At 34.8% G+C, this 57,671-nt stretch carries 62 protein-coding genes (2 of these 62 only partly in view); 3 read left to right on the forward strand and 59 right to left on the reverse strand.

Annotation, left to right across the window (positions count from 1 at the left end; all coding sequences use genetic code 11):
• The 45 genes from BN2390_RS08610 to pta all read right to left on the reverse strand — a co-directional run.
• A protein-coding gene (locus tag BN2390_RS08610; protein WP_053983947.1) for a pyridoxal phosphate-dependent aminotransferase crosses the window boundary here: on the reverse strand, positions 1–410 show its 5' end (the start). It extends 781 nt beyond the left edge of the window; 410 of the gene's 1,191 nt are visible here — the first part of the coding sequence; the start codon lies at positions 408–410; the stop codon falls past the left edge of the window.
• Between the two features lie 305 nt (positions 411–715).
• Positions 716–2,245: a ribonuclease Y gene (gene rny, locus BN2390_RS08615; RefSeq protein ID WP_053986291.1), complete on the reverse strand. Its 1,530-nt coding sequence runs from the start codon at positions 2,243–2,245 to the stop codon at positions 716–718.
• 119 nt (positions 2,246–2,364) lie between these two features.
• Entirely contained in the window at positions 2,365–3,000 is a 636-nt protein-coding gene (locus tag BN2390_RS08620; RefSeq protein WP_053983948.1) for a regulatory protein RecX, read from the reverse strand.
• A 336-nt stretch (positions 3,001–3,336) separates the two neighbouring features.
• Positions 3,337–4,398 carry a recombinase RecA gene (gene recA, locus BN2390_RS08625; protein WP_053983949.1) on the reverse strand — a complete coding sequence of 354 codons (1,062 nt, stop codon included), beginning with the start codon at positions 4,396–4,398 and terminating at the stop codon, positions 3,337–3,339.
• A gap of 70 nt (positions 4,399–4,468) precedes the next feature.
• Positions 4,469–5,701, reverse strand: coding sequence for a competence/damage-inducible protein A (locus tag BN2390_RS08630; RefSeq protein ID WP_053983950.1), 1,233 nt, complete (start codon positions 5,699–5,701; stop codon positions 4,469–4,471).
• A gap of 188 nt (positions 5,702–5,889) precedes the next feature.
• Positions 5,890–7,212, reverse strand: coding sequence for a uracil-xanthine permease family protein (locus BN2390_RS08635; protein ID WP_198524889.1), 1,323 nt, complete (start codon positions 7,210–7,212; stop codon positions 5,890–5,892).
• 25 nt (positions 7,213–7,237) lie between these two features.
• Positions 7,238–7,768 carry a bifunctional pyr operon transcriptional regulator/uracil phosphoribosyltransferase PyrR gene (gene pyrR / locus BN2390_RS08640; protein ID WP_053983951.1) on the reverse strand — a complete coding sequence of 177 codons (531 nt, stop codon included), beginning with the start codon at positions 7,766–7,768 and terminating at the stop codon, positions 7,238–7,240.
• Between the two features lie 192 nt (positions 7,769–7,960).
• Positions 7,961–8,872, reverse strand: a complete 912-nt coding sequence (locus BN2390_RS08645) for an RluA family pseudouridine synthase (RefSeq protein WP_053983952.1) — start codon at positions 8,870–8,872, stop codon at positions 7,961–7,963.
• A 5-nt stretch (positions 8,873–8,877) separates the two neighbouring features.
• Entirely contained in the window at positions 8,878–9,372 is a 495-nt protein-coding gene (gene lspA / locus BN2390_RS08650) for a signal peptidase II (RefSeq protein ID WP_053983953.1), read from the reverse strand.
• Between the two features lie 39 nt (positions 9,373–9,411).
• Positions 9,412–10,494, reverse strand: coding sequence for a 3-dehydroquinate synthase (gene aroB, locus BN2390_RS08655; RefSeq protein WP_053983954.1), 1,083 nt, complete (start codon positions 10,492–10,494; stop codon positions 9,412–9,414).
• Between the two features lie 2 nt (positions 10,495–10,496).
• Entirely contained in the window at positions 10,497–11,072 is a 576-nt protein-coding gene (locus BN2390_RS08660; protein ID WP_053983955.1) for a DivIVA domain-containing protein, read from the reverse strand.
• Between the two features lie 15 nt (positions 11,073–11,087).
• Positions 11,088–11,858 carry a YlmH family RNA-binding protein gene (locus BN2390_RS08665; protein ID WP_053983956.1) on the reverse strand — a complete coding sequence of 257 codons (771 nt, stop codon included), beginning with the start codon at positions 11,856–11,858 and terminating at the stop codon, positions 11,088–11,090.
• Between the two features lie 25 nt (positions 11,859–11,883).
• A complete protein-coding gene (locus tag BN2390_RS08670) occupies positions 11,884–12,360 on the reverse strand; it encodes a cell division protein SepF (RefSeq protein ID WP_053983957.1) in 477 nt (158 codons plus the stop codon).
• A gap of 31 nt (positions 12,361–12,391) precedes the next feature.
• A complete protein-coding gene (locus tag BN2390_RS08675) occupies positions 12,392–13,081 on the reverse strand; it encodes a YggS family pyridoxal phosphate-dependent enzyme (RefSeq protein WP_053983958.1) in 690 nt (229 codons plus the stop codon).
• Between the two features lie 12 nt (positions 13,082–13,093).
• Positions 13,094–15,127, reverse strand: coding sequence for a biotin/lipoyl attachment domain-containing protein (locus BN2390_RS08680; protein ID WP_198524890.1), 2,034 nt, complete (start codon positions 15,125–15,127; stop codon positions 13,094–13,096).
• 48 nt (positions 15,128–15,175) lie between these two features.
• Positions 15,176–16,654 carry a stage IV sporulation protein A gene (gene spoIVA / locus BN2390_RS08685; RefSeq protein WP_053983960.1) on the reverse strand — a complete coding sequence of 493 codons (1,479 nt, stop codon included), beginning with the start codon at positions 16,652–16,654 and terminating at the stop codon, positions 15,176–15,178.
• A gap of 75 nt (positions 16,655–16,729) precedes the next feature.
• The gene (locus BN2390_RS08690) at positions 16,730–17,725 is read right to left on the reverse strand and encodes an NAD(P)H-dependent glycerol-3-phosphate dehydrogenase (RefSeq protein WP_053983961.1); all 996 of its coding nucleotides are present in this window, start codon (positions 17,723–17,725) and stop codon (positions 16,730–16,732) included.
• Positions 17,726–17,737: 12 nt separating this feature from the next.
• Complete coding sequence (gene plsY / locus BN2390_RS08695; RefSeq protein ID WP_053983962.1) at positions 17,738–18,343, reverse strand: glycerol-3-phosphate 1-O-acyltransferase PlsY; 606 nt, start codon at positions 18,341–18,343, stop codon at positions 17,738–17,740.
• 2 nt (positions 18,344–18,345) lie between these two features.
• Entirely contained in the window at positions 18,346–19,674 is a 1,329-nt protein-coding gene (der, locus tag BN2390_RS08700) for a ribosome biogenesis GTPase Der (protein WP_053983963.1), read from the reverse strand.
• Positions 19,671–21,008, reverse strand: a complete 1,338-nt coding sequence (locus tag BN2390_RS08705) for a DUF512 domain-containing protein (RefSeq protein ID WP_198524891.1) — start codon at positions 21,006–21,008, stop codon at positions 19,671–19,673. Before BN2390_RS08705 ends, der begins: the two co-directional genes overlap by 4 nt.
• A 12-nt stretch (positions 21,009–21,020) precedes the next feature.
• On the reverse strand, positions 21,021–21,845 hold the full coding sequence (gene pgeF / locus BN2390_RS08710) for a peptidoglycan editing factor PgeF (protein WP_198524892.1): 825 nt from the start codon (positions 21,843–21,845) through the stop codon (positions 21,021–21,023).
• 13 nt (positions 21,846–21,858) lie between these two features.
• On the reverse strand, positions 21,859–22,221 hold the full coding sequence (locus BN2390_RS08715) for a YraN family protein (RefSeq protein ID WP_053983965.1): 363 nt from the start codon (positions 22,219–22,221) through the stop codon (positions 21,859–21,861).
• On the reverse strand, positions 22,190–22,471 hold the full coding sequence (locus BN2390_RS08720; protein WP_053983966.1) for an EscU/YscU/HrcU family type III secretion system export apparatus switch protein: 282 nt from the start codon (positions 22,469–22,471) through the stop codon (positions 22,190–22,192). Before BN2390_RS08720 ends, BN2390_RS08715 begins: the two co-directional genes overlap by 32 nt.
• 9 nt (positions 22,472–22,480) lie before the next feature.
• Complete coding sequence (gene fliK / locus BN2390_RS08725) at positions 22,481–23,932, reverse strand: flagellar hook-length control protein FliK (RefSeq protein ID WP_053983967.1); 1,452 nt, start codon at positions 23,930–23,932, stop codon at positions 22,481–22,483.
• Positions 23,932–24,708: a ribonuclease HII gene (locus tag BN2390_RS08730; protein ID WP_053983968.1), complete on the reverse strand. Its 777-nt coding sequence runs from the start codon at positions 24,706–24,708 to the stop codon at positions 23,932–23,934. Before BN2390_RS08730 ends, fliK begins: the two co-directional genes overlap by 1 nt.
• The gene (lepB, locus tag BN2390_RS08735) at positions 24,708–25,235 is read right to left on the reverse strand and encodes a signal peptidase I (RefSeq protein ID WP_053983969.1); all 528 of its coding nucleotides are present in this window, start codon (positions 25,233–25,235) and stop codon (positions 24,708–24,710) included. Before lepB (BN2390_RS08735) ends, BN2390_RS08730 begins: the two co-directional genes overlap by 1 nt.
• A 32-nt stretch (positions 25,236–25,267) precedes the next feature.
• Positions 25,268–25,765, reverse strand: a complete 498-nt coding sequence (gene lepB, locus BN2390_RS08740; protein WP_242847714.1) for a signal peptidase I — start codon at positions 25,763–25,765, stop codon at positions 25,268–25,270.
• A gap of 35 nt (positions 25,766–25,800) precedes the next feature.
• On the reverse strand, positions 25,801–26,667 hold the full coding sequence (gene ylqF / locus BN2390_RS08745) for a ribosome biogenesis GTPase YlqF (RefSeq protein ID WP_053983971.1): 867 nt from the start codon (positions 26,665–26,667) through the stop codon (positions 25,801–25,803).
• Positions 26,668–26,698: 31 nt separating this feature from the next.
• Positions 26,699–27,235: a signal peptidase I gene (gene lepB / locus BN2390_RS08750; RefSeq protein WP_053983972.1), complete on the reverse strand. Its 537-nt coding sequence runs from the start codon at positions 27,233–27,235 to the stop codon at positions 26,699–26,701.
• A 70-nt stretch (positions 27,236–27,305) separates the two neighbouring features.
• Positions 27,306–27,650, reverse strand: coding sequence for a 50S ribosomal protein L19 (gene rplS, locus BN2390_RS08755; RefSeq protein ID WP_053983973.1), 345 nt, complete (start codon positions 27,648–27,650; stop codon positions 27,306–27,308).
• Positions 27,651–27,741: 91 nt separating this feature from the next.
• Entirely contained in the window at positions 27,742–28,488 is a 747-nt protein-coding gene (gene trmD, locus BN2390_RS08760) for a tRNA (guanosine(37)-N1)-methyltransferase TrmD (RefSeq protein ID WP_053983974.1), read from the reverse strand.
• 2 nt (positions 28,489–28,490) lie between these two features.
• The gene (rimM, locus tag BN2390_RS08765; protein ID WP_053983975.1) at positions 28,491–28,994 is read right to left on the reverse strand and encodes a ribosome maturation factor RimM; all 504 of its coding nucleotides are present in this window, start codon (positions 28,992–28,994) and stop codon (positions 28,491–28,493) included.
• A gap of 262 nt (positions 28,995–29,256) precedes the next feature.
• Entirely contained in the window at positions 29,257–29,487 is a 231-nt protein-coding gene (locus BN2390_RS08770) for a KH domain-containing protein (RefSeq protein ID WP_053983976.1), read from the reverse strand.
• Between the two features lie 25 nt (positions 29,488–29,512).
• Positions 29,513–29,758: a 30S ribosomal protein S16 gene (gene rpsP / locus BN2390_RS08775; RefSeq protein ID WP_053983977.1), complete on the reverse strand. Its 246-nt coding sequence runs from the start codon at positions 29,756–29,758 to the stop codon at positions 29,513–29,515.
• 38 nt (positions 29,759–29,796) lie between these two features.
• Positions 29,797–31,131, reverse strand: coding sequence for a signal recognition particle protein (ffh, locus tag BN2390_RS08780; protein WP_053983978.1), 1,335 nt, complete (start codon positions 31,129–31,131; stop codon positions 29,797–29,799).
• 14 nt (positions 31,132–31,145) lie between these two features.
• Entirely contained in the window at positions 31,146–31,499 is a 354-nt protein-coding gene (gene ylxM, locus BN2390_RS08785; protein WP_053983979.1) for a YlxM family DNA-binding protein, read from the reverse strand.
• Between the two features lie 79 nt (positions 31,500–31,578).
• Entirely contained in the window at positions 31,579–32,478 is a 900-nt protein-coding gene (ftsY, locus tag BN2390_RS22410; RefSeq protein ID WP_408633739.1) for a signal recognition particle-docking protein FtsY, read from the reverse strand.
• A gap of 600 nt (positions 32,479–33,078) precedes the next feature.
• Positions 33,079–36,651, reverse strand: coding sequence for a chromosome segregation protein SMC (smc, locus tag BN2390_RS08795; protein ID WP_053983980.1), 3,573 nt, complete (start codon positions 36,649–36,651; stop codon positions 33,079–33,081).
• Between the two features lie 14 nt (positions 36,652–36,665).
• Entirely contained in the window at positions 36,666–37,385 is a 720-nt protein-coding gene (gene rnc / locus BN2390_RS08800; protein ID WP_053983981.1) for a ribonuclease III, read from the reverse strand.
• 122 nt (positions 37,386–37,507) lie between these two features.
• A complete protein-coding gene (acpP, locus tag BN2390_RS08805) occupies positions 37,508–37,744 on the reverse strand; it encodes an acyl carrier protein (protein ID WP_053983982.1) in 237 nt (78 codons plus the stop codon).
• 68 nt (positions 37,745–37,812) lie between these two features.
• Positions 37,813–38,802 carry a phosphate acyltransferase PlsX gene (gene plsX / locus BN2390_RS08810; protein ID WP_053983983.1) on the reverse strand — a complete coding sequence of 330 codons (990 nt, stop codon included), beginning with the start codon at positions 38,800–38,802 and terminating at the stop codon, positions 37,813–37,815.
• A gap of 78 nt (positions 38,803–38,880) precedes the next feature.
• Positions 38,881–39,057 (reverse strand): 50S ribosomal protein L32, encoded by a 177-nt coding sequence (rpmF, locus tag BN2390_RS08815; protein WP_053983984.1) that lies wholly within the window; start codon positions 39,055–39,057, stop codon positions 38,881–38,883.
• A 19-nt stretch (positions 39,058–39,076) separates the two neighbouring features.
• Entirely contained in the window at positions 39,077–39,586 is a 510-nt protein-coding gene (locus BN2390_RS08820; RefSeq protein WP_053983985.1) for a YceD family protein, read from the reverse strand.
• 65 nt (positions 39,587–39,651) lie between these two features.
• Positions 39,652–40,848, reverse strand: a complete 1,197-nt coding sequence (locus tag BN2390_RS08825; RefSeq protein WP_053983986.1) for an acetate/propionate family kinase — start codon at positions 40,846–40,848, stop codon at positions 39,652–39,654.
• 39 nt (positions 40,849–40,887) lie between these two features.
• Positions 40,888–41,883: a phosphate acetyltransferase gene (gene pta / locus BN2390_RS08830; protein WP_053983987.1), complete on the reverse strand. Its 996-nt coding sequence runs from the start codon at positions 41,881–41,883 to the stop codon at positions 40,888–40,890.
• A 180-nt stretch (positions 41,884–42,063) separates the two neighbouring features.
• On the opposite strand from pta, the gene BN2390_RS08835 reads away from it, so the two are divergent.
• Complete coding sequence (locus tag BN2390_RS08835; RefSeq protein ID WP_053983988.1) at positions 42,064–43,299, forward strand: nucleotidyltransferase; 1,236 nt, start codon at positions 42,064–42,066, stop codon at positions 43,297–43,299.
• 147 nt (positions 43,300–43,446) lie between these two features.
• Entirely contained in the window at positions 43,447–44,544 is a 1,098-nt protein-coding gene (locus BN2390_RS08840; RefSeq protein ID WP_053983989.1) for a hypothetical protein, read from the forward strand.
• Between the two features lie 124 nt (positions 44,545–44,668).
• Here the strand turns inward: BN2390_RS08840 and BN2390_RS08845 are convergent, their stop codons facing one another.
• From BN2390_RS08845 to BN2390_RS08870, 6 genes are all read right to left on the reverse strand, one after another.
• A complete protein-coding gene (locus tag BN2390_RS08845; protein WP_053983990.1) occupies positions 44,669–45,229 on the reverse strand; it encodes a hypothetical protein in 561 nt (186 codons plus the stop codon).
• Positions 45,230–45,721, reverse strand: coding sequence for a pantetheine-phosphate adenylyltransferase (gene coaD / locus BN2390_RS08850; protein WP_053983991.1), 492 nt, complete (start codon positions 45,719–45,721; stop codon positions 45,230–45,232).
• Position 45,722: 1 nt separating this feature from the next.
• Positions 45,723–46,274 carry a 16S rRNA (guanine(966)-N(2))-methyltransferase RsmD gene (rsmD, locus tag BN2390_RS08855; protein ID WP_053983992.1) on the reverse strand — a complete coding sequence of 184 codons (552 nt, stop codon included), beginning with the start codon at positions 46,272–46,274 and terminating at the stop codon, positions 45,723–45,725.
• A gap of 74 nt (positions 46,275–46,348) precedes the next feature.
• On the reverse strand, positions 46,349–48,409 hold the full coding sequence (gene recG / locus BN2390_RS08860; RefSeq protein WP_053983993.1) for an ATP-dependent DNA helicase RecG: 2,061 nt from the start codon (positions 48,407–48,409) through the stop codon (positions 46,349–46,351).
• Positions 48,410–48,513: 104 nt separating this feature from the next.
• Positions 48,514–50,148 carry a DAK2 domain-containing protein gene (locus BN2390_RS08865; protein WP_053983994.1) on the reverse strand — a complete coding sequence of 545 codons (1,635 nt, stop codon included), beginning with the start codon at positions 50,146–50,148 and terminating at the stop codon, positions 48,514–48,516.
• 32 nt (positions 50,149–50,180) lie between these two features.
• Complete coding sequence (locus tag BN2390_RS08870; RefSeq protein ID WP_053983995.1) at positions 50,181–50,540, reverse strand: Asp23/Gls24 family envelope stress response protein; 360 nt, start codon at positions 50,538–50,540, stop codon at positions 50,181–50,183.
• A gap of 232 nt (positions 50,541–50,772) precedes the next feature.
• Between BN2390_RS08870 and rpmB the strand changes: the two genes are divergently transcribed.
• Positions 50,773–50,958, forward strand: coding sequence for a 50S ribosomal protein L28 (rpmB, locus tag BN2390_RS08875; RefSeq protein ID WP_053983996.1), 186 nt, complete (start codon positions 50,773–50,775; stop codon positions 50,956–50,958).
• 190 nt (positions 50,959–51,148) lie between these two features.
• Here rpmB and BN2390_RS21690 read toward each other — a convergent pair whose 3' ends face one another.
• The 8 genes from BN2390_RS21690 to rsmB all read right to left on the reverse strand — a co-directional run.
• Positions 51,149–51,292: a hypothetical protein gene (locus BN2390_RS21690; protein WP_154668811.1), complete on the reverse strand. Its 144-nt coding sequence runs from the start codon at positions 51,290–51,292 to the stop codon at positions 51,149–51,151.
• Positions 51,293–51,439: 147 nt separating this feature from the next.
• A complete protein-coding gene (locus tag BN2390_RS08880) occupies positions 51,440–52,072 on the reverse strand; it encodes a thiamine diphosphokinase (RefSeq protein ID WP_053983997.1) in 633 nt (210 codons plus the stop codon).
• An 8-nt stretch (positions 52,073–52,080) separates the two neighbouring features.
• Entirely contained in the window at positions 52,081–52,737 is a 657-nt protein-coding gene (gene rpe / locus BN2390_RS08885; protein WP_053983998.1) for a ribulose-phosphate 3-epimerase, read from the reverse strand.
• Positions 52,737–53,630, reverse strand: coding sequence for a ribosome small subunit-dependent GTPase A (gene rsgA / locus BN2390_RS08890; RefSeq protein ID WP_053986294.1), 894 nt, complete (start codon positions 53,628–53,630; stop codon positions 52,737–52,739). The genes rpe and rsgA overlap by 1 nt, the downstream gene beginning before the upstream one ends.
• A 5-nt stretch (positions 53,631–53,635) precedes the next feature.
• Positions 53,636–55,747: a Stk1 family PASTA domain-containing Ser/Thr kinase gene (gene pknB / locus BN2390_RS08895; RefSeq protein WP_053983999.1), complete on the reverse strand. Its 2,112-nt coding sequence runs from the start codon at positions 55,745–55,747 to the stop codon at positions 53,636–53,638.
• The gene (locus tag BN2390_RS08900) at positions 55,741–56,505 is read right to left on the reverse strand and encodes a Stp1/IreP family PP2C-type Ser/Thr phosphatase (protein ID WP_053984000.1); all 765 of its coding nucleotides are present in this window, start codon (positions 56,503–56,505) and stop codon (positions 55,741–55,743) included. The genes pknB and BN2390_RS08900 overlap by 7 nt, the downstream gene beginning before the upstream one ends.
• 1 nt (position 56,506) lies before the next feature.
• Entirely contained in the window at positions 56,507–57,544 is a 1,038-nt protein-coding gene (gene rlmN, locus BN2390_RS08905) for a dual-specificity RNA methyltransferase RlmN (protein WP_053984001.1), read from the reverse strand.
• A 12-nt stretch (positions 57,545–57,556) separates the two neighbouring features.
• Positions 57,557–57,671 carry the end of a 16S rRNA (cytosine(967)-C(5))-methyltransferase RsmB gene (gene rsmB, locus BN2390_RS08910; protein ID WP_053984002.1) on the reverse strand. Its footprint extends 1,196 nt past the window's final position, so only the last 115 of its 1,311 coding nucleotides appear in the window; the start codon falls outside the window, past its right edge; its stop codon occupies positions 57,557–57,559.

A 57,671-nucleotide genomic window follows, 5' to 3' on the forward strand; every position in this document is an offset into this window, starting at 1 on the left:
GGTTCTCCGTAAGCCATCTTAATCATTTCTGGATAGCTCAACCAAAATGGTGCAGGTATAAGCACTTCATCTCCAGGATTTAATATGGCCATAAAAGTATTCACCAAAGAATGTTTTGCTCCATTATTAACCACAATTTGTTCTGGTGTATAACTTACATTATTTTCAACCTGCAATTTATGAGCAATGGCCTTTCTTAAACTTATGATTCCTGATGCAGGTGTATATTTCGTAAATCCTTCTTCAATGGCACGAATTGCTGCCTCTTTAATATAATCTGGTGTATCAAAATCCGGTTCACCTGCACCAAATCCTACAACATCTATTCCTTCAGCCTTCATAGCATTAGCTTTAGCTGTAATGGCTAATGTCGAAGAAGGTGCTATACTACTTGCTAATCTAGAAATCATACTATCATCCTCCACTTAGTTTTTGAAATATTAGTATCATTATAATTTATTTGTCTGACTTTTGCAAGATTCATTTTTAATCTTTCATTTAGTAGCTTAATATTATTTTATTCATTAATCTTTTTTTTGTTCTATATGCTTAATCTTTTATTTCAACTTTAATGATTCTTAACTTAAGTAAACAAGCTTATCGTATGTTTCTTTTTATTTTTGTTTATTCTGTGCAATAAAAATGTATAATGGATTCATTTTTATGTAGATACTTAAATAAATAAAAGAAGAGGTGTCACTAGACACCTCTTCTTTTATTTTGCGTACTCTGTTGCACGCGTCTCTCTTATGATGCTTACTTTTATTTGACCTGGATATTCAAGATCCTTTTCGATCTGTTTTGTAACTTCTCTTGCTAGAAGTACAAGTCCTTCGTCATCTACCTCTTCAGGAACAACCATAATACGCACTTCACGACCTGCTTGAATTGCAAAGGATTTATCAACACCTTTAAATGACGTTGCAATTTCTTCAAGTTTTTGTAAACGTTTAATGTATGTTTCTAAAGTTTCACGACGTGCGCCTGGACGTGCAGCAGAAATAGTATCTGCAGCTTGTACAATAACTGCAATAGCTGTTTCTTGATCTACATCACCATGATGTGCTTCAACAGCATTAATAACCACTGCATTTTCACCATATTTACGGCAAAGGTTTGCACCAATGCTTACATGTGAACCTTCTACTTCATAGTCAACAGATTTACCTATATCATGAAGTAAACCAGCACGTTTTGCAAGGCGAATATCTAAACCTAATTCTCCTGCAATAAGACCTGCTAAGTTTGAAACTTCAATAGAATGTCTAAGTACATTTTGTCCATAACTTGTCCTGAACTTCATCTTACCAAGTAAACGAATAAGTTCTGGATGAAGCCCATGTACCCCTGTTTCAAATGTAGCTGCTTCCCCTTCTTCGCGAATAAGGACCTCAACTTCTTTACGTGCTTTTTCTACCATTTCTTCAATACGTGCTGGATGGATACGTCCATCTACAATGAGTTTTTCAAGGGCAATCCTTGCAATCTCACGACGGATTGGATCAAATCCTGATAAAATAACCGCTTCTGGTGTATCATCAATAATAAGATCAATACCTGTTAATGTTTCTAAAGTACGAATATTACGACCTTCACGACCAATAATACGTCCTTTCATCTCATCATTAGGTAATGGAACAACGGATACTGTTGTATCCACAACATGGTCTGCTGCACACTTTTGAATAGCATTCGTAAGGATTTCTTTTGCCTTTTTGTCAGCTTCCATTTTTGTTTTTGCTTCAACTTCTTTAATAAGAAGTGCTGACTCATGTTTTACTTCATCTTCGATGGTCTTAAGAAGATATTGTTTTGCAGCCTCTGATGTAAGTCCTGAAATACGTTCTAGTTCATCTAACTGCTTTCTCTCAATTTCTTCAATTTGTAGCTTAGTTTTTTCAATTTTATCTAATCTCACTTGAAGCTGTTCTTCTTTCTGTTCAAATTGATTAGATTTTTTATCAAGTACTTCTTCTTTTTGTACTAAACGTCTCTCTAGCTGATGCAATTCACTTCTACGTTCTTTTACTTCTTTGTCTAATTCATTTTTAACTTTAATATTCTCTTCTTTTGCTTCTAAAAGCATTTCTCTCTTTTTAGCTTCCCCAGTCTTTATAGCATCATCTATGACTTTTCGCGCTTTTTCTTCTGCTGAACCAATTTGCGCTTCTGCGATACGTTTTCTATAAAGAATGCCTGCTGCAAAGCATAATATTCCAACTACAATACTAATCAGTACGACCATAATCACTGTGATTACGGAAACATTATTTATGATATGACCACCTCCCTATTTTTGTGCTAAAAACGTGCAAATAACAACATAATTGTATAACTTTTTAAAATCACTGTCAAGCATTGGCATTAGTCAAACAGCCCCTCATTTTGACGTCGAATGCAACGTTCTACTGCACTGTAAGAAAAACCACGTGTCAAAATACGATTAATAATTTTTTGTTTGTCTTTATATTCAAGTTCAGAACTATACTTAAACTTATTTAAAAAGTATAAAATGTTCTCTTCTTCTTCTTCTGCATACTTCTCTTTGTATGTTTCAAGATCACTAACAACAATACCTTTACTATAAAGTTCTGACTGTACTTTTCTCAAACTTTTATGATTATATTTTACTTTTGAATTCATATAACGCTTGACAAAATTTTCATCATTAATATAGCTATATTTTTTGAGGAAGCTTATAACTTCTTCGATAATCCATTCGCTATATTCGGCTTTTAATAGTAACATACGCATTTGTTGCTCTGTCTTATCGCCTCTTGCTATGCTGTTAAGTGCACGCATTTTAGCCTTATCTAATTGAAGTTTAGACATTAAAGCCTCATAACCCGCATTATCCAATACCATTCCTGCTACAAGTCCATACCGTTCAACTGCTTTATTACTTGCACCAAAAGAAAATTCTCCATTTATATAAACCGAAGAACGGTCTGGATCTTTTTTCTGTGGTTCTATTGCTGTAATTTCATATTTTATATCCACTTTTTAATCATGCCCACTTTCTTTTATTTTTAAACGTCATTTAAGTATATCCTATAGCCTTCCTATTCAAAAGCCTCACACCCTATTTTATCAACCAGCCATCTATCTAGATATTACTTAGATACCATTCCACAGCATTAGTGTACACTGCCAAATACACAAGTTATTTCACTATTATTTGTGAGACCTTCATCATTCCTTTACGCTATTTAAAAGTATATTTTTTATGCTCTTACACCCCTTTAAAATACTTCACCTGTTATGTAACATAAGCATAGCACATCTTACAATAGAAAAAGGTTCTAACATCCTATATGAGATGTTAGAACCTTTTTCTTACTCTTCAAAATCAAGCATCATATCTTCTGTGTCTTCTAAATCCTCTACTGGCACTTCTGACTGTGCTTTATTCACACCATAGTGATTACGTACAGCCAATTCAATTTCTTCTAATAAAGCTGGATTTTCTTTTAAGAATACTTTGGCATTTTCACGCCCTTGTCCTAAACGAACGTCTCCATATGAATACCATGCACCGCTTTTATTAACGATATCGATATTTGCTGCAAGGTCTAGTACATCACCTTCTTTAGAAATACCTTCACCATACATAATATCAAATTCTGCTTGTTGGAAAGGTGGTGCTACTTTATTTTTAACAACTTTTACACGTGTACGACTTCCTATAAATTCATTGCTTTGTTTAAGTGTTTCAATCTTTCTTACATCTAAACGAACAGAAGCATAGAATTTAAGTGCACGTCCACCTGTTGTTGTTTCGTTACTACCAAATGTAATACCTACTTTTTCACGTAACTGGTTGATAAATACAACTGTACATTTTGATTTATTAACAACTCCTGTAAGCTTTCTAAGCGCTTGTGACATCAATCTTGCTTGAAGACCCATATGTGAGTCCCCCATATCCCCTTCAATTTCAGCACGTGGTACAAGTGCTGCTACAGAGTCTACGATTACAAGGTCAATTGCACCAGAGCGTACCATTGTCTCGGCAATTTCAAGAGCTTGTTCACCATTGTCTGGTTGTGAAATATATAATTCATTAATATCTACACCAAGTTTTTTAGCATAGGCAGGGTCAAGTGCATGCTCAGCATCGATAAATGCTGCAATACCACCCATTTTTTGTACTTCTGCAATCATGTGTAGGGTTACTGTTGTTTTACCTGATGATTCAGGTCCATAAACCTCGATAATTCTTCCACGTGGTACTCCCCCAACACCTAATGCGATATCTAAACTTAATGATCCAGTCGGGAATGTAGAAACACTCGTTTCTGTAGCTTCCCCAAGCTTCATAATTGAGCCTTTTCCAAATTGTTTTTGTATTTGAGAAATCGCAGCATCTAATGCTTTTTTTGATTCGTTATTCATCATCTCACCTCTTCATCATATCGAACATTTGTTCTTTACATCATTATACCTAAGTTCCATTCAAATAGCAAGTCTAATTATGAAGTTTTTCTAGCAACCTTTGTAAAATATGTTTGACTGCTTTATTTCTTATTTCCTGTCTATCCCCTTCCAATCTAAGCTCATAGGTTAGGGTTTCATCTGGTAATGCAATCCCTATATATACAAGCCCTACAGGCTTCTCCATAGTACCACCATCTGGCCCTGCAATCCCCGTTGTAGATAGTCCAATATCTACTTGAGCTGCCTTTCTAACACCTTCTGCCATTTCCCTAGCTGTCTCATGGCTTACTGCACCATACTGACTAAGTGTCTCCTTTTTTACACCTAAATATTTCATCTTAGCTTCATTACTATAAGTCACTACGCCTTCTTTGAAGTAGCTAGAGATTCCACTACAGTTGACTAATGTGCCAGCTAAAAGCCCTCCTGTACAAGATTCCGCCGTAGATAAAGTTAAATGCTTGTCTTTAATTATCTTCAAAATAATTTCTTCAATTTCTTCATCATTATAACCAACTATATGAGATTTTAAACGGGACTCTATTTTATTTTTCATTTCTTCTACTGCTTCATAAGCTTCTTGATAGGTCTTTTTATAGGCTCTTATACGTAATATGATTTCTAACTTACCTACATAAGGTGCCACAACTAAGTCTTCAAATTCGCCTAATAGATCACTTATTTGTTCGGCTAGATGACTTTCACCAATTCCAAAGCATTTAATATCCAAAGTATAGTATACCCCATCCATCTTTTGTTCTAAATACGGGTACACTTCATTATTAAACATAGGCATAAGCTCTTTAGGAGGACCTGGTAAGAGCACAACTATTTTCCCTTCTGACTCCATTAGACACCCTGGGGCCGTTCCACAATCATTGTTTAATATATAAGCATCTTTAGGGAAGTAAGCTTGTTTACGGTTATTCTCTGGTGTTGTACGCTCTGTTCTTGCAAAATACTCAGTGATATCTTTATAAATCTCTTCATAAAATACGAGTGGCTTCCTTAAGTATTCACATACGACCTCTTTTGTTAAGTCATCTTTTGTAGGCCCTAAACCACCTATTATAAAAATAGCATCTGTGCGCTTCAATGCAGTTTCTAAAGCACGTTCAATATCTTCCTTTGAATCTCCTACCGCTGTATGATAACTTGTCAAAATGCCATAGTCTTGAAGTTTACTTGCAATAAAGCTGGCATTTGTATTTACAGTGTGTCCTGTAATCACTTCATTCCCTACTGCCAAAATCTCAGCTTTCATATTGATCATCCCTTTCTTTATGTGCTGAAAATTTTATTCATCCCTATTACTTTCATCATAAAACGCTATACTTCTATATTTCTCTTCCCTTTTGTCTTAATATTTAAATATATTTATCATATAAAAAAGGTAGGAAGTCCATCTTCCTACCTAGTATAACACTATTTTTACTTTAGTATAACATTCTCCTATAAATCTTGTGGTAAAAGCTTATTAAGAACAACACCTAATAAAGCTGCTACTGCAAGACCAGAAATTGTAATAGTACCCCAAACTGGAACATCTGATACACCAATTCCTACTACAAAGATTACAGCTGCAATAAGCAAGTTACGGCTATGTTTAAAATCTAATTGCTCTTCAACTACAGTGCGTACACCTACTGCTGCAATCATTCCGAAGAGTACAATACTAATACCACCCATAACAGCACCTGGAATAGTTTGTACAATTGCTGTAAACTTACCACATAAACTAAGTACTATTGCAAAACATGCTGCAATACGAATAATTTTTGGATCGTATACTTTTGTTACTGCAAGTACACCTGTATTTTCTCCATATGTTGTATTAGCAGGACCACCAAGTAGTGCTGCTACGATTGTCGCTAAACCATCACCTAAAAGTGTACGATGTACACCTGGATTTTCAAAGAAGTCTTTACCTACTACAGCACCATTTGTTGTGATATCACCAATATGCTCAATAAATACAACTAATGCAATCGGTGCAATAGCTAAAATCCCTGCAAGCGCATCTGCATTAAAAGCAGGTAAAGTTGTTAAATCACTCATGGCTGCTTCTGATAAGCCAATCCAACTTGCATCCATAATAGGTTGAGTATCTACCATTCCCATCGCTAAACATACTACATAACCTAATACAACAGCTATGAGGATTGGAATCATTTTAAAGAAACCACGTGCCCAAATTGAAATAGCAATAACGACTGCCACTACAAGAAGTGCTACCAATACTTTATTGAAGTCTAAAGGTAATGTAATAGGCATACTACGAATAACCTCTATTGGTAAGTCTGCAGGTATTCCTGCTGGTAAATTTGCTAAGAGATTTGCATCTGTTCCATCTACACGAAGCATATTAATCGCTGTAGGGCTTAATCTTAAACCAATAACCATAATCATCGGACCTACTACAATTGGAGGGAAGAAAGATTTAACCTTTTCTACGCCTACTAATTTAATCACACCTGCCATCATGATATAAACTAATCCTGTTGCAATAATTCCTGTTTTTACAACGCCAATACCGTATTGAGAAAGTATTAAACTAATTGCACTGATAAATGCAAAGCTTGATCCTAAAAATACAGGTACAATACCTTTTGTTACTGAGTGAAACACAAGTGTTCCAATACCAGCTGCTAATATTGCAAGCCCTGGATTTAATCCTGTCAACATAGGTACAAGAACTGTCGCACCAAACATTGCAAGGACATGTTGTAAACCTAATACTAACTTCTTCCCTGTCGTAATATTTTCCATCTCCATTTTTACCCCTCCATTAAATAAAATATTATTTTGTTTCTAGTAAAACGTAATTCTCCCCATCTATTTCTTGTAAACGTACATGTACAATTTCTTTTTTAGATGTAGGAATATTTTTACCTATAAAATCTGGTCTTATTGGAAGTTCACGATGACCACGGTCAATAAGCGTAGCAAGTTTAATATAACTTGGTCTTCCAAGATCCATAACTGCGTCCATAGCTGCACGTACTGTACGCCCTGTGTAAATAACATCATCCACTAAGATGACTGTTTTATCGTTAATATCATGTACATTACTTTCACCTGTTACAGGTTGTGCATATTTTTTTTCTAAATCATCTCTGTAAAAGGCAATATTAATTTTTTCTACTGGTACATCTACCTCTTCAATTTGTTTAATCTTTTCTGCCAATCTGTATGCAAGTGGTACACCTCTTGTTTCAATTCCAACAAGAATAATATCTTTTGCACCTTTATTGGCTTCAATAATTTCATGTGCAATACGTGTTAACGCACGATTCATTGCTGTTTCATCTAACAAAATTTTATGAACCATCTTCTTCCTCCTCATTTTTCATATTGGGCATAAAAAAAGGTTTCTTATGGAATCGTCCATAAGAAACCTTGTAGATATACATGACCAAAATAACGTAACACTACGCTATTTTAATAAACTTATAAAAACCGATCAGTACATCCTTGTTAGCCTCCCGGACTACTCTTAAAGGACTTCATCTTTAACAGGCTATCACATCTTTCTAAGTTTGTCAAGGGTTGTACTAAATAGTTCTGGTAACTCACTTGTAAATTCTACATATTCTCCTGTAGTCGGATGTTCAAATCCTAATACCTTAGCATGTAGCATTTGTCCCTCAATTCCCCACATCATTTTACTAGGCCCATAAACAGGGTCTCCTAAAAGGGGATGCCCTATACTGGTCATATGGACACGTATTTGATGCGTTCTCCCTGTATAGAGGGTTAACTCTACATAAGCAAACTGTTTAAACTGTTCAATTACACGATAGTGAGTTTTAGCATAACGCCCATCTTGTACAATAGCCATCTTCTTTCGATCTTTAGGAGACCTTCCTATTGGCTTTTCTATGGTGCCTTCTGTCTCCTTGAAGTTACCATAGACAATCGCATGATAACGTCTTGTAATATGATGGTCTTTTAATAAATTAGAAAGCATTAGATGCGCTTTATCATTTTTAGCAATCATTAATATACCCGATGTATCTTTATCTATACGGTGAACAATTCCTGGTCGAATCTCACCATTTATACCTGAAAGCCCATCCTTACAATGATATAGCAAAGCATTTACCAATGTTCCTGTATAGTTTCCTGGTGCAGGATGTACAACCATATCTTGAGGTTTATTAACAATAATAATGTCATCATCCTCATAAACAATATCTATTGGGATATTCTCTGCTACAATATCCACTTCTACTGGCTCTGGAATTATAACAAGTAGCTCATCACCTTGCTTCACCTTATATCTTGCGGGTTGTACTTTCCCATTGACAGTAACACGACCTTCTTCTATTTGTTTTTGTAAAAAAGATCTTGTATAGTCCGCTAACTGCTCATCTAAATATTTATCAAGTCTAAGCCCTGCTTCTTCTACGTTTAAAATGATTTCTTCATTCATGATGTCTAATCCTCGTTGTTTACTTTTTTCGTATCCTCAAGTTCAAGTTCTCCAAATAAAAGAATTGGGAAGAGTAAGATTACGCCACCTACAACACACATATCTGCCACATTAAAGACAGGGAAATCAATTAATGAGAAATAAATCATATCACGTACATAATGAATAAATACACGATCAATTAAATTCCCAATGGCTCCACTTACAACTAAAACAAGTGCGATTTTCATCCATACTCCTGACTTATTTTCCGGTATAGAACGCCAATACCATAAAATAACGCCTAATACAGCTGCTGTAATCAGCACAAAGAGCCATACTTTCCCTTGCATCATACCAAAGGCCGCACCTCTATTTTCAACATAAGTCAGTTCTAATACACCTGGCCATAAAACAATATTTTCAGCACCGGTATTTTGGAAGTGGTTTACCGTCCAGATTTTTGTTATTTGGTCTAATAAAACTAACAATGCAATACTAATAGGTGTAATAAATTTCATTCGAGTTCTTCCTTTCTCTTCCTCATAAGAAAAACGTGCTTACTGGCACGTTTCTTGGATATATATAAGTGATTGTTGCATTTCATCTTCTGTAACATCTTTAACAATTTCAACTGCACCTATGTCATTTATTAAAATAAATGCTACTTTCCCATAAGCTTTCTTCTTATCAAAGAGCACATGATGAAGGACTTCTTTTATGTCAAATGGCATGACAGGTTGAAGAAGATGATAGCTTTTACATAGGTTTGTAACGTTTTCTAATGTCTCTTGAGTACATAAACCACGTTTATAACTTATAAAACTTGCTGCTACTATACCGTAAGCAACACATTCTCCATGTAAAATGGTAAAGTCAGACACAGTCTCTAAAGCATGTCCTAACGTATGTCCAAAGTTGAGAATTTTCCTTAGTCCAAGTTCTTTTGTATCTTCTTCCACTACACTACATTTTACAAGACAAGAATAATAGGTCATTTCTTCTAAAGCCACTAAGTCTTGTTCCAATATTTTATCCTTTTTATCGTTAAGATAATCATATAAAGCTTTATTTTTGATAAGAGCATGCTTTAAAACTTCAGCTAAACCTGAAATCATCTCTCTTTCAGGCAAAGTTCTTAAAGTAGATAAATTAGTATAAACAAGTACTGGCTGATAAAATGCACCAACCATGTTTTTATGTTTTAAATAATCAACGCCTACTTTGCCTCCTATGCTACTATCATTTTGCGCAACGATTGTTGTAGGAATCTGTACAAACGGAATACCTCTCATATAGCTTGAAGCTACAAATCCACTCATGTCCCCTACAACACCACCACCTAATGCTACAATAAGACTACTTCTATCCATTTCACATTCAATAAGCTTATCATAAATCTTGGTTATTGTTCCAAGGTGCTTAGATTGTTCGCCTGCTTCAAATTGATGTGAAAAGACAGGTGCAATTGTTTCGAGTTGCTTACATACTTCCTCTAAATATAATGGTCCAACATGTGTGTCTGTAATCACCATAATGCTACTTGGTTTTACAACTTCACAAATGGATTCTTTAAGTTTGTTAAAATCAGTTGTTACAATGATGTGATACGGCCTTGTCGCCGTCTTTTGTAATTGCTTCATACTTAAGCCTCATCACTTAAAAGGGTAAATTCTTTTGTGAAGAAAGTATCATCATCTTCACTTGTCGCTGCAGCTTCTTCATCTGCTGTTCTTTCATATTTTATAGGTGAACTGATCTCATCTGTCATCATTGTAATATTTTGTTGCTCTAAAATTTCAAGTTGTGCTTGAAGCATTTGTTTGATTTGAACTTTCATAGCTAAAAATTGTTTTTTAAGTTCTTCTCGCTTATTACTTAAAGCATAAATATCTTGTTTTGCTTGTTCAAGGGTACTCTCAGCTTTTTGTTCTGCTTCTTTTTTAATTTGATCAGCTTTTTCGTAAGCTAAAGTTTTTGTATCTTGTGCAGTTTTTTCTGCTAGAACTAAAGCATTTTGGATTGTAGCTTCCATTGTACGATAATATTGTATATTTTCATTAAGCATATTTAACTTATCTTTAAGTTCATAGTTTTCCTTTGTAAGCTGTTGATAGCCTTCTAATACCTCATCTAAAAACTCGTTAACTTCTGCTATATTATAGCCACCCATTTTAGCTTTTTTAAATTCTTTATTTTGAATATCAACTGGTGATAACATATTTACGGATTCCCCCTATATAAATTTTTCTATGGTAAGATGCATACGTTCTTTTTTGGTATAACCATTTATAGCAGATAATCGCATTTTCCCATATCCTCTTAACGTTCCTGTATCGCCTACTTTCATAAGCTGGCTCCCTCGAACACTCATACCGTTTACTTTTCCACGTTCTTGTTCAAGCAATTTTACTACTTCACTACGTGATACACCAAAAGCTAATGCAAAAATTGCATCGACTCTTAATGATGGTACTGTTCCTGTAACAGCTTTTGTCTTAGGGGATTCAATTTGCATTTCTTCGAAAGTTATTTCTTCTACTGTAATTTTTTGATATCTTCCTATTCCTGTTAGGTATGTACCAATAAAATCACTCATTTCTTCTTGCACAATGACATAAGCCCCAAAATCTGTTGGGATAATATCACCTATTGTTTCTCTTTTAATCCCTAACCCCAATAAAGCCCCTAAAAAGTCACGATGACTTAATGGTTTACCAATACCTGTTTTGACAGTAATTTTTAATGCGCGTATTGGGCATTCCATATAAGTTTCCTCATAACCAAAGGCAAGTACTTGTCGTTCTGCGTATTCATAGCCCCCTAAAAAAGTATACGATTCTAGCTGCGTCAGAAGATGGTAGCGATTTAACACTTCTTCCATCCAGTCACGATTATAAAAAGGGGTAGACAGCATACGATACTGCCTACTTGCCTTTTCATTGTATTCGATTACCATCTTTAAGAAATGTTTTTCATCTTGATCCGCTATATTCATCCAATTCATTTTAGTAATCCTTTAGTCTAATGGCTTATGCTGTTGGCCACATGTTTTTTTGCTTAATTACTTCTGGCGTAATATTAACGCTTTCAGGTGCAAAAATATAAATTTGATCTGTAATGCATTCTACTGTACCATTTAGTGCAAAGCATGCACCCGTTAAATAGTCTACTGCTCTTTGTACTTCCCCTGGTGTAAGATTTTTCATATTTACAATGATTGGTTTTCTATTTTTAATATAAGTTGCTACTTCACCTGTCATTTCATAAGCAGACATTGTAAAATTTAATATTTCCATTTTCTCTTTAGTTGATGCCTGTGTTGGTGCAGGCGTCACAGGTGCTAGTCTTGGTTGCATCTGTGGCATGTTTAAAGTTGATGCTGGTCTTGGTCTTGGTTGAATAGGTTCTTGTTGCATAGGTTGTGTTTCTTCGAATTCATCTTCTTCATCTTCAAAGTCTTCATTAGAGAAGAGAATGTCCTTCATTCTAGTCATTATTGCTTTCATCGCATACGCCTCCTAATTTGATGAATATTTTTTATCTATTGTAATCGCGTGTACCGAAGAGAGCGGTACCAATACGGACATGGGTAGCCCCTTCTTCGATAGCGATTTCATAATCATTACTCATACCCATCGATAATATACTTGTACTTATATTATCAATGTTTTGTTTTTGGATGTCAACTGATAAGTTATAAAGCAGTCTAAAGATTGACCTATTTTCCTCTGGGTTCTGGGTATAAGGTGCTACCGTCATAAATCCTTTAAGTCTTACATGTGACATTTTAGAAATTTCGTGAACAAGTTCTAATACTTCATCCATATAAATACCGTGCTTAGATTCTTCTTTCGCTACATTTACTTCTAATAAGATAGACGTCAATACATCCTTTTTCAATGATTCTTTTTGAATCTCCTTGGCTAATCTTAAACTATCTACAGAGTGAATAAGAGATACATGCCCAACCACGTATTTTACTTTATTACGTTGCAAATGCCCTATAAGGTGCCATTCAATGGGATTTTGTATGTTTTTTATCTTACTCATTAACTCTTGAACTTTATTTTCTCCAAAGTCTTTACAGCCTAATGCATAAGCTTGCTCAATGGCTTCTACTGGATATGTCTTTGAAACTGCAATCAGTGTTACATCTTCTGGTTTTCTACCACTTTTAATAGCACTTTGCGCCATACGGCTTTCTATATTTTCTAATGCTTGTTTCATCTCATCACCTATCTATTCATTTTGAACATTCATATACTTAAGAAGCTGATCTTCTTTTATGTTTTTTGGATTAGAAATAATTTGATCAAATTCTTTAAGTTTATTTTCTTTTCCACTACTTAAAATAGCATACTCTTCATTTACCATTTGAATAGCAATACGTTTAAACTGAGCAAACTGTCCATTAACGGTGTATACCCCTTGTACTGTTTCAAGCTCAGAAACGGTATATTGGCTTCCTCCTTCAGGATGAGCTATAACTGTTCCTAATCCTACACCTTGTAATTGTTCAATTTGTTGCATAATATAAACATTTTTCTCATCATCATATTGAATACGCATAGGTGTAAATACGCTTGTTTGCCCTTGTACTTTTAAAATACCCTTTTCAGAGCCTTGTTCTACAACATACTCTTTTGGAATAGATAAAATATTTTTTTCAACAATTGCTTTAATCGGTATTTTTACCCCTTCTGCTCTATTTTGTCCAATACTAAACGAAACTTGTCTATTATTTAAGAAGTCGACTAAGTATTCATTTGCACTAAATACCAGTTTTGTCTTTTCACCTTCTTCTTTACTTTCTAATTTAAAACGTACATGATCACGTTTAGTATTGTCAAAATAAAGTTCATAATATTTACCTTGTTCTAGACTTAATGCATCTTCGCTATCAATATAAGTGACTACTTTCCATTTATCACTACGAATAATCTTATAAAGTGGTGTATTTGCTTCTGTTTGTAACGGTGCTATGGTAACTTCAGATTGTTTGACACTGTTTTGGAGTGTTTTATAGTTTTCAAGAGTCATATTTTCTAATACTTCTTCAGTTAAATTTGCTTCATAGCCGTCTAGACCATAAGATACAATACCTGCTTCAGGTGCTTTAAGGGCTGATTGATTATTTTTTAGGCTTTCTAATACCTCTGTACGAGCGCCCTTAATCCCTTCCGTTGTTTTTGATTCATCTTGAACGTAAAGTGCTGTACGCTCTTCAATAGTTTTATCTAAAGACTGACGTAGTGTATAGACACTTTTAGGATTTTCCCAATACTTGCTATCCACAAAATTAGCCATTTCAGCTTTTAGTGTGTCATTGACTTGCTTCACATCAGGTTGATAATACGAAAGTTCACTTCTTTTATCTTGTTTGCTATAAAGTGTATCGTCAATTGCATAAAGCTGTTTTTTTAATGCATCAATTTCGGAGCTTTTTGCAACTAAACAAATACTACCGTCTTTTGCAACCTTTTCACTTTCTCCTACTATGTAATGAATATCACCTGTCTTAGTACTTTCATAAACTGCTTCATCTCTAAAAATAATCCCACTATAAAGATTTGAATTATCTATTACCCCACGTTGTACTGTTTGATACGAAACGGATGGATAAACAAAAAAGTCAATTGCACGTACAACGCCATAACTCATAAACATGACAAGTACCATAATCATTGCCATTTTCTTAACCATACGTTTTTTACGTCTCTTAGTATTTTGTTGGGCTTCTTTACGTGTTATCTTATTTTTACTACGTAACTCTGCCTTACGTTGTTCAGGTGTCTTCGTCTCTACCCCTTGATATGTATATTGCTCCCCATACTCTCTTTCATAAGGATTATTAACCCCTCTCTCACTATAGGATGAAGGATACCCATATGAAGTATTACTACTTTTTGTATTTTGTCTTGGTGTATAGCGATCCTCATAAGGGTTTGTATAACCTCTTTGAGGTGCCCTTGATTCCGTTGTCCTTTTACTCTTATTAGTACTAGACTGATTGGCTTTGGTATTATATTGCTTACGATAAGGATTAGAAGGGGTAGAATAATCTTGTGTATCACTTCCATAAGGATTATAGTAATTACGCTTCTTACTGCGATAATCATCTAAATTATAAGCTCCCGTACTATTGGAATAGCCATTAGCGGAAGACTTTTTTGTTTTTTTGTTTTCATTTTTTCCTTTTGTTTTTTTCATCTGCTCACTTCCAATATTTTCTTTAATAGTATCATATAATGGATTGTTTAATCTTGCAAGCATCGGAAGATACAAATAAAAAAAAGGCACAATGTGCCTTTAAAAGTCGTCTTATAAAAGAATGCAAATAAGACCGCCATTCCCCTCATTAATAATTTTTTGAAGGGTATCTTGAAGTTTAGTTTGTGCATCCTCTGGCATACGATAAAGTTTGTTTTGTAAACCTTCATTAACAAGTTCATGAAGTGTCTTACCAAAAATGTTAGAATCCCAAATTTTTGTTGGATCTGTTTCAAATTCACTCATCATGTAATTGATAAGATCCTCACTTTGTTTCTCCGTACCCACTGTTGGAGAAACTTCTGTTTGGATATTGGCTTTAATAATGTGGTAACTTGGTGCACTTGCTTTAAGTTTCACACCAAAACTATTACCTTGTTTCACAATTTCAGGTTGTTCTAATGTAAGTTCATCAAATACAGGTGCTACAACACCATAACCTTTTTGTTTAACTTCATTAAGTGCATAAGCAACTTTATCATATTCACGTTTTGTATCTGCTAAATCTTTAATAAGCGTCATAAGTTCATGATCACCATTAATTTCCATACCTGTTGTTTCAGAAAGTACACGATAAAATAAATCATCTGTTGTGTTGACATCAATTTTAACAACGCCTTCACCTAAACGAATCTTTTCCAAATAAACATTTTTAATAAAATCTAGATCTTTAAATTGCTCTAGGCTCTGCTTAATTTGACGAATATTTTCTAATGGATAAATTACTTCTTTAATATAATCTACCCATTGCTTTTTGAGCCAATGTTCATTTTCTAAAGTTTCAATCCATTTAGGAAGCATGAATTGAACCTCATTCAGTGGGAACTCATAAAGTACTTTTTCAAGTAAATTATTAATATCCTCTACTTTCATTTGAGCAACATCGATAGGAAGAACTGGCACATCATATTCTCTAGATAGGTTAGCCGTTTCTTCTAATACTTCTGGTGCATAAGGTCTCTTTGTATTATAGATCACAATAAAAGGCTTTCCTATCTTTTTAAGTTCATTAATCGCACGTTCTTCAGCCTCTATGTAATTATTTCTTGGAATTTGTGTAAAGCTACCATCTGTAGTTACAACAACACCTATTGTTGAATGGTTATTAATAACTTTCTTGGTTCCAATTTCTGCTGCTTGCATAAATGGGATTTCTTCTTCGAACCAAGGTGTTTTAACCATACGTGGCACGTTATTATACATATGTCCTTCTGCTTCTGGAATCATATAGCCTACACAATCGATAAGGCGTACATTTACATCAAAGTCGCCACCAATTTTAATATTCACAGCTTCATTAGGAATAAATTTAGGCTCTGTCGTTGTAATGACCTTACCGTCTCCACTTTGTGGCAATTCATCTTGTGCACGCCCTTTGCTATGTTCATTTTCAATGTTAGGAATAACAAGTGCTTCCATAAAACGCTTAATGAATGTAGATTTACCTGTACGTACTGGACCTACTACGCCCAAATAAATGTCTCCATTGGTTCTTTCTGAAATATCTCTGTAGATATCATAATACTCCATTAAAAAACGCCTCCTCTATTTAAAATGTATGGGTACATTTAAATATATGTGAGAAGGCGTAAGATATACCACTCTTTAATCAAAACTCTCCATTTTTTTATCACGGCACATAAGTTTTGTTACAACTTCATCTACAGGAGCATTTTCAAAAAGTCCTTCATAGATTGCTGTAATGATTGGCATTTCAATATTATGTTTTTTCATAAGTGCATAAGCACCTTTAGTTGTAGGAACTCCTTCTACAACCATATTTACTTTCTTGATTGCTTCATCTAGAGTATAACCTTGTCCAATAAGTTCACCACATCTACGATTACGGCTATGGCCACTCATACAAGTTACAATAAGATCACCTATTCCTGTTAGACCACCGAAAGTATTAGGATTTCCTCCCATTGCTACGCCTAGTCTAGCGATTTCTGCAATACCTCTTGTAATAAGTGCGGCCTTTGAATTATCACCATAGCCTAATCCTTCTGCAACACCAGATGCAAGTGCTATAACATTTTTAAGTGCTCCACCTAATTCAACACCTATAATATCTGGGTTTGTATAGACTCTAAAATATTCTGTTATGAATAAGTCTTGAATATACTCTGCACTCACCATACATTCGCTACTAGCAACAACAGCTGTTGGCATATGTCTAGCTACTTCTTCTGCATGGCTTGGTCCTGATAAAACAACAACTTTGTTTGGTACAACAGATTCGATAACTTGGGAAAGGGTATAAAGTGTTTCAAATTCAATCCCCTTAGAAACATTGACAATAACAGTCTCCTTCTCTAAATAAGGCATAATTGCTTCTGAAGTTGTACGTATAGCCTTTGAAGGTACAGCCATTACTACAACATCTTTACCCTCTACACATTCTTCATAATCTGTAGAAAAATGAATTTCTAATGGTATTTTAATACCTGGTAAACAACGTTTATTCTCTCTATAAGTGAGCAAGTCATCTTTTTCTTTTTGGTCATAGCACCATACTGTTACATCATGCCCTTTTTCATTAAGCAATAAACTAAGTGCTAATCCCCAACTTCCTGCTCCAAGTACACCTATCTTTTGCATCCCTATGCCTCCTTATTTCTTGCTGCCAAGCTTTGATTCTGTCCCATTGAGTAATCTTGCGATATTCTCCTTATGTCTATAGGCTGTAATACCTGCAATCACTACACCTAAGGATACAATCTCTACAATATTAGGAGACCCTTTGTAGAATACGTAAAGTAAAATAGGAATAAAACCTGTTAAAAGGAGTGAACTACTTGAGACAATACGTGTAGTCCATGCACTTATAACAAAGATCAGACTTACAATAAGTGCTATTCTGATATCAATAAAATAAATGGTTCCTACTGTTACAGCAATCCCTTTTCCTCCTTTAAATTTAAAGAAGAGTGGGTAGCTATGCCCAATGATTGCACCAATACCCGCATAAAGTCCTGCGAGTAATGATGTATCTGGAAATAGTAATTTTGCAATCATAACAGCAGCTGCTGCCTTTAGTACATCGCCTATAAATACAATTAATGCCGCTTTTTTACCTAGTACACGTAAAGTATTTGTTGCCCCCGCATTTCCACTTCCGTGTTCACGAATTTCAATTCCTTGTAATCTTCCATACAAAATAGCTGTTTGTATGCCCCCAAGCAAATACCCGAGACCAAGTGCAATCAATCGGTACATGATTATTCATCCTTCTTTCCTTTTTCTCTTACGATAAAGTGAATTGGTGTACCTTTAAAGCCAAAGGCTTCACGCATTTGATTTTCGATGTATCTTAAATAAGAGAAATGCATCAATTCTTTATCGTTTACAAAGAGTACAAATGTTGGTGGTTTTACACTTACTTGTGTCATGTAGAGAATCTTAAGTGCTTTACCTTTGTCATGTGGTGGTTGGTTCATTGCTGTTGCTTCATATAATACATCATTAAGTAATCCTGTGCTAATACGAAGTGTTTGATTTTGAGCGATTGTATGAATCATATCAAATAGCTTACCAATACGTTGTCCTGTCATAGCTGAAATAAACATACATGGTGCATATTGCATATAAGCTAAAGTATTTGTAATATCTTTTAAATAAGCATTCATTGTTTTATCGTTTTTCTCAATTGAATCCCATTTGTTTACAACGATAATACAACCTTTTCCTGCTTCATGAGCGATCCCTGCAATTTTTGTATCTTGTTCTGTAATACCTTCATTTGCATCAATCATAATAAGAACAATATCCGCACGCTCTACAGCAGCTACTGTACGTATAATACTGTATTTTTCGATCGCTTCTGTTACTTTTTTACGTTTTCTAAGCCCTGCTGTATCAATTAATACATATTTTTGATCATCAATTGTTACTTCTGTATCTACAGAATCACGTGTTGTTCCTGCAATCTCACTTACAATAACACGTTCTTCTCCACAAATTTTGTTTACAAGTGAAGATTTACCTACGTTTGGTTTACCAATGATAGCAACTTTAATTGCATCATCTTCTTCTTCATCGTCAGTTGGTTGTGGGAAGTATTCTACAATCGCATCTAACATATCTCCTAAGTTAAGAGGTTGTCCAGCTGAAATTGGAATAGGATCACCAAGTCCTAAGTTATAGAACTCATAAATCCCCATTGTTTGTGTTTGCATATCATCTACTTTATTAACTACAAGTACAACAGGTTTATGTGATTTTCTAAGCATATTCGCAACATGCATATCTGAATCTGTAAGGCCTGTTTTATTATCTACTAAGAATACAATAACGTCTGCGGAAGCAATCGCTGCTTCTGCTTGTCTACGCATTTGAGATAAAATAATATCGTTACTCTCTGGCTCAATACCACCTGTATCGATCATTGTAAATTTGTAATTAAGCCATTCTACATCTGCATAAATTCTATCACGTGTTACTCCTGGTGTATCATCAACGATAGAAATTCTAGCTTTCGCAAGTCTATTAAATAAGGTAGACTTTCCTACATTTGGTCTCCCTATAATTGCAACAATTGGTTTACTCATTTTATTTCTCCTTTTGCATGTAAAATCTTATCTAGCCATTCTTGTCCCTCATTCGGCATCACGAGAACCGGAACTCCTAGTTCACTCTTCAGTTGATCTACAGTATAGTCATCTAAAAAGACCTCTTCACCACATTTTAACATATTCTCAGCAATTAGCAAAACTTTCCCTAAGTTTTGTTTAGATTTTAGTGTCTTTACAATGTCTTGTCCTGTCAAAAGTCCTGTTACAGTTACATATTCACCAAAATATTCATTGATAATAGGATAAACATGTATTTTAATATGTGGGAATTTTTCTTCTAGTTTTGCAACACAATTTTTCATAAATACTTCTGTAATACATCCTGTTGCTATTGAACATTCAAATGCTTCTCCATTATCTGTCGCCTCTTTAAGTGCTTCTTCTAATTCATACTCAAATTTTGTCAGCATTCCAACACCATTATCTAAAACAGGGAATCCTTCATATTCATCATAACTTGGCTTTGGCATTTTTCCTGTAATATAGAATTCATCTGCTGCAAAGACAAAGCGTGTACCCATCTTCTCTAAATAATATTTTTGCCATTTTTCTATAACTTCTACAACTTCTCTTGCTGATTCCTCATTAAATGATTCTAAATAAGGCAGGTTTTCTCTAAATTTTGAAACTCCTACTGGAACAACAGTTAATGATAGTATATCTGGTATAAACGTACTTAAGTCTTGTATTGTTTGGTCAAGAACCTTACCATCATTTAAACCTGGACATAATACAATTTGTCCATTAATTTGTATACCATGATCAACTAAAGTACCCAGTTGCTCCATAATTTTACCTGCAAAGCGGTTATGAAGTAATGTTTGCCTTACCTCTGGGTCTGTAGCATGAATGGATACATTAAGTGGTGAAAGTCGGTATTTGATCATACGTTCTTGGTCATACTCAGATATATTAGTAAGTGTAATGTAGTTACCATTTAAAAAAGACATACGCCAGTCGTCATCTTTAAAGTACACTGTTTGACGCATATTAGGGGGAAGTTGGTCAATGAAACAGAACTTACACTTATTACGACATTTTAGTAACTCATCCATAAGTTCTGTTTCAAAAACCAGACCTAAATCATCTCCATAGTCTTTTTCAATTTCGAAATCCCAAACTTCTCCATTTGCTTTCTCAACTTTAACTTCTATCTCCTCATCACTTAGTAAAAAGCGATAATCAAAGACATCTTGAATACGTTCCCCATTAATAGATAATAGTTTATCACCTTTTTCAAGTTCTAACTCTTTGGCAATGCTGTCTTCAAGTACGTCAACTATAAGGTGTGATTTATAAGTATTTTTCAATTTATTCAACTCCTATTTTAAGTACATAAAAGCACCTAACGTTCCTCTTTTACCTTGGGTTTTTCGATGTGAGAAAAACGTATCACTCTGACAACACGTACACATCTCAGCCTTAGCAATCTGATTTGGTTTTATACCTATTGTTTCTAAACTATAAGCATTACATGCCCACAAATCTATATTATATTTATCATTTTTAGTATTTTTAACAATAAAAGGTTGCTCACCAAATCGTTCTAAAAAGACGTCAGCTACATCTGTATGGACCTCAAAACAACAAGGTCCTATAGATGGTCCAATACCAACTTCAATGTCTTCTAGAGGAATATTGTGTTCTTGGTGCCATATGTCTATCATTTTTTTACCAATTTCATTAACAGTGCCACGCCAGCCTGCGTGGGCCATTCCAATCATACCATACTTTCTTGCATAAAAAAATAGTGGAACGCAATCTGCATAGTGTGTAACCAGCGTAAGCCCTTTCTCTTTTGTATAAATACCATCTAAACTTTCCCATTTATTAGGTGTTATAATACCATTACCTGCATCATTACTTGTAACTTCTGCTATTTGTGTTTCATGCACTTGTCTACTAAGTACCATCTGCTCTATACTTGTTCCAAGTAATGTACCTACACGTCGATAGTTCTCTACTACATTTTCTCTATCATCCCCACGGTTAAATCCTAAATTTAGGCTTTCACATTCTCCTTTGCTTACACCACCTAACTTTGTTGTAAAGCAATGTCCCATATTTGAATCATTCTCCCAACATTCAAATATAACATGAGGTATGATCCCTTCTTCTTTATAAATTGCACCACGTTTTTGTTCCATCATGATTTCCTCCCTAAAATGCCGCCTTTAAATGTGTAAGTTGGTCACCTAATATCTCAATCACATCAAATCGACATGCTACTTCTTTTTTATAATGTGCCATGAGATAGTACTTGGCCACATTAATAATTCTCTTCTTCTTATAATAGTTGACACTCTCCCTAGGTAGACCACATTTTGCTGAATAGCGATATTTAATTTCTACAAAAACAATATAGTCATTGTCTTTAGCAATAAGATCTATTTCTCCTAGGCGGCAACGATAATTCATCTGAAGAATTGTATAACCTAATGATTCTAAGTATATTTTTGCTTTTTGTTCATAATAACTGCCAACTTGCCTATTATTCTTTTGACACTTTACCGTAGAGTTCATCCATATCACTCACAAACACAAGTATTTGAGCCATAATATCATAAAGTTCTTCAGGTATTTGGGCTCCAATCTTAATTTCTGTTAAAAGTGTAGCCAGTTTATCATCTTTATAAACGGGTATATTTTGTTTCTTTGCTTCTTCAATAATGTTCTCAGCTACATATCCTTTTCCCTCAGCTACTACAATGGGTGCACTGGCTTTTTCTGGATCATAACTAATGGCTGCTGCGCGTTTAATTTTATCTTCCATATAGCCCCCTTAAATATGATAATCAAAACCTGTAGGTAGAGGTAAATCCTTTTCTTCACTCTGTAGAGCTATAACTTCTCTATCTTCCTTTTTAGCAAAACTTATATGTTCTACTTGATAACCTAATTTTCCTAAAGGCTCTAATAATCTATAACCTTCTGCCTCAATTAACTTTTTCGCTGCTTCTAGTTCTGTATAAAAATCTAATCTTAAGCTTTTATCTATCTGATGGATATGGACTTCTATTTCCTTCAAAGTTGGCATCTCTAAAGCGATAACCGTATATAAACTTTTATCTTGCTTTTGCTTATTTTTATAAGGTTTGTAAAAATACACTTTTCCTTTTGCCTCTCCTAATTCACTCATAAAGGGGAATGTATAGTATTGTCCCTCTTCCTTCAATTTATGATGAATAAGAAGTTGCTCCTCTAATTCATTTAGCATTTTTTCTAGACCTTGGCTATTTCCACTTAATTGCTTCATTTCTTTGACAAGTACTTTAACTATTTCCTCTTCTTTAAAAAGTACTGTATCCTTTAAACCTTTTGCTTGTTTACTTGCCTGCCTCAGCGTATTGGAATCTAAAGTAAAACATGCTTTTACACACTTTTTTAAACTTTCATCTAAAGGCATTTCATCTAACTGTTTCACTAAGGTCTCTATAAGCTTTGAGGTAGATACTTTATCTAATTGAGTATGACCTTCCTCTTTTAGAATCCCAGTCTCTGACATAAGGTTTTGGAAAACTGCTTTAAATACTGTTTCTGGTAAAGTTTGCTGAATACCCTTCAAAAAGCTTTGTAATGCTTCTGTTTTATTCGCCATAGGCTTATTCTCTTCTATGGTGCGAGAATACGCTTCAAGTGTTTGGTCTAATACTTCTTTCAAAACATCTTCCTTATAATTCCCCATTTGCTTTAATGTCTCATGACCAATAGGTATATTGGAAGGGGCATATGTATTTCCTTGGTGATATTTTAGTATGTTTAAAAAAGCTTGTCCTGGTAACTCTGTTACTTGTTGCAGTCTATAAGTTTGAAGAATAGGTTCTTTTTGAAGGGGTAATTCAGCATCTGTAAATGCTTTAATAAGTTGCTTTATTCCCTCTTCCCTAGGTAGATCTAATGTGTCCATAGCTTGCTCTATAAGCGTATTTTGTGACATTGTAGACTCACTTAAGGCTAACAAAAGTTTTGTTCCCTCATATCCCTTTACTTCAAACTTTAAGAGCTGACCAAGTAAATGCTCATCTATTAAATTGGTTGCAAATAGTTGACCTGTTACAAGTTCTCTAAGAAAAAATTTATTCTCAACTTTAACAAGATTTCCTTCTAATAAGTTGCCCACATTTAAAGCTAATTGACTTTTAGATGTAAGTAATGCTGCCTTAGCTTGTTCAGTTAAGGCAGCATAAGAATTGGCTGAATGAATTTTTGTATGAATAAATGTTTGATTGATCACTAGAATCCCTCATTTTTTAAGAATGTTTTACGATGAAGAGGGGTAATACCATGTGCTCTTATTCCATTATAATGGGCATTACTTCCATATCCTTTATTACTTTCCCAATCATAATGAGGATAATCTTTGGCATACGCTTTCATCATACGGTCTCTTGTTACTTTAGCTACAATACTTGCAGCTGCAATTGCAGCACTTTTATTATCACCTTTTACAACTGCATGTTGCGTACAGCCTACACCTTTTATTACTTTATCACCATCAACTAAAATAACTTCAGGTTTTATAGCTAGTTCCTCTATTGCAATACGCATAGCCTTAAATGTAGCCTGTAAAATATTTATTTCATCTATTTCAGGTGCATCCACTATGCCTATTCCTACATGCAGTGCTGTGTGCATAATTTCATCATAAAGTGCTTCTCTTTTTTCTTCGGCTATTTTCTTAGAATCTTTAACCCCTAAAAGCTCACATTCATCTGGTAATACAACTGCACAAGCTACAACAGGTCCTGCCAGCGGTCCTCGTCCTACTTCATCAATACCTATAAGCAGCTTATGTTCTCCACGAAATGCTTGGTCAAAATAGAGTTTATCCGCCCATTCTTCTTTAAGCTTTTCAAGGGTTTCTAATTGCTTTTTATATTTTTGACATAGTTTTATTACACTTTGACGTGTATCTACCTCATATACTTTAATAAGCGAAAGAAGCGCCTCAGAAGAAGCGCTCTTTAATTCAAGTTCTATTGCTTTGACTGTTTTTTTAATCTCATTCATTATTCTAATACTCCTATTGTATCAAAAGGATATATTCTAAATCCGCCTATAGCGATAACTTTATCACTCTTTATAGCTCCAAATACACGACTATCTGCACTTTCTTCTCTGTTATCACCCATCATCCAGTAACTTCCTTCTGGCACTGTATAAGGAAACTCTATATCGCTCCAAGAAAATGGATTTGTTGTATGCTCATATCTTATATAAGCTGATTCATCAATTGCTTCACCATTTACATACACATCTCCATCAATAAGGTCAACTGTATCGCCGCCTGTTGCAATAAGACGTTTAACAAGTCTTTCTCCATCTTGATAGAAAATGACAATCTCACCTATTCTAGGTTCTCTTCCATAAGCAGTAAAAGGGCTTACAATAAGATGATCTTTTTCCATAATCGTTGGTACCATAGAACTTGTTGGTACCTCTGTGTGCATAGCAACAAAACGAATGACTAAAAGTGCTGCTAAAAGTGCTACTAGTAAATCTTTACTAAAGTCTAATATATTTCTTAACTTGTACATGACTAAGCCCTCTTTCTTTTCATTTTATCTATCTACTTTAAAACGCCTATAGCTTGAAATGGAAAAATCTTCAAGGCTCCAATAGCAATAATAGCATTTTTTGATATTGATCCAAAAATACGGCTATCTGCACTACCTTCTCGATTATCCCCCATCATAAAATAGCAGCCCTCAGGAACTATATATGGAAATTCTATGTCACTTCCTGCATATTCTCTTGTTCCGTTATATGTATGGATATAGGCTGTTTCATCTATTTCTTCATTATTAATATAGACCTTTCCATCTTTTAAGTCAACGACATCATTAGGTTCACCAATAACACGTTTAATAAGATGTTCTCCGCCATACTCAAAGACTACAATTTCACCTCTTTTAGGTGTCCTGTAATAATTAGGCATAAGATTAACGATAAGATGATCTCCAGGCTCAATAGTTGGAATCATCGAACCTGAAGGAATTCTAGTATGCATCATTAGAAATTGTGAGATTAGAAGGGCACACAATATCGCTAAAAAGGGCTCCTTCATAAACTCTAATAAATTTTTGATTTTTTTCAACAGTCTCAATCCTCTCTTATGAGGTCTGATGGAGATTCTACAGTAATTCTTCCTAATTTGCCACTTCTAAACTCATCTAAAACGACAAGTGCTGTCCTTGTTTCATCTATATCACCACCAGGCACAATAAATCCACGCTTTTTACCTATCATAAGTAGTATATCATAAGCACTTGTTTCTGGTAAAATTTCAATTTTATAACGTGTTTCTAATTTATCTTTAAAACGTTTTGATCCAAGTTCTAAAAATCCCATAGCTAACTCACGACTATCTAAAATTTCATCTTTAATTGAACCTAAATAAGCAAGTTTTTTCGCTACTTCTTGATCTTCAAACTTTGGCCATAAAATACCTGGCATATCTAAAAGTTCAAATCCTTTTTTAATTTTAACCCATTGCTTACCGCGGGTTACCCCTGGTTTATCACCTGTTTTAGTAGAACCTTTCCCCACTAATGAATTAATAAATGTAGATTTCCCTACATTAGGAATGCCTACGATCATTGCACGAATAGGTCTATAAATACGTCCTCTTGCTTTATCACGTTCGATCTTTTCTTTAAGCATGTCCTCTGCAGCTTGTGTAACTTCTTTAATCCCTTTACCTGAAGTCGCTACAATTTCAATAACACGTACATTTGCACTACTATACCACTTGCTCCATTCTTTTACCACACTTGGATCAGAAAGGTCACTTTTATTTAAAACAATAAGTCGCATTTTACCTTTTGTTAATTTATCAATATCAGGATTTTTAGTACTATATGGCGCACGTGCATCAAGTAATTCAATGACAATATCAACAAGCTTAACATTCTCCTCTATGAGACGTCTTGTTTTCGTCATATGACCTGGATACCATTGTATTTGCATAATATTCACCTTTATTTCTATTAAATTCTATTTATTTTAAAAATGGATTTTTCCAAAAAGGCCATATTCTTAGACTAATACGTCCTACAATATTCTTCTTTGGTACACATCCAATATAATTAAATCGACTATCAATACTACTATTATAATTATCCCCTAATACAAAGTAAGTGCCTTCTGCAACTGTAAAAGGATACTTAATATCACCTCTATGCATCATAGCATCTTCATCAGAGTTATTGATAGGGGTTCCATTGATATAAAGCTGGCCGTCTTTGTAATCAATGATATCTCCTGGCAAACCTACAATACGTTTCACAACTGGTGTCTTGACATTATTGGTGTAAAATCCTATAATATCTCCTTTTTTAGGTATACTCATTTTATAGGCTAGCTTATTAATAATGACCATATTATTATTGTCTAAAAGTGGCGCCATGGAAGTGCCTTGCACTTTTAAATTTTGTACTAAAAAAGCATTAACCACTAAAACAACAATAATAGCTATAATCAAATCTTTAAAGAAACCTAAGAGCTGATCTTTCTTTTTACCTCTTGGATCTTTCATATAAAATTCTCTCATTTCTATACACAAAAAGGGACTATAAAAGTCCCTTTTTATTTTATTAATTGTTTTCTTACTTGATTAATTCTTTAACTTTAGCATTTTTACCAACGCGGTCACGTAAGTAGTTAAGTTTAGCACGTCTTACTTTACCACGACGAATAACTTCGATTTTTTCAAGAAGTGGTGAATGAACTGGCCATGTTTTTTCAACACCAACACCGTAAGAAATTCTTCTTACTGTGAAGTTTTCACGAGCTCCACCATTTTGTCTTTTTAATACGATCCCTTCGAACATTTGTACACGTTCTCTTTGACCTTCTTTGATACGAGCGTAAACACGTACTGTGTCCCCTACGTTGAATGGTGTTACTTCTCTGATTTGTTCATTTTCAATTGCTCTGATAATTTCGTTCATGTGTATTCTCCTTTAATCTGAGACGTTCATTACCCATACATTTTGGCAGAGGACCGTCCGTAATAACTCTAGGCAATTATAGCATGTCCGCCTAGGATTTGCAACGTTTTTTTGCATATTCATTAATAAAACATTTTTCTTTTTCTGTTAATTTTGCTCTTTTTAGTAGATCTGGTCTTTTATTAAAAGTGTTAATAAGTGACATTTCTCGCCTATAAGCTGCAATCTTTTGATGATTCCCTGATAAAAGAACATCTGGAACAGCTTCATCACGATAGACTGCTGGTCTTGTGTAGTGAGGATACTCTAATAAACCATCTGAAAAACTTTCATCCTGGAAGGATTCAGCTTTCCCTAAAACACCTGGCACCAATCTACTAATACTATCTGCTACCACAAGCGCTGCTAATTCACCACCTGTAAGTACATAATCTCCAATTGAGACTTCCTCCGTCACTATTGCATCTAAAGCACGCTGATCAATCCCCTCATAGTGGCCACATAATAAAACAATGTGTTCTTCGCTACTTAACGCTTCTGCCATTTGTTGCTTCCAAGGCTTTCCTTGTGGAGACATATAAAGTACATGTTGTGGTGCTACAGAAGAATGCTCCACAATATGGTCGTAGCATCTGCATACAGGATCAGCCATCATAAGCATCCCTGCACCACCACCATAAGGATAGTCATCTACCTGTAGATGTTTATTATTTGCAAAATCTCTAATATTTATTGCTTCTATTTCGATTAAACCATTTTGTCTTGCTCGCCCTAATATACTACAATTCACTGCATTCTCAATCATCTCTGGAAACAGTGTCATAATGGTAATCTTCATGATTAATCTTCCAGCCCTTCTAAAAGGTGTACAAGCATTTCACCTTTTTCTAGATCAATTTTTAAAATACATTGTTTAATCGCTGGAATAAGAATTTCTTTCTCTGTATTACGTACTACATACACATCATTACTACCTGTTACAAGAATATCAACTAACTTTCCAAGGTCACGCCCTTCTTCTGTTACTACTTTTAGGCCGTATAAATCACATTGGTAATATTCATCTTGTCCTAACGGAAGTGCATCTTTACGATTAATTTTAAGTGTACTATTTTTAAGAAGTTCAGCATCATCCATATTATCAATTCCTTTAAATTTTAAAAGAACGAAATTTTTATGATAACGTACAGTTTCAATTTCTTTTATTGATTCTGTACGATTTTGTATAACGATTTCTTTTAGTTTTCCAAAACGTTTAATATCATCTGTAGAAGGTAGTACACGTACTTCTCCTTTTACACCATGTGTATTTACGATTCTTCCAATTGTAAGCATTTGTTCCATTGTCTTATTTCCTTTCTTAATATCTTAAATACTCACTATAAAGGCTCTATGCAAGGCTTTTTAGTCAATTTCTAAGCATTTATGTATCTTTTATTATCATTGTTCATTATAAAGTATACCCTATGTCTTGCTTTATTAAAACACTCAATCTATAAGTTAATTATTGTTTATTTTATACCTAATATGAATAAATACTAAGATAGACGTTTAGTAGATCTATAAAAATTCTGTATATAATAAATAGGCTAGGGAATTCCCTAGCCTATTCACTAATTTCAACAACTACTTTCTTACTAGAAGATGCTGTTGCTGATTTCACAATGGTACGGATTGCTTTAGCAATCTTGCCTTGCTTTCCGATGATTTTACCCATATCGCTTGGGGCTACTTTTAGTTCTAGAATTACTGCATTCTCTTCCTCACGTTGTGAAACAGAAACTTCTTCTGGCAAATCTACCAATTGTTTGGCGATCACTTCAACTAAACTTTTCATCGGATCCCCTCCATGTGGGCGTTAATTACATTTCAACGCCAGATTTTTTAAGTAAAGTTTTAACTGTATCTGTTGGTTGAGCACCATTTGCTAACCATTTTTCTACAGCTTCTTTATTTACGCTTAATTCATTTGGTTCTTGACATGGATTGAAGTAACCTACTTCTTCGATGAAACGACCATCTCTTGGTGAACGAGAATCTGCTACTACGATTCTATAAAAAGGAGCTTTCTTTGCACCTAATCTTTTTAAACGAATTTTTACTGCCATGTTGTTACCTCCTAAGGTTAATTAATTATATTATTTATTTACATAAAAGGTAATTTAAATTTACCTTTTTTGCCTTTCATCATACCAGACATTTGTTTCATCATTGTTTGCATTTGCTCAAACTGTTTGATGAGACGATTAACTTCTTGAAGATCACGTCCACTTCCTGCTGCAATACGTTTCTTACGAGACATATTAATAATACTAGGATTTTGACGTTCCTCTTTCGTCATAGATAAAATAATGGCTTCAATGTATGCTAGTTGTTTGTCATCTACATCGATTTCACCAAGCTTAGATGTATTCATGCCTGGTAACATGCCTAAGATTTGGTTAAGTGGACCCATTTTTTTAATTTGACGCATTTGATCTAAAAAGTCATCAAAGTTAAATTCAGCTTTTCTAAATTTAGCTTCTAATTCTTTTGCTTTATCTTCATCGTAATTTTGTTGAGCCTTTTCGATTAATGTTAATACGTCACCCATACCCAAAATACGAGAAGCCATACGCTCTGGATGGAATGGTTCTAAATCACTAAGTTTTTCACCCATACCTGCATATTTAATAGGTTTGTTGGTTACGGCTTTTACAGATAATGCTGCACCACCTCTGTTATCACTATCTAACTTAGTCATAACAATACCATCAATCCCTAGTGCTTCATTAAAGGATTCTGCTACGTTTACAGCATCTTGCCCTGTCATCGCATCTACAACTAAGAGAATCTCTCTTGGCTTAACTTCCGCTTTAATGAATTTAAGCTCGTCCATAAGCACTTCATCAATATGAAGACGTCCTGCTGTATCGAGGAGTACTACATCAAAGTTATTTTCTCTCGCATATTCCATACCTGCTTTTGCAATATCAACAGGATTATGGTCTGTCCCTAAAGAAAAAACTGGAATGTTAACTTGTTTCCCTACTTTCATAAGCTGGTCAATAGCAGCTGGACGATAAACGTCACATCCTACTAATAATGGTCTCTTACCTTGGGATTTGATAAGTGCTGCAAGTTTACCACTTGTTGTTGTCTTACCTGCTCCTTGGAGACCTACCATCATAATTGGTGTAATACCTTTTGAAGCAAATGTAATTTTGCTTTGTGTACCACCCATAAGGGCTACAAGCTCATCATTAACAATTTTAATGACTTGCTGTCCTGGTGTTAAACTTTCTAACACCTCAGTGCCTACTGCACGTTCTTCTATTGTTTTAATAAACTGTTTAACAACTTTAAAGTTAACATCTGCTTCTAAAAGTGCAAGCTTAACTTCTCTTAATGCTAGTTTAACATCTTTATCGCTAAGCTTCCCTTTACTTTTAAGCTGTTTAAAAACATCTTGCAATTTGGTTGATAATTGATCAAAGGCCATTTCCGGAATTCCTCCTACATTTCACTTGACAATTGTTCAAGAAGTGCAATAGCTTCTTGCAATTGCTTTTCTTTTTCTGTTTCACCAAGTGGTGAGCATTGTTTAAGTTTATCTTTTACCTCTGTAAGAATCTTTTCCTGTTTGACGTATTTTGTCCATAATTCTAGCTTACTTTCAAGATCCAACATCTTTTGTTCAGCTTTCTTAATTGTGTCAAAAACGCTTTGGCGGCTAATATTGTAGGTGGTAGCGAGCTCTCCTAGCGATAAATCATCAAAATAATATCGCATCAATAAATCACGCTGCTTGTCTGTAAGTAGTGACTCATAAAAATCATATAAATAACTCACTTCAACAAACTTCTCCATACAACACCCCCTAGCTGTCAGCCTCTTTTACTTTACAGATGAATTATAAAGAATAACTTGTATTTTGTCAACTCTAATTTTATTTTTGTTCAAAAAGAGCTGCTGCAAAAGCTTTAGGGTCAAAAGGTTGAAGATCATCAATCTTTTCCCCTACACCAATATATTTAACAGGTACATTTAAGTTTTCACAAATACCTACCACGGCTCCACCTTTAGCTGTTCCATCTAATTTTGTTAAAATGATACCATCTACGTTCGCTACTTCTTTAAAAACTTTAACTTGTGAAATAGCATTTTGCCCTGTTGTTGCATCTAAAACAATTAGCACTTCTTTATGTGCTTCTGGATATTCACGTTCAATAATACGTCCCATTTTTTCAAGTTCTTTCATTAGGTTCGTCTTGTTTTGCAGACGCCCCGCTGTATCACAGATAAGTAAATCACACTTTCTTGATTTTGCAGCTTTAATCCCATCATATACAACAGCGGCCGGATCTGATCCTTCTTCATGCTTAATAAGTGGCACGCCTGAACGATCTGCCCAAATTTGGAGTTGTTCAATAGCTGCTGCACGGAATGTATCTGCTGCTGCTAAAATAACATTCTTATTCTCTTCTTTGAATTGATGTGCTAACTTACCAATTGTAGTCGTTTTACCTACCCCATTCACACCGATAACTAAAATAACATTGGGCTTACCTTCTTCAACAAGTGGTTTCCACTCATGAGCTGTTAAAATCCCTGTGATGATTTCTTGTAATGCAAGTTTTAAATCACCTGGTTCAGTAATTTTCTCTGTTTTAACTTTTTCACGAAGTTTTTCCATGATATTCATGGTAGTTTCTACACCAAAGTCAGCCATGATTAGGGCTTCCTCTAATTCTTCATAAAGGTCTTCATCTATTTTCTTAAAGCCTTTTAAAACATCATCTACAGCACCTAAAAACTGGTCACGTGTTTTTGTTAACCCACTAAACAACTTAGAGAAAAGTCCCTTTTTCTTAGGCGTTTCTTCACTCCCACTATTTTCACCTTGTTTAGCTTCCTCTGCTAATCTTGCTTCCTCAGCTTGTTTAGCTTCTTCTGCTAATCTTGCTTCCTCAGCTTCTTTAGCCTCTTCTGCTAATCTTGCTTCCTCAGCTTCTTTAGCCTCTTCTGCTAATCTTGCTTCCTCAGCTTCTTTAGCCTCTTCTGCTAATCTTGCTTCCTCAGCTTCTTTAGCTTCTTCTACTAATCTTACCTCCTCAGCTTCTTTAGCCGCTTCTGCTAATCTTGCTTCCTCAGCTTCTTTAGCTTCTTCTGCTAATCTTGCCTCCTCAGCTTCTTTAGCCTCTTCTGCTAATCTTACTTTCTCAGCTTCTTTAGCTTCTTCTGCTAATCTTGCTTCCTCAGCTTCTCTAGCTTCTTCTGCTAATCTTGCTTCCTCAGCTTCTCTAGCTTCTTCTGCTAATCTTGCTTCCTCAGCTTCTCTAGCTTCTGACTCTAGATTTTGACTTTCGTCTATATGAGCTCCTTCAACTGGCTTAGTCTCTTCTTTTCTTTTGAATAATTTCTTAAAAAATGACACGTATGGTCCTCCTTAACTTGTCTTTTTATCTAAATATTTTGTTGCCTCTTCAAGTTTAATTGAAAGGACAGTGGAAACACCTCTCTCTTGCATAGTCACACCATAAAGTGTATCTGCACGTTCCATTGTACCTTTTCTATGTGTAATAACAATGAACTGAGTGTCTTTTGAAAGATTTCCTAGATACTCTGCAAAACGTAATACGTTGGCATCATCTAGTGCCGCTTCAATCTCATCCAGTACGCAGAATGGTGATGGTTTAAGCTTAAGAATACCAAAGAGCAATGCAATAGCTGTTAGCGTTCTCTCTCCCCCTGATAGAAGGGTCATATTTTGTAGCTTCTTACCTGGTGGCTTAGCAATAATCTCAATCCCTGATTCAAGAATGTTCTCTTCATCCACTAATTGTAAGAATGCCATCCCACCGCCAAAGAGCTCTTTAAAGACATAACTGAAATTTTCTGCAATAACTGTAAACTGCTCTCTAAAGATTTCATGCATTTGCGCTGTAAGCTGATCAATAAGCTCCATTAATGTTGCTTCAGCTTTTTCAATATCTTGTCGCTGAGTAGATAAAAATTCAAAACGTGTTTTAGTCTCATCAAACTCTACTACTGCATTTACATTAACATGACCAATCACTTTTATTTGTGCACGTAATCTATCAGCTAATTTTTTCATTTCTACAATAGGCCCCATATCTTTCTTAAATGGTAAACATGCAGAATAAGTCAGTTCATACTGCTCCCACATATTATCGCTTTGTTTCTTCTCTTCTAGCTCTACCATTTCTTTTCTAGTCGTTAACCTATAATGTTCTTCTTTTAACTTCGCAACACGTTCTAATATACGTTCAATTTCTTTTTCATAATTTGATAACGTTTCTTCTAATTGAACACGCCCTTTTTCTAAGTCCACTTTACTTTGTTTGGAGTTTTCAATCTCCTCACCTAACTTTTTAATAGTTTCATGGGTATCTTCAATCGTAAGTCGAATTTTCTTCTCATCCTCAAGTAAAGAATCTTTACGTTCTATAATATTTAAATGTTGCTCATCCGAATTTGATAAGTTATGTTCAATATTTTTTATCTGTTCTTCAATATGTTTACGACTGCCTCTTATACTCATCTNTAATTCATTTCTTAGTGCCTCTCGCCTAGATTTAAGGCTTTCTAACTCTGCCTCTAATGCTTTAAGACTTTCTTGATCCATAACAATAGTTTCTTCTAATGCTTTGATCTTGTCATAGACTTCATCCTTGCCTTTTGCTACAACTTCTTTTGCTTCTTCTATGGAGAGTTTTTCTTCTACCAATTGAAGTTGAGATTGTTTCGTAAGCTTGAGACTATTTTCACCTTTATCTATTTCTAAGATAATTGTTTTTTCAGTTTCTTTTAAGCTTTCACACTGCTTGTATAGTGTTTCCCATTCTACTCTCAGCGTTTCTTTTTCTGCTTCATGGTCTTTAATCGCCTGGCTCAATGCTACAGTTTCTTCTTCTAACTGTACATGTAAAGCCTGAAGTTCCTTGAGTTCTCTTGTACGAGAGAAAATATTATTCTTATTATTTTTACTTGCACCACCACTTAATGATCCCCCTGCATGGAACACTTCTCCATCCAAAGTTACAATTTTATAGCGGTATTTATACTTGCGTGCAATTTGTGAGGCATGATTCATATCATCTACAATCAAAATACGTCCAAGTAAATTGGCTACAACAGGACTATATATGCTATCAAAGGTAACAAGTTCACTCCCAAGCCCTAGGAATCCTGTCTCCTTACGTAGTGCCGCTATGTCCTGAACGGCTCCAAAGGCCTGAATAGTATCTAAGGGTAAGAAAGTTACCTTGCTAATATTACGTTGTTTCATAAGTTGAATCATCGCTTTAGCATCTTGCTCTGTTTGCGTAACAATATTTTGCATTGCACCACCTAAAGCGGTTACAATAGCAATTTCATAGTCTTTTGGCACTTGAATGACATCTGCTGTAATACCTAGTATTCCTTGCCACTTGCCCGGCTCTTGCTTTTTAATAGTCAGAACTTGCTTAACACTTTGATAATAGCCCTCAAAGTCATTTTTAACTTGTTCTAACCAAGCAATTTGGCGCTTTGCTTGATCCTTTTTCTGAGCATTAGAATGCCAGCTACGCTCAAGCTCTGTAAGGGTATCTTGAAGAGTCTTTCTTTGCTCTTCAAGTGTATTAAAAGCTGTTTGTGCTTGCTCTAGCTTTTCTTTTGTTTCCTTTTCTTTTTTACGCCCCACTTGCAAACTTACTTCTTGATGCGTAATATCACTATTTAAGGTTTGAATAGCTTCAGTCAATTGACTATAACGGTAATCCATCTGTTCTTCAATGGAACTTTGCTTATCAATTTCTGACTTTAAAAGGTCTATTTGATGTATTTTATCAAATACCTCGGCCTTAGAGCTTTCAAGATTCTTTTCTTTTTGTTCCAAGCTCATTTGTTCTGTTTCAAAGGCTGCCTCTTTTTTAATTAAGCGTTCTCTTTTTGTTGCTTCCTCTAATTCTAGAGCTGTTCCTTTAACTTTAAGCACTTGATGCTCATTTTGCATCGTTTCTTTATAGTCTTGTTGTTTCTTTGTATCTTTATCAATCTGATCAATCAATTGATGAATACTACTAATACGTTCTTCACTAATTTGAATGCTCGCTTGCTGACGCTGTTGGTCTTTTTCTAACTGGCTAATATGATTAAGTAACTTTTCAAGTTCACTAAAAAGCTCTTGACGTTTTTCTTTACATTCAGTTTGTCTAATAAGTATCGTATCTTTTTGTGCGTTAGTATCCTTCAACTCACGTTCTATATTGTCTAGCGTTTCACCTAGCTTCGCAGTATCTTGTTTAATACGCTCAACTTCTTCAATATAAAGATTAATGTCAACTTCTTTAAGCTCATCTTTTAATTTCCAGTAAGACCTTGTCTTTTCTGCTTCTTTTTCTAATGGTTCTAAACGCGATTCAATTTCACTCATAATATCATGTATACGGAGTAAATTTTCACGTTCTTTTTCAAGCTTTTTCTCTGCTTCTAGCCTTCTCACTTTATATTTATAAATACCTGCAGCTTCTTCGAATAAGCTACGTCTATCTTCTGGTTTTGAGCTTAGAATCTTATCAATCTGACCTTGTCCAATGATTGAGTATCCTTCTTTCCCAATCCCTGTATCCATAAAGAGTTCTTGAATATCTTTAAGCCTACAATGTGACCCATTAATAAAATATTCACTCTCTCCTGATCTATATACACGTCTTTTAATCACAACTTCTTCATATTCAATAGGAAGAACATGATCATCATTTTTAATATACATGGCTACTTCTGCATAACCTAAAGATTTCCGCTTTTCAGTCCCTGCAAAAATAATATCTTCCATTTTAGTCCCACGCAATGTCTTTGCACTTTGCTCTCCTAGAACCCATCTAATGGCATCTGCTACGTTACTTTTTCCACTTCCATTTGGACCAATAACGGCTGTTATCCCTTGTGGGATACTTAGCTTAACCGCATCACCGAAAGATTTAAATCCATGTATCTCTATTTTCGCTAGATACATATATCACCTCATCATTATTTTTCTAAAGCTTTTAAGGCTGTTTGAGCTGCACGCTGTTCGGCTTCTTTTTTACTTTTTCCTACCCCTTTACCTAGACATGTTTCACCATGGTAAACGGCAACATAGAAATCTTTATCATGATCTGGGCCTTTTTCATCAACTACTTCATAATGTAGTGGTTGAAGGCTTTCTCTTTGAATATTCTCTTGTAAGATGGTTTTAAAATCTGTATAAAGTGCATCTACTGAAAGATGATCCACATTTTTTATAAGCGTAGCTGTTAAAAAGGCAACAACATCTTCAAACTGTCCATCTACAAAAATTGAACCGGTTACCGCTTCAAATGCATCCGCCAAGATAGAATTACGTGTACGTCCTCCGGTCATCTCTTCCCCTTTACCGAGAAGAATATAGCTTCCTAGCTCCATAAGACGTGCTGTCTTAGCTAATGAGCCTTCACAAACAATACTTGCTCTAATCTTGGATAAATCGCCTTCTGGCATACTTGGATATTTATCAAATAAATACTTACTAATAATTAAATCTAAAATAGCATCGCCTAAAAACTCCAGACGTTCATTATCTTTAATTTGTAAATTACGATGTTCATTGGCAAATGACCTATGTGTCACTGCATTTCTTAAATGTTCCAAGTCATTAAACTTATAACCTATACGAGATTCTAACTCTATAAGCTTTTTTTGACTCATTATAGTTCCTAATTTTTTGTGCATATTAATCGCTCCTAATTTAAGTGAATAGCACACTTTAAATAGATTGTTGAATAATTAATAGATTTACCTATTCAACATTCTATTTAAGATATGCGAAAAGCCCCGCTAAGCGAGGCTATTTATTAATCTAATCCATTTGCTTGTTTAATGAATTCTACAACATCCCCTACTGTTGCAATATTTTCTGCATCTTCGTTGGAGATTTCTAAATCAAATTCTTCTTCTAAAGCCATTATAATTTGAAAAATATCCAGAGAATCTGCATTGAGGTCATCCGTAAAAGATGTTTCTAATGTTACATCTCCTTCTGAAATATTAAGCTGTTCACTAATAATTTCTCTGACTTTCTCAAATACCATACTAACACCTCTTATGAAAATTTATACTTTGATAATATTATATACATGTTTTGTAGTCAATATTATTTTTAACTAAATTTAGAAGCTATTTTCTCAACTAATTGATCTTCAATGAACTGTTCAGTTTGTAAGATTGTAGCATAAATCTGTTCTCTTTTAGAATTACCATGAGTTTTAACCACAAGTCCATTCACGCCTAAAAGTGGTGCGCCACCTTTTGAGGCATAATCAAACTTCTGCTTAATATTTTTAATTCCCTTCATCATAAGTGCCGCAGCAAGCTTTGTGATGAAATTACGTTTGAATTCGTCCTTAAGCATAGAAAATACCCACATGCCGAATCCTTCCATAAATTTGAGCACTACATTTCCTACAAAAGCATCACAGACTAAAACATCAGCATGTCCAGCTGGTATTTCTCTTGCTTCAATATTTCCAATGAAGTTAACCTTGTCATCTTCTTTAAGGAGTTTGAAAGCTTCTTTTGTTAAACTATTACCTTTTTCTTCTTCTGTACCCACGTTAATGAGACCTACTTTAGGGTTTTTAACACCCATACACTCTTCCATATAAACAGTTCCCATACGTGCAAACTGAGTAAGATAAGAAGGTTTTGCGTCCATATTCGCACCACAGTCAATAAGTAATGTATTGCCTGTTTTAGTTGGAATAATAGGGGCTAATGCAGGGCGTTCTACACCTTTAATTCTTCCCACTATTAAAGTTCCTCCGGCAAGTAATGCACCAGAGTTTCCGGCAGATACAAGGCCATCTACCTTTTTATCTTTAACAAGATTTAATCCAACAACCATGGATGACTCTTTTTTTGAACGAATTGCGCTAACAGGATGGTCTTCCATTGTAATACAGTCTTGGGCATCCACAATTTCAATTTTACTTGAATCATATGTAGTGTCCTTGAGCTTTTGGCGAATTACAGTTTCATTACCTACAAGTACAAGTGTGCTTTTGATTTCTTTAGAAGCTAAAATACATCCTTGAAGTACTTCGTCGGGTGCATAATCTCCACCCATAACATCTACTGCTATCTTTGGCATTTTCATCACCCTTTATCATTTACTACAATTTAACTAAATATGCAAAAAGACAGCATATAGCTGCCTTCTTGCCGAAAATTAATCTACTTTAACTACAACGCGATTTGCGTAAGAACCACATGCTTTACAAACACGGTGTGGCATCATAAGTTCACCACATTTAGAACATTTTACTAAGTTAAGTGGAGAAAGTTTCCAATTTGCTTTACGTTGGTTTCTTCTTGCTTTACTAGTCTTTCTTTTTGGTACTGCCATGTTAACACCTCCTCAGTTGCTATTCTTTGCTATTAAGACAAAAAATATCTTTTAGCGCCTCTAGTCTTGGATCGATGTCAGCTTTATCACATTTACATGTGACTTCATTCAAGTTGGCACCACATTCTAGGCACATTCCTTTGCAATCCTCTTTGCAGAGGGATTTCATTGGCATGGCCATAGCAATACTCTCTAAAATGGTATCTGACAAATCAACACTAGATTTTGTCACACGTTTAATATCCTCATCCCCTATAAGCAATTCCTCGCTTGTAGAAAATTGGTCATCAAGTATGGCATGCAGAGGATAATCAAACGTACGCATGCAACGATCACATACAAGCTTAAGTGTGATGTCGACTTCACCTTTTACAGTGTAAAGCTCACCGCTTTTTTCGACTGTCCCATATACTCTTGCAGTGTAATCTGTCACCTTGCTTAACAATCTTAGATTTGGTAAAGAAATTTGTATTTCTTTATCAAATTCTAGTATGTCTTGTTTTGTAAGTGTCTGGATATTTATTATCATTCGTTTTCACTCCACTAGGTAACACTTCTGTAATTATACATATCCTAGGATATTTTGTCAATGGATTATTTGTGAAGTAATCTTTTAGCGTCTCTTGCAATCATAAGTTCTTCATTTGTTGGTACTAATAACATACGAACTTTTGCATTTTCTGCTGATAGATCTCTTTCTACACCACGACATTTATTTTTTTCAACATCGATTTCAACGCCTAACCATGTAAGCATATTTGCAACTTCTTCTCTCATGATTGCATTGTTTTCACCAAGGCCACCTGCGAAACAGATTGCATCTACACCATTCATAAGTGCTGCATATGCACCAATGTATGATACTAAACGATGTTGGAATGCATCCATTGTGAAACGAGATGCTTCATCACCAGCTACAACACCATCTTCGATTTCTCTAAAGTCACTACCCATTTCAGATAATGCAAGTACACCTGATTTTTTGTTAAGCATAGCATCTACTTCTTTAGCGCTCATGCCTTCTTTTTCCATTAAAAATGGAATAATAGCAGGATCGATATCTCCTGAACGTGTACCCATTACAAGACCTGCAAGTGGTGTGAAGCCCATTGATGTTTCCACAGATTCACCATTTTTAACAGCACATACACTTGCACCGTTACCTAAATGACATACAATGATTTTAGCTTCTTCAACTGATTTACCAATCATTTCAGCAGCTTTTTGTGATACATATTTATGTGATGTACCATGGAAACCATATTTACGAACACCATGTTTTTTGTAGTATTCTTGTGGAATAGCATACATAAAAGCTTCTTTTGGCATTGTTTGGTGGAAAGCAGTATCAAATACAGCTACCATAGGTACACCTGGCATAAGTTCTTCACATGCACGAATACCTGTTAAGTTTGCTGGATTATGAAGTGGTGCAAGATCACAACAATCTTCGATTGCTTTGATAACTTCATCTGTGATTACTACAGAGTCAGTGAATTTTTCTCCACCATGTACGATACGGTGACCTACTGCATCAATTTCATCAATTGAAGATACACATGCAGTTGTACCTGTTGTAATCATCTCGATCATTTTTTCTAGTGCTTCTTTGTGAGTATGGAATTCACATGGAATTTTCACTGTTTCTTGACCTTCTGTTGTGTGTTTGATGAAAGAACCATCAATACCTATTCTTTCACAGATACCGATAGCTAATACGCTTTCGTTTTCCATGTTTAATACTTGATACTTAAGTGATGAACTACCACAGTTTACTACTAAAACGTTCATTGAACTCTCTCCTTAAAAATAAATTATAATAATTTGTTACTAGTTATTTTGAGCTTGTACTGCTGTAACTGCTACAACACCAACGATGTCATCTGCGCTACAACCTCTTGATAAGTCATTTACAGGTTTAGCAATACCTTGTGTAATAGGACCATAAGCTTGCGCTTTTGCAAGACGTTGTACAAGTTTGTAACCGATATTACCTGCATCTAAGTCAGGGAAAACAAGTACATTTGCTTTACCTGCTACTTTACTTTCTGGTGCTTTTGCAGCCCCAACTTCTGGTACGATTGCAGCATCTAATTGAAGCTCGCCATCAACAGTAAGTTCTGGATATTCAGCTTTTGCAATACGTGTAGCTTCTACAACTTTATCTACATCAGCGTGTTTTGCACTACCGTATGTAGAGTGAGAAAGCATTGCTACAATAGGTTCTTCCCCTACTAATTGTTTAAAGCTTTTTGCTGAACTATCAGCAATTGCTGCAAGTTCTTCTGAATTTGGATTTTGGTTAAGTCCACAGTCAGAAAATACGAAAATACCATTTGAACCTAAGTCACAATTTGGTACGTCCATTAAGAAGAATGAAGATACAAGTTTTGTACCTTTAGCTGTTTTTAAGATTTGAAGAGATGGTCTAAGAACATTAGCTGTTGAGTTGACTGCACCAGCAACCATACCATCAGCTTTGCCCATTTTTACCATCATTACACCTAAGAATAAAGAATCTTTTTGAAGAAGTTCAGTTGCTTTTTCAGTTGTCATACCTTTAGCACCACGAAGTTCTACAAGTTTCTCAATATAAGTATTCATTTCTTCAAATGCTTGAGGATCTACAATTTGAGCTTTTTCTAAATTTAAGCTATCTGCTTTATTTAAAATCTCTTCTCTGTTACCAATAAGAATAAGATCTGCAATTTCTTCCTTTAAGATAGCATGTGCAGCATTAAGCGTACGCATATCTCCTGTTTCTGGTAAAACAATTGTTTTCTTGTCACTTTTTGCACGTGCTTTAATTGAATCTAAAAAAGACATAATAAAACCCCTTTCAAATTTTTCCTTTTATCAATTCCTCTTTTCATATTATATAAAATGTATCTCGTGTATACAAGAGTGAATTTGAAAAAATTCGTCTTTCTTGTAAGTTTAGTCTTTAATCTGACTATACTTTAAGATAAAATAGAAACCACTTACTTTATACTTTTGGAGGTCTGTATGCATATTATTGGTATAGTTGTAGAATATAACCCGTTTCATAACGGACATTTCTATCAAATTCAACAAATACGCAAGAAGTATCCAGGATGTGCAATCGTCGTAGTGATGAGTGGTCATTTTTCTCAAAGAGGCCTTCCTTGTGTACTTGATAAATTTTCTCGTAGTGAAATGGCTTTAGCCTGTGGTGTTGACTTGGTCCTAGAGCTTCCAGTTGTCTATGCTACTGCAAGTGCTGAACGTTTTTCTCAAGCCGCTGTTAGCCTCTTACACAAATCTGGAATTGTAGATATACTCTGTTTCGGAAGTGAAACACCGGATCTTGCACTTATGCAAGACCTTGCTTCTTTATTACTTGAGGAGCCTCCTTTCGTGTCTGCTCAAATAAAAAATTATTTGTCTCAAGGTGAAAGCTATCCCCGCGCTCGTCTTTTAAGTATAAAAGAATACTTATCCACTTATACTAAGGATACCGTAGATACACTAGAAACCATTCTTTCAAGTCCTAATAATATTTTAAGTATTGAATATTTAAAGGCTTTAAAACATTTAAACTCTCCTATTCAGCCTTTTCCTATTCAGCGTCATATAGCCGGTTATCACGATACGACCATTGAGGGACCCATTGCTTCAGCTACAGCAATCCGACAGAATCTCGCACTTGGAGAAGGACATAAAGCTAAAGGAAGTATGCCAGAGCCTGCATATCATCTTCTTAATCAATATACACCTAAATCGATTAATCTTGATGATTATTCAGAGCTCTTTCATTATAAGATGATTATGTCCAACCTTGAAAGTTTATATGCGGTATGGGATATTCCTTCTAACTTATGTCGCTCTCTATACCATGCTAGCAAGACACTTCAGCCACTCTCAGAGATTGTCAATCAGGTTACCTCAAAAACCTATACGCGTGCTACGGTTCAACGTGCTATTATCCGTATTTTGCTCAGCGTTCAAACTGATGATTTGTTAGCTTTAGAAAAACTTAATTGGATTCCATATATTCATGTCTTAGGTTGTAATAAAACTTCTACGGCCTTACTTTCTCTCCTAAGTCAAAAATCAGAAGTTCCCCTACTTATTAATGTAAGTAAAGATGAAAATAATCTTGATGACTTAGGCCAAAAACTCTTTAACTATGAGCTTCAAGCAAGTAAACTCTATGCTTTACTTAGCCAAGATGCTATACTCTTAGAAAAAGATTATAAATATCATCCCATTAGACGTTAAAAAAGGTATGTTGCATAAAAACTTTATGCAACATACCTTTTTTATTTTTAATTTCCACTTGTCCTAAAACTGTTATTTTTTATATAGGCTTGTCATACAATAGATAAAGCCATTAATGGCATGAATCCTCAAAAGGAGATGCATACTATGCGAAAAGCTTTTACTGCCTGTTTTATTATTTTCCTTATGCTCATTATGTTACTTGAACCAGGCATCTGCATTGAAGGAGCCACTTCAGGTCTGTTACTCTGGTTCCAAAAAGTTTTGCCTTCATTATTACCTTTTATTATTCTTATTAACTTACTCTGCTTCTTAGGAATAGTTTTCAAATTTAGCAAAGTGATTACACCTGTTACTACTAAACTTTTTCATCTATCTGGAAGTGCTTTCTTAGCCTTTGTATTAGGTCTTATTAGTGGTTATCCAATGGGTGCAAAACTAATCAAAAACTTATTAGAATCAGGTGAAATAACCTTTGAAGAAGCTCAGAAAGCATTGTGTTTTTGTTCTAACTGTGGCCCTTTGTTTATCATTGGGACCATTGGAACGCTTATGCTTGGCCAAACCAACTTAGGCTACTTTTTACTTCTCGTACACATCTTGTCTGCTTTTCTTATGCTCTTACTTAGCCGTTTCTATCATGTATCTTCTACTAACAGTGTATCAAAAAGCTTACCCACAAATAGCAAAATGAGTTTTTCACAAGCCTTTACTGCAAGTATTCAAAATGGTATGGATACGATCGTTTATGTAGGTGGCTATATTATTTTCTTCTCAATGCTTATGAAATTACTTGGTCACTCTGCATTTTATAACAAGTTCACGCAAATATTAGGTCAGCTCATACATATTGACGGTACACTTATACATACCTTTTGTTTAAGTTTATTTGAATTCTCAAGTGGAAGTGCTGCGCTTACAAGCCTACTTCCAAAAGGTGTACCCTTATTCGCCTGCCTTTCAGCTCTTGTTGCATTTGGTGGTATTTGTGTACTTTTTCAAACCCAATATGTTCTTCAGGGATCAGGGCTTTCTATTAAACCCTACATACTCTCAAAGCTTCTACAGGCACTTCTCGCTTTTATTCTAACCTTTGTACTCTTCCCTATTTGGAATTATTTCTTTAATAGTATACCTTATAATTTTAATGTAATCTGGTCTATTTTGCTTGGTATGGCACTTCTTTGTATTTGTTATTTCTTTAGAAGTTTAGCATCCTCTATGAAAGTACTTGAACGCAGTTAACATACTTTCTCCTAAAGATCATTCCACAGTAAGATATAAAAAAGATGAGTCCCATTATATAAATAATGTGGCTCATCTTTTTTATATCTTACTCTTAAAACACACCTTAAATTAAGAATATTATCTATTCTTGTTCTCTCACTTCTTGAATTTGCATTGGAGCAGGATGAATCATATCTTTTAATTCTTGTCTATGATCATAAAGAATACGTAATTCACTTGTAATATAGTTTTCAAATTTTTGAGTTTCTCTATGAATAGAATCTAATGTTGCTTTAAGCTGTTGTTCTGCTACTTTTACCGTTTCATTAGCATATTCAATGGAACCAATACGAATATCTCTTGCATCTTTACGTGCATTTTCTAAAATCATTTGTGCACGTTCCTCTGCATATTTTGTAATTTCATGTTGCTCAATCATTTTTGATAGGGTTTCTTGAGCCTCTTGTATAATCAATTGCCCTTCATTATGAGCTTCTGCTAAAATTTTGTTACGTTCATCTACAATCCAAACAGATTGTTGTAATTCATTTGGAAGTTTCATACGCATATCTTTGATACACTCTAAAAAATCATCACGATCAATAGAAACTTTACTACTCATAAAGCTACTTTTAGCTTCTTCTAATAAATCCTCCATTTGATCAAGTAAAGACATAATTTCTGTTTCCTTATTATATTCCACTTACATTTCCTCCCTTTTAAATCTTTTCTCTAGCGCCCCCGCTACATATTCTGGTACAAGTTCATGAAAACGGCCATTAAATCTAACCAGTTCACGTACTGAACTCGAACTCAAAAATGAATATTGTGCATTTGTTACTAAAAATATTGTTTCAACTCTTGGTAATAAACTTTTATTAATTTGTGCCATCTGCATTTCATACTCAAAATCTGTCACTGCTCGTAGGCCACGAATAATTACATCTGCGTCTTTTGCTTTTGCATAGTCTACTAATAGTCCTGAGAACGTTTCTACTTTTACATTTGGAAGATGTGAAATACTTTTTTCAATAAGCTCCATACGCTCTTCAGTCTTAAACATTCCTTCACCCTTATGAGGATTTGTAAGAACAGATACATACAGAAGATCTACCAGTTTAGCTGCTCTTTCAATGATATCCATGTGTCCTTTAGTTATAGGGTCAAAACTCCCTGGATAAACTCCTATTTTCACGCTACTGTATCCTTTCAAAAAAACTTAAAGTTGTCGTTTTATATGTCTTTTCTTTAATCAATGTAAAATGATCAAATTGAGGCGTGTGTTTGGTTGTACCGCGTTCTAAAATGATATACCCTCCTTCATTAAGTAAAGCATATTCATTGATACATTCAAATACACGTTCAATGCCTTCTATTGCATAAGGTGGATCCATAAATATAATGTCAAATTTCTCATTTTTGTGCTTTAATTTTTGTAATGCTGTATATATATCTATATTATACACAATTGCATCATCTTGCAATCTTGTTTTTTCTAAATTTGTTTTAATACACTTCAACGCATCTGAGTGATGTTCTACCAAAACTGCACGTTCTGCCCCACGACTAAGTGCCTCAATAGCAATTGCACCACTACCGCTAAATAAATCTAAAAATTTACATCCAGGTATATCAAAGCTAATCATATTAAAAAGTGTTTCTTTAATACGATCTACTGTAGGACGTGTATTCACCCCTTCAGGTGCTTCTAATTTTGTTCCTCTGTTTTTTCCACTAATAACGCGCACATTCTGTCTCCTTTACATTAAACTTCATGCCGTATTATACCTTATCTCTAGAATCTTGTCATCCGTTAATCGAATTATAAGGCTTTATGCATTTGTTCTCCATCTGTATAATCTAGTAATTTCTCCTTTAAGCCTTGATGAAGAGGATGGCTTAAGTCTGGATCCTGTCTTAAAAGTTCTGAGGCTGCCTGTTGTGCTACCTTTAAAACTTTAGCATCTGTATAAAGGTTTGCAATCTTCATTTCTGGTAGCCCATGTTGCTTGGTTCCAAAGAAGTCTCCAGGCCCACGTAATTTAAGATCTGTATCTGCAATAACAAAACCATCTGTACTTTCTTCCATAATTTTAAGACGTTTCTTCGTTACTTTATTTTTAGAATCGCTTACAAGTACACAGTAAGATTGATGTTTTCCACGCCCTACACGTCCCCTTAACTGATGGAGCTGTGCAAGGCCAAAACGTTCTGCATTCTCTATCATCATGACCGTTGCATTGGGTACATTGACGCCAACCTCAACTACTGTTGTTGAAACTAAAATATGAATTTCTCCTTTTGCAAAAGCTTCCATGACTTTATTTTTCTCTTTTGGTTTCATTTTCCCATGTAAAATGCCTATTTCAAAATGTGGGAATACTTGTTCTTTCAGATACGCTGCATATTCTGTTACACTTTTTAGCTCGGATTGTTTCTCATTTTCTTCTACCATTGGACAAATAATATAACATTGACGTCCTTCTCTAATATGCTTATCTATAAATTGATAGATTCTTGCATGATAAGACGAATCCACTGCATTCGTCTTAATAGGCTGTCTCCCTGGAGGCAGTTCGTCAATAATAGATATATCCATATCACCGTATAAAATAAGTGCTAACGTTCGAGGAATTGGTGTTGCAGTCATAACAATAACATCTGGTGTCTCTCCTTTTTCTGAGAGTTTAAGACGTTGTCTTACACCGAAACGATGCTGCTCATCTGTAATAACAAGACCTAGCTTTGGTATTTCTACGTTATCCTCAATAAGTGCATGGGTTCCTACAACTAAATCGATTTCTCCAGTTGCAAGCTCCGCTAAAATACCCCGCTTCTCTTTAGCTGTTGTAGATCCTGTTAGGAGAGCTACTTTTATATCAAACTGATTAAATACTTGTTCCAAAAATTCAAAATGCTGTTTTGCAAGTACTTCTGTTGGTGCCATTAAAGCGCCTTGATACCCATTTTTAATAGCAATAAAAAGACTAGCTGCAGCGATAACCGTCTTTCCTGAACCAACATCTCCTTGTACAAGGCGATTCCCAGCGTACTCACTTTTAAGATCTTTGGCAATCTCATTCATAACACGTTTTTGAGCCCCTGTAAATTCAAAGGGTAAACCTGCTAAAAAGTCTTTAAAACTTTCAGGAAGCTTTTTGCTACGCCCCTTAGTTCTCGCTAAAAAATCTGATTTCAAAACAAAGAGACTCAGTTGCAAGAAGAAGAGTTCTTCAAACACAAGACGCTTTCTAGCTTCAAAGAAAGCTTCATCTTGACTTGGAAAGTGAATATTAGTAAGCGCAAAATTTTTGCTTTTTAGATCATATTTAGTTCTAAAATCTTCTGGAAGTGGATCTTCTATCTCAGGCAGGGCTAAACTCAACGCTTGCTCAATCAACTGTCTTATAACCTTTTGTGAAAGTTTTTGTGTTGTTGGATAAATAGGTATAATCTTAGCTGTTTTTTGAGAAGTACCCTGTTCTAGCTTCTCATATTCTGGACTTTCCATTTCTATACGCCCATATTGCCTTCTTATTTTCCCATAAAAATTATAAGTATCTCCTACTACAAAATTATTTTTCATATAAGGTTGTCCATAAAATACAATATAGATACTTCCAGTCTCATCTTTCACTCTAAACTTAACTATAATTTTATATCCCTTTTTCATAATCTCAGGTTTTGAGGTTACAGTGGCTACAATATTATTATCTTCATCCATTACTGTCTCTGATATTTTTGCAATTTGCCTTCTATCCTCGTATTCTCTAGGATAATGTTCAACTAAATCTTCAATGGTTTCTATACCAATTTTATTAAACTTTTTTATAGTTTGTTCGCCTACACCTTTTAATTCCATAATGGAATCTGTAAGAAACATATTTTCACCCCTTTACTTATAAAATGTCCTTAAACCCATAAAAAGAGAAGGCCATCACAAAACCTACAGTTTCTTTTGTGATAGCCCTTTTATTTTATTTCATGTTATTCTGCTGAAATCATGAAGTAATAAACTGGTTGACCACCTGAATGTACTTCCACATCTGCTTCTGGGAAACCACCTTCTGCAATAGCGACATAATCTTCAGCTTGTTCTTCACTAATTTCTTCACCATAGTAAATAGTGATAATTTCTGCTTCTTCATTCATTTTTGCAAGAAGTTCAGTAAATGTTGCCTTTAAGTCACTATTGTGCACAACAATATTACCTTCTAAAATACCTAAGTATTCACCTTCTTTAATTTCTTGCCCATCAATTGTTGTATCTCTTACTGCAATAGTAATTTGTGCTGTTTCTACTGTTGAAATTGCTTCATTCATAGCTTCAACAACTTTTTTGATATCTCCACTCTCATCGTGGTTAACCATCGCAGTAATACCTTGTGGGATTGTTTTTGAAGGAATAACATGTACATGACATTCTGTTTCAATATTAGCAGCTTGTTCTGCAGCTAATATAATATTTTTGTTATTAGGTAAGATAATAACTTCTTCCGCATGGGCACGTTCAATAGCTTCACTAATATCCTCAGTACTTGGATTCATTGTTTGGCCACCTTCAATCACTTCATCTACACCTAAACTCTTCATAATTTCTACTAAGCCTTCACCTGCCACGATAGAAACAAAAGCTAAAGGCTTACGTGGTCCTTTATCTTCTACTTGTTCGCCATCAGCTAGAATAGAAGTATGTTGTTCACGCATATTTTCAATTTTTATGCTTGTTAATGAGCCAAATTCAAGACCTTTTTGAAGCGCAAGACCTGGATTATCTGTATGAACATGAATTTTAATGAAAGTTTCATCTGATACAGCTACAAGGCTATCACCAATTGTTTCTAGATACTCTCTTACTGCAGTTTCATTATAATTTGCTTTGGGATCACGATTAACAATAAACTCTGTACAGTAACCAAAAGTAATATCTTCTGTATTAAAGTTTTTAAGTGCTTGGAATGCTGCTGTATTTGGCTTTGAAACTGGCTTTTTGATGTTAATTTGAATATCACCAGTGATTACCATTGCTGCACCTTCTAAAATGCAAAGAAGACCTTGTCCACCTGCATCTACTACACCTGCTTCTTTTAATACAGGAAGCATGTCTGGGGTTTGATGAAGTACTTCATAACCATGTTCTAATACGCGCTTTGCAAACTCTTCCATATCTGTAACTTCCATGCTAAGTTGCATTGCTTTTGTAGCCACTTCTCTTGCTACTGTAAGAATGGTTCCTTCTTTTGGTTTCATAACAGCTTTATAGGCTGTATCTACGCCTGCTTGGAAAGCATTTGCTAAAGTTAAGGTATCAATAGGTTCATTTGTTAACGCTTTTGCAAAGCCACGAATAAGCTGAGATAAGATAACCCCCGAGTTACCTCTTGCACCTCTTAATGAGCCTGATGCTGCTGCATTACCAACTTCCATAACATTAGTTGGATCAACCTTTTCTACTTCTTTTGCTGCTGCAAGCATTGTGAGTGACATATTTGTTCCTGTATCTCCATCTGGAACAGGGAAAACATTTAATTCATTCACCATATTTTTCTTTTCATCTAAAAGCTTAGCTCCTGCTACAAACATACTTTGTAGAAGCTTTGCATCTATCACTTCTAATTTCACTTTTATGTGCCTCCTCAAAATTACCTCTATGATTAGTTGTCTACGCGTACGCCTTCGACATAAACTTTAATTTGTCTTACTTCTAAACCTAACATATCTTTAACTTTATATTTAACAGTGCTCATAAGGTTTTCTGTAACTGCAGAAATTTTTGTACCATATTCAACAATAATATGGAACTCGATGTTAACACCATCATCTTCGCATACTTGTACAGCAATACCTTTAGTAAGACTTTCACCTTTTAGGAGTTGCACAATACCATCTTTAACATTTCTTGCTGCCATACCTACAATACCATAACATTCTGTAGCTGTTATACCACTGATTTGTGCAATAACCTCTTCACTCATTGTAATAGTACCGTATTCATTTGAAAATTTTCCGCCCATTCTTATACCTCCTTATTTATTTTCTTGTTTATACCTTAATTTTAATGTTTATCATGCTTTTGCTTCATATTATAACATTGTTTACTTTATAAATAAAGTATTTACAGGTTAGCTTTTCCAACTATTTTATTTTTTAGACAAATAAATAGGACAACACACTTGAAATATAACTTATTATCTGTTAGAATATCAGTTGTTATGTCACGGATATTATTTTAAGGAGGTGTTTACAGTGGCAAAATGTGAAATTTGTTCAAAAGACGTACACTTTGGTATCAAAGTAAGTCACTCTCATAGAAGATCAAATAAAATGTGGAAAGCGAACGTGAAAAAAGTTAAAATCAACGCTAATGGTGTTGTTAGAACTGCTAACGTATGTACACGTTGTTTACGTTCAAACTTAGTTGCTCGTGCGTAGTATCAAAGTTTAATAGATTCCATAGTTCATTGTTTGAATGAATTATGGAATTTTTATTTCCATAAAAAAAGGGTGTATCCTTGGGATACGCCCCTTTTTTTATGCTTTACCACCTTTATAAACTTTGCCTACTATCTTTCCTAACCACTTTGGTAATTTAATTACATAAATCTTCATAAGGCACCTCCCCTTAGCCACAGGTTAATATATATCCTATTAAAATTAAAATCGCAGCTGTTGTCAGAATCCACCCAAGTGCAGGTATTACAATAACTAGTAACATGCCACATCCTACACAAAAGCAGACAAGACCTAATACATGTTTTTTCATCATTCAACCCTGCTTTCTTGTGTGTCATCTTCATTCTTATATATCCATATTATTCCAACAAAAAATAAAGTGTGCATTATTTTGCACACTTTATTTTTATGTTGCACTAGGCTTATTCTATTCTAGAGAAGCTTATACTATTTTATCATTTTAATCTCTTGCTTGAATGACAATTAAAACGCCTTCTTCTATTTTGACCTTAGCTGTTTCTTCTAACATATAGTTACTTACACCATAAGGCTTACCTATATGGAATTCACCATCTTCTAAACCATATGCAAGAGATGTAGTCTTTACCCCTTTTACAACAGGTGTAAAGGGAATTAAACTAACTAAATCCCCTTTTCCCCCTACAAGTTCTAGTTCTTTATCCAATAAACGAATAATATGCCTATCACTATATAGTGTAACTTCTACACCTTTTTGTAAAGCTTTATACATTAGATGAATATTAGCAAGCGAATGGTCCATTCTACTACCTATGCCACCCCATAAGTCAATTTGCACAGCACCTAAACTTATAGCCGTATCTAATGCTAATTCAGTATCTGTTTCATCTTTTTCACAAGGTGCCTTTGTAATTTTTACATTTTGTCTTTTAAAAAATTCTAGGTCATTTTCATTACAGCTATCAAAGTCACCCAATATTTCATCTGGACATATACCTAATTTCTTAGCATGCTTCATGCCATTATCAGCACATAATATATAATCATAATGTTTTTGCTTCTGACAAAATGTATAATCTCCATATTCTCCATTGGTCAAAATCAAAATGTTCATTTTAAATCCTACTCATTCATTAATTTCATAAATTCTTGTACAGTTGCAGATACATCTTGAGCACCAAACACTGCTGAACCTGCTACAATAACATTAGCACCTGCATTTACAACTTCTTGTACATTTTGTAGACCTACACCACCATCTACTTGAATTAATAAATCACGCCCTGTTCGTTCTCCTAAAGCCTTAACTTGTTTAACTTTTTCTAAAGCATAAGGGATAAAGCTTTGTCCACCAAATCCAGGATTTACAGACATAATAAGTACCATATCCACTTCATCAATAAGGCATTCAAGTACTTCCACTGGTGTGCCCGGATTAAGCGCTAATCCACTTTTCATACCAAGTTTACGAATAGCTTGTAAAGTACGATGAATATGTTTTGTTGATTCATAATGTACAGTTAAAATATCTGCACCTGCTGCTTTGAAATCTTCTAGATAAGCATCTGGATTTTCAATCATTAAATGAACATCCATTATGCCATTAATATGTTTTCTTAAAGCAGCTGCTACTGGCGCACCAATTGTAATATTCGGTACAAAGTGACCGTCCATAACATCTACGTGAATATACGGTGCACCTGCATGCTCTACTAATTTTACAGCTTCTCCTAAAGCTGCAAAATCTGCTGATAAAATTGAAGGAGCTAAAGCGTTCATTACCATTTCCTCGTTTCTTTTAGTTGATTATAATAAGTTACATAGTTGTCATAACGTGGTTTAAAAAGTTCATCTCGTTCTAAAGCTTCTTTGACAGCACATTTAGGTTCATGAATATGGCTACAGCCACTAAACTTGCACTGTCCTTCATATCTTTTAAATTCTGGGAAATAAAATTTCAAATCATTTTCTGGAATTTCTTCAAATTGTAAAGAAGTAAATCCTGGGGTATCTAATACATATCCCCCCTCACTAAACGGAAGCAGCTCTACATGCCTTGTTGTATGTTTACCACGTTTAATTTTTTCGCTTACATCACCTGTTTGAAGTTTCAAATGAGGTTCTATTGCATTAAGTAAAGTAGATTTACCAACACCAGACGGTCCCGCGAAGAAAGAAATCTTATCTTTTAAAACTTGCCTTATTTCATCTAGTCCTATATTTTGTTTAGCTGAAACACATAATACATCATAGCCACTTTTCTTATAGCCTTCTACAATCCATTCATAAGTTTCAGGTTTAGTACCGTCTATCTTATTTAATATAATATACGGTTTTATGCCTTCAAGTTCCACCATAACTAAAAAACGATCAAGTAAATCTAGATGAATCTCTGGATAAGTTACTGCAAAAACAATAAGACCTTGATCCACATTGGCTACAGGTGGACGAATTAATTTATTTTGTCTTGGTAAAATATCAACAATCTGCCCTTGTTTATAGGCATAGTGATTATCTTGATTATCTTCATCTACCTCTATACATACTTCATCACCAATAAGTGGTACGAGTCCTTCTTTTCTAAACTTTCCTCTTGCTTTACATTCGAAAACTTCTTTCTCTACTCTTACGTAGTAAAAGCCTGCAATTCCTTTAATGATTGTTCCTTGCATCATTTTTATTGTGTCACCTCATTAAAATTTATGTTGTCCTTGTACTCTTCACTTCCATCAAAGTAAGTTGTCAGTACACCTTTTCCTTTACCAGTAATTTGAACAGGGAGTGGAAATTGCTCTTTTTTCACAACTTGGTCAAATACAGATCTTGCTCCAAGTTCATCTTCAAGTAATAATACAACATGATATTCATCTTTTGCTTGATCTGGTGCATTAATTACTTTTGTAATAGTTGCTAATTTTTCACTAGGTTCTTGACCTTGGTCATTATTACCTGTCTCATCATCTGTTGGCAAGTTTGGATCTTCTATAGCTGGTGGATTTGGTTCTTCTGGCACTTCTTCTGGTTCTTCTACCTTAGGCCCTTCACTTACCATGATATCCACAATTTCACCTTCTTCTAACTCACTAGAAGCTGGTATACTTTGTGTAATAATTTTACCTTTTTCTACTGTATCACTTGGTTGTGTATTCGTTTGCCCAAGTCTAAGTCCAACATTATTTAAAGCAAGTTTTGCTTCATTGACTGTCATATTTTCAAGGTTTGGTACTTTTACAAGCACTTGCTTTGGTCCTTTACTAATAACAACTGTAATAACAGTTCCTTCTTCTACACGCTCACCTGCACCTGGTGATTGCTCAATAACTTGATTCATTTCTACTTTATCATCATAGCGACGTTCTGGGAAAAATTCTAACTTATATTTTTCCAGCTCACGTTGTGCATCTGCTGCACGTAAGTCTTTCAAATCTGGTACAATAACTTCTTTTACCTCTTCTTCAGCAGAAGCCACTATCACCTCTATTGTACTTCCTGGTTTAACTACTTCTTCCGCGCCAGGTGTTTGTTTCATAATTGTTCCTGGTTCATAGAGATTACTCGCTTCTTCTCCTACTTTTTTAACCTTTAAATCTTTGCTTTCAAAAATCTTAGTCGCTTCTTCAATGGTTTTACCTAAAACGCCTGGTACAACTACTGCATCTGGTTTAGAAAATGAAGGTAGAGCAAAAAATGCAATAGCCGCTACTATACCTACTATAACAAGTGTAGCAAGAACACCCCCTATACCAGCAAGAACTTTATAACCTTTTGGCACTTCCTCATCTTCCTCTTCATCATCATCTTGATAGAGGTCTTGTGGACTTGTCATTTTAACAGCAGACACTTGACTAGAATCAAGTTTATTGGTTGTCTTTTCATTTTGTCTAATAAATTGTGTTTGAACATCTGTTAAAAGAATGGTTTGATCAATACTATCATCCATTACTTTTGTCTCTATAATGGCTTGGGGATTAATCTGTACCTTACGAATGTCTTCTAACATACTATCTGCATTTTGATAGCGTTCTTCTTGCTGTTTTTTTGTTGCTCTTAATATAATAGACTCCAGCCCCGGCCATATTTCCTTATTGAATAAACTAGGTTGTGGTATTTCTTCATTAATATGTTTAAGTGCAATAGATACATGTGAATCTGCTTCAAAAGGTAACTGTTTAGTTGCCATCTCAAACATAACAATACCACATGAATACAAATCACTTGTTTCATTAACATATCTCCCTTTTGCTTGCTCTGGAGAAAAGTAATGAACAGAACCAATCGCATTCCCTGTAGAAACAATCGTTGAAGAATCAACTGCTCTTGCAATACCAAAATCTGCAACTTTTAGGACACATTCATGTGTAATTAATATGTTTTGTGGTTTAATATCTCTGTGTATAATATGCTTACTATGAGCATGACGTATAGCCGATACAATTTGGTTTCCAAAATCTAATACGACCTCAGAGGCTAGTGGGCCATTTTTCTCGATATACTCTTTTAATGTTTCACCTTCAACATACTCCATTACAATATAATGTAAATCCTCTTCCTGTCCTACATCATAAATACCTACAATATTAGGATGAGATAAGCTTGCTGCAGCAAAAGCCTCCGATTTAAACTTTTTGACAAAATCTTCATCTTTTACAAATTCTTCGCGTAATACTTTAATGGCTACAAAACGTTGTAGTCTATTACATTTAGCTCTGTAAACGATAGACATACCGCCTGCACCAATTTTTTCTATAATTTCATAGCGTTCACCCAGTAATGTTCCAGGCTCTAACATGTTGTATTCACCTCACCTTTTTTTACAATGATAACCGCAATGTTATCTACCCCTCCAGCCTCATTAGCTTTTTCAATCAAATGATCGATTGTGCCTTCTATATCTGAATAGGATGCATAAATTAATTTGTGTATTGTCTCTTCACTCATCATAGATGTTAAGCCATCTGAACAAAGTAACATATATTCTACACCATTTAAAGATTGCTTAAGCGTATCGACTTTTACTTGTTCATATGTACCAACGGCACGTGTGATCACATGCCTTTGAGGGTGTTCTTGTGCATCATTTTGTGTAATCATGCCCTGCTCTAGCATTTCTTGAACAAGTGAATGGTCAACCGTTACTTGCTTAATTTGATTGGAATTCATACAATAAAGTCTCGTATCTCCTACATGGGCAATATAGGCATTACCATCTATAACTGTACATAATGTAATTGTTGTACCCATACCTGTATAATCAGGATTTTCAAGTCCTTTATTATAGATTACATAATTGGCATGCAAAATACCTCTCTTTAAGAGTAAAATAAGATTTTCTTCTGATCCTAAACTATTACTCTTATGTCCTTCTATATAATCGCAAAAAGCATCAATAGCTAACTTACTTGCTATTGCCCCTGCTTTATGCCCCCCCATACCATCGGCAACGATATAAAGATTAGGCAGTGGTCCAACGGATTCGTTAGACACAAATACACTATCTTCATTTTTACTTCGTCTCATGCCAATATTTACTTTTCCAACAGCAATCATGCTATTCACCTCTTTTTTGTAGATACCTTCGCCTTAACTGTCCGCATGCTGCATCGATATCTTGTCCAAGTGTACGGCGTACAGTTGTCTCTATGTGATTAGATTTTAATACGTCAGCAAAATCTTCAATACTATGATTTGTTGCTGCTTTATAGCCACGTTCTTCTATTGGATTAACAGGAATTAAATTCACATGTGCTAACATTCCCTTGAGTAGTTTAGCAAGGCGCATCGCATCTTCTACACTATCATTTTCCCCTTGAATTAATGAGTATTCAAAGGTGATACGACGTCCAGTTTGATCAATATAATACTTACATGCTTCTAAAATTTCTGCAATGCTGTATTTCTTTGCAATAGGCATAACTTCACGTCGTTTTTCGTCTGTCGTAGCATGTAAAGAAATAGCAAGTGTAATTTGGAACCCTCTATCTGCTAGTTCATAAATTTTAGGTACAAGACCACATGTTGAAACAGTAATATGACGCTGTCCTATATTTTGACCTAATTCATGATTAATAAGTTCCACAAACTTTGTCGTAATGTCCATATATTCTAACGGTTCTCCGCTTCCCATGATAACGATGTTAGAAATACGTTCTCCTGTATCAAGCTGAGCCTGATAAATTTGACCAAGCATTTCAGATACTTTTAAATTTCTAACAAGGCCTTCAAGTGTGGATGCGCAAAATTTACATCCCATACGACATCCTACTTGTGAAGAAATACAAATAGAATTACCATGTTTATAACGCATTAAAACACTTTCTATTATATGGGAATCAGACAATTCAAACAAGTACTTTATTGTACCATCTATTTGAGATTCATATTTTTCTAAGATTTTTATAGAAGTTAAAGGAAATTTTTCTTTTAATTCGTTTCTTAAAGTTGCTGGTAAGTTACTCATTTCGTCATAATTCCACACCATTTTGTTATGAAGCCAATCAAAAAGTTGCTTTGCTCTAAACTTACCTTGTTTCATTTCTTGCATTAATAATTCAAGCTCTGTCAAATTCATGCTAATAATATCATTCATGTTTCTACTCCTTTACTTTCTAAACCTAGCGATAAAAAAGCCATCTGTTTCTTCTAAATAAGGTAAAATCTCAATATAAGCATTGTCATGTACCTCAGATTTTAAACACTCTGGTAAGTTAAAAGGT

It is taken from the genome of Niameybacter massiliensis (assembly GCF_001282685.1).
Taxonomy (GTDB): Bacteria; Bacillota; Clostridia; order Lachnospirales; family Cellulosilyticaceae; genus Holtiella; species Holtiella tumoricola.

Bases quoted from the DNA above. Each gene is read 5' to 3' on its own strand.
- rny (WP_053986291.1), bottom strand. From the start codon at position 2,245: ATGGTCGTACTGATTAGTATTGTAGTTGGAATATTATGCTTTGCAGCA.
- recA (WP_053983949.1), bottom strand. From the start codon at position 4,398: ATGATGAATAACGAATCAAAAAAAGCATTAGATGCTGCGATTTCTCAA.
- BN2390_RS08630 (WP_053983950.1), bottom strand. From the start codon at position 5,701: ATGAAAGCTGAGATTTTGGCAGTAGGGAATGAAGTGATTACAGGACAC.
- BN2390_RS08635 (WP_198524889.1), bottom strand. From the start codon at position 7,212: ATGGAGATGGAAAATATTACGACAGGGAAGAAGTTAGTATTAGGTTTA.
- pyrR (WP_053983951.1), bottom strand. From the start codon at position 7,768: ATGGTTCATAAAATTTTGTTAGATGAAACAGCAATGAATCGTGCGTTA.
- BN2390_RS08645 (WP_053983952.1), bottom strand. From the start codon at position 8,872: ATGAATGAAGAAATCATTTTAAACGTAGAAGAAGCAGGGCTTAGACTT.
- lspA (WP_053983953.1), bottom strand. From the start codon at position 9,372: ATGAAATTTATTACACCTATTAGTATTGCATTGTTAGTTTTATTAGAC.
- aroB (WP_053983954.1), bottom strand. From the start codon at position 10,494: ATGAAGCAATTACAAAAGACGGCGACAAGGCCGTATCACATCATTGTA.
- BN2390_RS08660 (WP_053983955.1), bottom strand. From the start codon at position 11,072: ATGTTATCACCAGTTGATATTCAAAATAAAGAATTTAAAAAAGCTAAA.
- BN2390_RS08665 (WP_053983956.1), bottom strand. From the start codon at position 11,858: ATGAATTGGATGAATATAGCGGATCAAGATGAAAAACATTTCTTAAAG.
- BN2390_RS08670 (WP_053983957.1), bottom strand. From the start codon at position 12,360: ATGAAAGCAATAATGACTAGAATGAAGGACATTCTCTTCTCTAATGAA.
- BN2390_RS08675 (WP_053983958.1), bottom strand. From the start codon at position 13,081: ATGAAACAAGCATTAGAAAATATAGAAAGCCGTATGGCGCAAAGTGCT.
- BN2390_RS08680 (WP_198524890.1), bottom strand. From the start codon at position 15,127: ATGCTTGCAAGATTAAACAATCCATTATATGATACTATTAAAGAAAAT.
- spoIVA (WP_053983960.1), bottom strand. From the start codon at position 16,654: ATGGAGTATTATGATATCTACAGAGATATTTCAGAAAGAACCAATGGA.
- BN2390_RS08690 (WP_053983961.1), bottom strand. From the start codon at position 17,725: ATGCAAAAGATAGGTGTACTTGGAGCAGGAAGTTGGGGATTAGCACTT.
- plsY (WP_053983962.1), bottom strand. From the start codon at position 18,343: ATGTACCGATTGATTGCACTTGGTCTCGGGTATTTGCTTGGGGGCATA.
- der (WP_053983963.1), bottom strand. From the start codon at position 19,674: ATGAGTAAACCAATTGTTGCAATTATAGGGAGACCAAATGTAGGAAAG.
- pgeF (WP_198524892.1), bottom strand. From the start codon at position 21,845: ATGGAACAAAAACGTGGTGCAATTTATAAAGAAGAAGGGATCATACCT.
- BN2390_RS08715 (WP_053983965.1), bottom strand. From the start codon at position 22,221: ATGAACTCTACGGTAAAGTGTCAAAAGAATAATAGGCAAGTTGGCAGT.
- BN2390_RS08720 (WP_053983966.1), bottom strand. From the start codon at position 22,471: ATGGAAGATAAAATTAAACGCGCAGCAGCCATTAGTTATGATCCAGAA.
- BN2390_RS08730 (WP_053983968.1), bottom strand. From the start codon at position 24,708: ATGAATGAGATTAAAAAAACAGTCAAAGCAATAGAACTTGAATTAAAG.
- lepB (WP_053983969.1), bottom strand. From the start codon at position 25,235: ATGTACAAGTTAAGAAATATATTAGACTTTAGTAAAGATTTACTAGTA.
- lepB (WP_242847714.1), bottom strand. From the start codon at position 25,765: ATGAAGGAGCCCTTTTTAGCGATATTGTGTGCCCTTCTAATCTCACAA.
- ylqF (WP_053983971.1), bottom strand. From the start codon at position 26,667: ATGCAAATACAATGGTATCCAGGTCATATGACGAAAACAAGACGTCTC.
- lepB (WP_053983972.1), bottom strand. From the start codon at position 27,235: ATGAAAGATCCAAGAGGTAAAAAGAAAGATCAGCTCTTAGGTTTCTTT.
- rplS (WP_053983973.1), bottom strand. From the start codon at position 27,650: ATGAACGAAATTATCAGAGCAATTGAAAATGAACAAATCAGAGAAGTA.
- trmD (WP_053983974.1), bottom strand. From the start codon at position 28,488: ATGAAGATTACCATTATGACACTGTTTCCAGAGATGATTGAGAATGCA.
- rimM (WP_053983975.1), bottom strand. From the start codon at position 28,994: ATGGAACAAATGCTTACAATTGGAAGAATCGTAAATACACATGGTGTA.
- BN2390_RS08770 (WP_053983976.1), bottom strand. From the start codon at position 29,487: ATGAAAAGTTTAGTTGAAGTGATCGCCAAACAATTGGTAGATTTGCCA.
- rpsP (WP_053983977.1), bottom strand. From the start codon at position 29,758: ATGGCAGTAAAAATTCGTTTAAAAAGATTAGGTGCAAAGAAAGCTCCT.
- ffh (WP_053983978.1), bottom strand. From the start codon at position 31,131: ATGGCCTTTGATCAATTATCAACCAAATTGCAAGATGTTTTTAAACAG.
- ylxM (WP_053983979.1), bottom strand. From the start codon at position 31,499: ATGGAGAAGTTTGTTGAAGTGAGTTATTTATATGATTTTTATGAGTCA.
- rnc (WP_053983981.1), bottom strand. From the start codon at position 37,385: ATGCACAAAAAATTAGGAACTATAATGAGTCAAAAAAAGCTTATAGAG.
- acpP (WP_053983982.1), bottom strand. From the start codon at position 37,744: ATGGTATTTGAGAAAGTCAGAGAAATTATTAGTGAACAGCTTAATATT.
- plsX (WP_053983983.1), bottom strand. From the start codon at position 38,802: ATGCCAAAGATAGCAGTAGATGTTATGGGTGGAGATTATGCACCCGAC.
- rpmF (WP_053983984.1), bottom strand. From the start codon at position 39,057: ATGGCAGTACCAAAAAGAAAGACTAGTAAAGCAAGAAGAAACCAACGT.
- BN2390_RS08820 (WP_053983985.1), bottom strand. From the start codon at position 39,586: ATGATAATAAATATCCAGACACTTACAAAACAAGACATACTAGAATTT.
- BN2390_RS08825 (WP_053983986.1), bottom strand. From the start codon at position 40,848: ATGAACGTTTTAGTAGTAAACTGTGGTAGTTCATCACTTAAGTATCAA.
- pta (WP_053983987.1), bottom strand. From the start codon at position 41,883: ATGTCTTTTTTAGATTCAATTAAAGCACGTGCAAAAAGTGACAAGAAA.
- BN2390_RS08835 (WP_053983988.1), top strand. From the start codon at position 42,064: ATGCATATTATTGGTATAGTTGTAGAATATAACCCGTTTCATAACGGA.
- BN2390_RS08840 (WP_053983989.1), top strand. From the start codon at position 43,447: ATGCGAAAAGCTTTTACTGCCTGTTTTATTATTTTCCTTATGCTCATT.
- recG (WP_053983993.1), bottom strand. From the start codon at position 48,409: ATGTTTCTTACAGATTCCATTATGGAATTAAAAGGTGTAGGCGAACAA.
- BN2390_RS08870 (WP_053983995.1), bottom strand. From the start codon at position 50,540: ATGGGCGGAAAATTTTCAAATGAATACGGTACTATTACAATGAGTGAA.
- BN2390_RS21690 (WP_154668811.1), bottom strand. From the start codon at position 51,292: ATGATGAAAAAACATGTATTAGGTCTTGTCTGCTTTTGTGTAGGATGT.
- BN2390_RS08880 (WP_053983997.1), bottom strand. From the start codon at position 52,072: ATGAACATTTTGATTTTGACCAATGGAGAATATGGAGATTATACATTT.
- rpe (WP_053983998.1), bottom strand. From the start codon at position 52,737: ATGAACGCTTTAGCTCCTTCAATTTTATCAGCAGATTTTGCAGCTTTA.
- rsgA (WP_053986294.1), bottom strand. From the start codon at position 53,630: ATGCAAGGAACAATCATTAAAGGAATTGCAGGCTTTTACTACGTAAGA.
- pknB (WP_053983999.1), bottom strand. From the start codon at position 55,747: ATGTTAGAGCCTGGAACATTACTGGGTGAACGCTATGAAATTATAGAA.
- BN2390_RS08900 (WP_053984000.1), bottom strand. From the start codon at position 56,505: ATGATTGCTGTTGGAAAAGTAAATATTGGCATGAGACGAAGTAAAAAT.
- rlmN (WP_053984001.1), bottom strand. From the start codon at position 57,544: ATGAATGATATTATTAGCATGAATTTGACAGAGCTTGAATTATTAATG.